General features: G+C 64.1%; 50 protein-coding genes and 1 riboswitch. Of the genes, 37 read left to right on the top strand and 13 right to left on the bottom strand.

Annotated features, from left to right (window positions below; all coding sequences use genetic code 11):
- From VKP01_RS05750 to ldtR, 9 genes are all read left to right on the top strand, one after another.
- Positions 1–554 (top strand): cbb3-type cytochrome c oxidase subunit I (locus tag VKP01_RS05750; protein WP_324411124.1); only part of this gene is annotated, 554 nt, incomplete at its 5' end.
- Positions 555–741: 187 nt separating this feature from the next.
- A complete protein-coding gene (locus tag VKP01_RS05745; RefSeq protein ID WP_324411122.1) occupies positions 742–1,725 on the top strand; it encodes a heme o synthase in 984 nt (327 codons plus the stop codon).
- Between the two features lie 2 nt (positions 1,726–1,727).
- Complete coding sequence (locus VKP01_RS05740) at positions 1,728–1,967, top strand: hypothetical protein (RefSeq protein WP_324411136.1); 240 nt, start codon at positions 1,728–1,730, stop codon at positions 1,965–1,967.
- A 60-nt stretch (positions 1,968–2,027) separates the two neighbouring features.
- Positions 2,028–2,618: a cytochrome c oxidase assembly protein gene (locus VKP01_RS05735; protein WP_324411120.1), complete on the top strand. Its 591-nt coding sequence runs from the start codon at positions 2,028–2,030 to the stop codon at positions 2,616–2,618.
- 147 nt (positions 2,619–2,765) lie between these two features.
- Positions 2,766–3,608 carry a cytochrome c oxidase subunit 3 gene (locus VKP01_RS05730; protein ID WP_324411118.1) on the top strand — a complete coding sequence of 281 codons (843 nt, stop codon included), beginning with the start codon at positions 2,766–2,768 and terminating at the stop codon, positions 3,606–3,608.
- A 127-nt stretch (positions 3,609–3,735) separates the two neighbouring features.
- Entirely contained in the window at positions 3,736–4,110 is a 375-nt protein-coding gene (locus tag VKP01_RS05725) for a DUF983 domain-containing protein (protein WP_324411116.1), read from the top strand.
- Positions 4,111–4,118: 8 nt separating this feature from the next.
- Positions 4,119–4,919, top strand: a complete 801-nt coding sequence (locus VKP01_RS05720) for an SURF1 family protein (protein ID WP_324411114.1) — start codon at positions 4,119–4,121, stop codon at positions 4,917–4,919.
- A 119-nt stretch (positions 4,920–5,038) separates the two neighbouring features.
- Positions 5,039–5,422, top strand: a complete 384-nt coding sequence (locus VKP01_RS05715) for a DUF4149 domain-containing protein (RefSeq protein WP_324411112.1) — start codon at positions 5,039–5,041, stop codon at positions 5,420–5,422.
- A 312-nt stretch (positions 5,423–5,734) separates the two neighbouring features.
- Positions 5,735–6,247 carry a transcriptional regulator LdtR gene (gene ldtR / locus VKP01_RS05710; RefSeq protein ID WP_324411110.1) on the top strand — a complete coding sequence of 171 codons (513 nt, stop codon included), beginning with the start codon at positions 5,735–5,737 and terminating at the stop codon, positions 6,245–6,247.
- 15 nt (positions 6,248–6,262) lie between these two features.
- On the opposite strand, the gene nth is transcribed toward ldtR, so the two are convergent.
- Positions 6,263–6,994, bottom strand: coding sequence for an endonuclease III (nth, locus tag VKP01_RS05705; protein WP_414706526.1), 732 nt, complete (start codon positions 6,992–6,994; stop codon positions 6,263–6,265).
- A gap of 83 nt (positions 6,995–7,077) precedes the next feature.
- Here nth and VKP01_RS05700 point away from each other — a divergent pair, with 83 nt between their 5' ends.
- The 3 genes from VKP01_RS05700 (at position 7,078) to VKP01_RS05690 (ending at position 9,163) form a co-directional block, all read left to right on the top strand.
- Positions 7,078–7,593 carry a DUF2244 domain-containing protein gene (locus tag VKP01_RS05700; RefSeq protein WP_324411109.1) on the top strand — a complete coding sequence of 172 codons (516 nt, stop codon included), beginning with the start codon at positions 7,078–7,080 and terminating at the stop codon, positions 7,591–7,593.
- Entirely contained in the window at positions 7,590–8,021 is a 432-nt protein-coding gene (locus tag VKP01_RS05695) for a hypothetical protein (protein WP_324411107.1), read from the top strand. The genes VKP01_RS05700 and VKP01_RS05695 overlap by 4 nt, the downstream gene beginning before the upstream one ends.
- Positions 8,022–8,086: 65 nt before the next feature.
- On the top strand, positions 8,087–9,163 hold the full coding sequence (locus tag VKP01_RS05690) for a D-TA family PLP-dependent enzyme (RefSeq protein ID WP_324411105.1): 1,077 nt from the start codon (positions 8,087–8,089) through the stop codon (positions 9,161–9,163).
- 24 nt (positions 9,164–9,187) lie between these two features.
- Here the strand turns inward: VKP01_RS05690 and VKP01_RS05685 are convergent, their stop codons facing one another.
- Positions 9,188–9,769, bottom strand: coding sequence for a peroxidase-related enzyme (locus VKP01_RS05685; RefSeq protein ID WP_414706528.1), 582 nt, complete (start codon positions 9,767–9,769; stop codon positions 9,188–9,190).
- A 181-nt stretch (positions 9,770–9,950) separates the two neighbouring features.
- Here VKP01_RS05685 and VKP01_RS05680 point away from each other — a divergent pair, with 181 nt between their 5' ends.
- From VKP01_RS05680 to VKP01_RS05645, 8 genes are all read left to right on the top strand, one after another.
- On the top strand, positions 9,951–14,783 hold the full coding sequence (locus VKP01_RS05680; RefSeq protein ID WP_324411103.1) for an NAD-glutamate dehydrogenase: 4,833 nt from the start codon (positions 9,951–9,953) through the stop codon (positions 14,781–14,783).
- A 95-nt stretch (positions 14,784–14,878) separates the two neighbouring features.
- Complete coding sequence (locus VKP01_RS05675) at positions 14,879–16,180, top strand: glutamate-5-semialdehyde dehydrogenase (protein WP_414706525.1); 1,302 nt, start codon at positions 14,879–14,881, stop codon at positions 16,178–16,180.
- 117 nt (positions 16,181–16,297) lie between these two features.
- Positions 16,298–16,912, top strand: a complete 615-nt coding sequence (locus VKP01_RS05670) for a DUF1285 domain-containing protein (protein ID WP_324411100.1) — start codon at positions 16,298–16,300, stop codon at positions 16,910–16,912.
- A complete protein-coding gene (locus VKP01_RS05665) occupies positions 16,912–17,544 on the top strand; it encodes a CoA pyrophosphatase (protein WP_324411097.1) in 633 nt (210 codons plus the stop codon). Before VKP01_RS05670 ends, VKP01_RS05665 begins: the two co-directional genes overlap by 1 nt.
- Before the next feature lie 11 nt (positions 17,545–17,555).
- Complete coding sequence (locus tag VKP01_RS05660; RefSeq protein ID WP_324411095.1) at positions 17,556–17,798, top strand: DUF6111 family protein; 243 nt, start codon at positions 17,556–17,558, stop codon at positions 17,796–17,798.
- A 9-nt stretch (positions 17,799–17,807) separates the two neighbouring features.
- On the top strand, positions 17,808–19,085 hold the full coding sequence (locus tag VKP01_RS05655; RefSeq protein WP_324411093.1) for a CCA tRNA nucleotidyltransferase: 1,278 nt from the start codon (positions 17,808–17,810) through the stop codon (positions 19,083–19,085).
- 78 nt (positions 19,086–19,163) lie between these two features.
- Positions 19,164–19,445 carry a hypothetical protein gene (locus tag VKP01_RS05650; protein ID WP_324411091.1) on the top strand — a complete coding sequence of 94 codons (282 nt, stop codon included), beginning with the start codon at positions 19,164–19,166 and terminating at the stop codon, positions 19,443–19,445.
- An 86-nt stretch (positions 19,446–19,531) separates the two neighbouring features.
- Positions 19,532–20,458, top strand: coding sequence for a bifunctional helix-turn-helix domain-containing protein/methylated-DNA--[protein]-cysteine S-methyltransferase (locus VKP01_RS05645; protein WP_324411089.1), 927 nt, complete (start codon positions 19,532–19,534; stop codon positions 20,456–20,458).
- 9 nt (positions 20,459–20,467) lie between these two features.
- Here VKP01_RS05645 and VKP01_RS05640 read toward each other — a convergent pair whose 3' ends face one another.
- A complete protein-coding gene (locus VKP01_RS05640) occupies positions 20,468–21,811 on the bottom strand; it encodes a PLP-dependent aminotransferase family protein (protein WP_324411087.1) in 1,344 nt (447 codons plus the stop codon).
- 126 nt (positions 21,812–21,937) lie between these two features.
- On the opposite strand from VKP01_RS05640, the gene VKP01_RS05635 reads away from it, so the two are divergent.
- The 4 genes from VKP01_RS05635 (at position 21,938) to VKP01_RS05620 (ending at position 25,130) form a co-directional block, all read left to right on the top strand.
- Positions 21,938–22,606, top strand: a complete 669-nt coding sequence (locus VKP01_RS05635) for a serine O-acetyltransferase (RefSeq protein ID WP_324411085.1) — start codon at positions 21,938–21,940, stop codon at positions 22,604–22,606.
- A complete protein-coding gene (locus VKP01_RS05630; RefSeq protein ID WP_324411083.1) occupies positions 22,596–23,201 on the top strand; it encodes a pyridoxal-phosphate dependent enzyme in 606 nt (201 codons plus the stop codon). The genes VKP01_RS05635 and VKP01_RS05630 overlap by 11 nt, the downstream gene beginning before the upstream one ends.
- On the top strand, positions 23,198–24,406 hold the full coding sequence (locus VKP01_RS05625) for an MFS transporter (protein ID WP_324411082.1): 1,209 nt from the start codon (positions 23,198–23,200) through the stop codon (positions 24,404–24,406). Before VKP01_RS05630 ends, VKP01_RS05625 begins: the two co-directional genes overlap by 4 nt.
- 109 nt (positions 24,407–24,515) lie before the next feature.
- Entirely contained in the window at positions 24,516–25,130 is a 615-nt protein-coding gene (locus tag VKP01_RS05620) for a LysE family translocator (RefSeq protein WP_324411081.1), read from the top strand.
- Positions 25,131–25,151: 21 nt separating this feature from the next.
- Here the strand turns inward: VKP01_RS05620 and VKP01_RS05615 are convergent, their stop codons facing one another.
- Entirely contained in the window at positions 25,152–26,282 is a 1,131-nt protein-coding gene (locus VKP01_RS05615) for an iron-containing alcohol dehydrogenase (protein WP_324411079.1), read from the bottom strand.
- A 260-nt stretch (positions 26,283–26,542) separates the two neighbouring features.
- Here VKP01_RS05615 and VKP01_RS05610 point away from each other — a divergent pair, with 260 nt between their 5' ends.
- The 3 genes from VKP01_RS05610 (at position 26,543) to gabD (ending at position 29,898) form a co-directional block, all read left to right on the top strand.
- Positions 26,543–27,922, top strand: coding sequence for a GntP family permease (locus tag VKP01_RS05610; protein WP_324411078.1), 1,380 nt, complete (start codon positions 26,543–26,545; stop codon positions 27,920–27,922).
- A 146-nt stretch (positions 27,923–28,068) separates the two neighbouring features.
- Positions 28,069–28,269, top strand: a complete 201-nt coding sequence (locus VKP01_RS05605; protein ID WP_324411077.1) for a CsbD family protein — start codon at positions 28,069–28,071, stop codon at positions 28,267–28,269.
- A 138-nt stretch (positions 28,270–28,407) separates the two neighbouring features.
- Positions 28,408–29,898 (top strand): NADP-dependent succinate-semialdehyde dehydrogenase, encoded by a 1,491-nt coding sequence (gene gabD / locus VKP01_RS05600; protein WP_324411075.1) that lies wholly within the window; start codon positions 28,408–28,410, stop codon positions 29,896–29,898.
- A 291-nt stretch (positions 29,899–30,189) separates the two neighbouring features.
- Here gabD and VKP01_RS17355 read toward each other — a convergent pair whose 3' ends face one another.
- Positions 30,190–30,723: a pilus assembly protein TadG-related protein gene (locus tag VKP01_RS17355; protein WP_414706524.1), complete on the bottom strand. Its 534-nt coding sequence runs from the start codon at positions 30,721–30,723 to the stop codon at positions 30,190–30,192.
- 485 nt (positions 30,724–31,208) lie between these two features.
- Here VKP01_RS17355 and VKP01_RS05590 point away from each other — a divergent pair, with 485 nt between their 5' ends.
- The 4 genes from VKP01_RS05590 to VKP01_RS05575 all read left to right on the top strand — a co-directional run bounded on the left by VKP01_RS05590 (position 31,209) and on the right by VKP01_RS05575 (position 33,310).
- On the top strand, positions 31,209–31,385 hold the full coding sequence (locus tag VKP01_RS05590) for a hypothetical protein (RefSeq protein WP_324411072.1): 177 nt from the start codon (positions 31,209–31,211) through the stop codon (positions 31,383–31,385).
- A gap of 130 nt (positions 31,386–31,515) precedes the next feature.
- Positions 31,516–31,692: a hypothetical protein gene (locus VKP01_RS05585; RefSeq protein WP_324411070.1), complete on the top strand. Its 177-nt coding sequence runs from the start codon at positions 31,516–31,518 to the stop codon at positions 31,690–31,692.
- A 3-nt stretch (positions 31,693–31,695) separates the two neighbouring features.
- Positions 31,696–32,865 (top strand): ATP-binding response regulator, encoded by a 1,170-nt coding sequence (locus VKP01_RS05580; protein WP_324411068.1) that lies wholly within the window; start codon positions 31,696–31,698, stop codon positions 32,863–32,865.
- Positions 32,846–33,310 (top strand): Hpt domain-containing protein, encoded by a 465-nt coding sequence (locus tag VKP01_RS05575; protein ID WP_324411066.1) that lies wholly within the window; start codon positions 32,846–32,848, stop codon positions 33,308–33,310. The genes VKP01_RS05580 and VKP01_RS05575 overlap by 20 nt, the downstream gene beginning before the upstream one ends.
- Here the strand turns inward: VKP01_RS05575 and VKP01_RS05570 are convergent.
- Positions 33,298–34,098: an EAL domain-containing protein gene (locus VKP01_RS05570; RefSeq protein WP_324411064.1), complete on the bottom strand. Its 801-nt coding sequence runs from the start codon at positions 34,096–34,098 to the stop codon at positions 33,298–33,300. The two genes, VKP01_RS05575 and VKP01_RS05570, sit on opposite strands and share 13 nt — an antisense overlap.
- A gap of 466 nt (positions 34,099–34,564) precedes the next feature.
- Positions 34,565–34,666, top strand: a riboswitch (TPP riboswitch).
- Positions 34,667–34,894: 228 nt separating this feature from the next.
- Here VKP01_RS05570 and VKP01_RS05565 point away from each other — a divergent pair.
- The 3 genes from VKP01_RS05565 to VKP01_RS05555 are packed head-to-tail and all read left to right on the top strand — an operon-like array spanning position 34,895 to position 37,436.
- The gene (locus tag VKP01_RS05565; RefSeq protein ID WP_414706527.1) at positions 34,895–35,863 is read left to right on the top strand and encodes an ABC transporter substrate-binding protein; all 969 of its coding nucleotides are present in this window, start codon (positions 34,895–34,897) and stop codon (positions 35,861–35,863) included.
- A 2-nt stretch (positions 35,864–35,865) separates the two neighbouring features.
- Positions 35,866–36,663, top strand: a complete 798-nt coding sequence (locus VKP01_RS05560; protein ID WP_324411128.1) for an ABC transporter ATP-binding protein — start codon at positions 35,866–35,868, stop codon at positions 36,661–36,663.
- Positions 36,663–37,436, top strand: coding sequence for an ABC transporter permease (locus VKP01_RS05555; RefSeq protein WP_324411126.1), 774 nt, complete (start codon positions 36,663–36,665; stop codon positions 37,434–37,436). Before VKP01_RS05560 ends, VKP01_RS05555 begins: the two co-directional genes overlap by 1 nt.
- Positions 37,437–37,609: 173 nt before the next feature.
- On the opposite strand, the gene VKP01_RS05550 is transcribed toward VKP01_RS05555, so the two are convergent.
- Entirely contained in the window at positions 37,610–37,864 is a 255-nt protein-coding gene (locus tag VKP01_RS05550; protein WP_324411062.1) for a GlsB/YeaQ/YmgE family stress response membrane protein, read from the bottom strand.
- Between the two features lie 151 nt (positions 37,865–38,015).
- Between VKP01_RS05550 and VKP01_RS05545 the strand changes: the two genes are divergently transcribed.
- Positions 38,016–38,486: a hypothetical protein gene (locus VKP01_RS05545; protein ID WP_324411060.1), complete on the top strand. Its 471-nt coding sequence runs from the start codon at positions 38,016–38,018 to the stop codon at positions 38,484–38,486.
- A 21-nt stretch (positions 38,487–38,507) separates the two neighbouring features.
- Here the strand turns inward: VKP01_RS05545 and VKP01_RS05540 are convergent, their stop codons facing one another.
- Positions 38,508–40,001 (bottom strand): phospholipase D-like domain-containing protein, encoded by a 1,494-nt coding sequence (locus tag VKP01_RS05540; protein WP_324411058.1) that lies wholly within the window; start codon positions 39,999–40,001, stop codon positions 38,508–38,510.
- Between the two features lie 302 nt (positions 40,002–40,303).
- On the opposite strand from VKP01_RS05540, the gene VKP01_RS05535 reads away from it, so the two are divergent.
- Entirely contained in the window at positions 40,304–41,374 is a 1,071-nt protein-coding gene (locus VKP01_RS05535) for a hypothetical protein (protein WP_324411056.1), read from the top strand.
- A 12-nt stretch (positions 41,375–41,386) separates the two neighbouring features.
- On the opposite strand, the gene phhA is transcribed toward VKP01_RS05535, so the two are convergent.
- Together phhA and kynA are read right to left on the bottom strand one after the other, a co-directional pair.
- Complete coding sequence (gene phhA, locus VKP01_RS05530; RefSeq protein WP_324411055.1) at positions 41,387–42,253, bottom strand: phenylalanine 4-monooxygenase; 867 nt, start codon at positions 42,251–42,253, stop codon at positions 41,387–41,389.
- A 121-nt stretch (positions 42,254–42,374) separates the two neighbouring features.
- Entirely contained in the window at positions 42,375–43,193 is an 819-nt protein-coding gene (gene kynA / locus VKP01_RS05525) for a tryptophan 2,3-dioxygenase (protein WP_324411053.1), read from the bottom strand.
- A 124-nt stretch (positions 43,194–43,317) separates the two neighbouring features.
- On the opposite strand from kynA, the gene VKP01_RS05520 reads away from it, so the two are divergent.
- A complete protein-coding gene (locus VKP01_RS05520) occupies positions 43,318–44,496 on the top strand; it encodes an aminotransferase class V-fold PLP-dependent enzyme (protein WP_324411051.1) in 1,179 nt (392 codons plus the stop codon).
- 5 nt (positions 44,497–44,501) lie between these two features.
- Here VKP01_RS05520 and VKP01_RS05515 read toward each other — a convergent pair whose 3' ends face one another.
- The 3 genes from VKP01_RS05515 to VKP01_RS05505 form a co-directional block, all read right to left on the bottom strand.
- Positions 44,502–44,840 carry a DUF1491 family protein gene (locus tag VKP01_RS05515; protein ID WP_324411049.1) on the bottom strand — a complete coding sequence of 113 codons (339 nt, stop codon included), beginning with the start codon at positions 44,838–44,840 and terminating at the stop codon, positions 44,502–44,504.
- A gap of 43 nt (positions 44,841–44,883) precedes the next feature.
- Positions 44,884–45,600 (bottom strand): peptidoglycan-binding domain-containing protein, encoded by a 717-nt coding sequence (locus tag VKP01_RS05510; protein WP_324411047.1) that lies wholly within the window; start codon positions 45,598–45,600, stop codon positions 44,884–44,886.
- A gap of 28 nt (positions 45,601–45,628) precedes the next feature.
- A partial coding sequence (locus VKP01_RS05505; protein ID WP_324411045.1) for a hypothetical protein occupies positions 45,629–45,873 on the bottom strand: 245 nt, incomplete at its 5' end.

Genomic DNA, 45,873 nt, shown 5'->3' with positions numbered 1-45,873 from the left:
CCGCGCCGATGTACTGGGCGGTGGGCTTCATCTTCCTGTTCACCGTCGGTGGCGTGACGGGTGTGGTTCTCGCCAATGCCGGTATCGACCGCTACATGCACGACACCTATTACGTGGTGGCGCATTTCCACTACGTACTCTCGCTCGGTGCCGTGTTCATCATCTTCGCGGGCATGTATTACTGGTTCCCCAAGATGTCTGGCTACATGATGCCGGAATGGATCGGGAAGCTGCACTTCTGGATCGCCTTCATCGGCTCGAACATCCTGTTCTTCCCGATGCACTTCCTCGGTCTTGCGGGAATGCCGCGCCGCTATGCGGATTATCCGGATGCCTTTGCGGGCTGGAATCTCGTCGCCTCAATGGGATCCTACATCTTCGCCGTCGGCATCTTCGTCTTCCTCTACGGCGTCTATATCGCCTTCCGCGACAAGGTCGTGGCCGGCGACAATCCGTGGGGCGAGGGTGCGACCACACTGGAATGGACCCTGTCCTCCCCGCCGCCCTTCCACCAGTTCAACGAACTGCCGAAGATTGCGGAAGCGAAACACTGATCATGACACCGGGCGGGAAAGTCCCGCCCGGCTCTTTCTGCCGCCCGCCCGGATACCGCGTCGCGCGGGGCGGGCGGGAGAAGGAGCCGAAGCTCCGTGACGGTCTCGCCCCGGGGCGAGACATTGTCTTATGAACGGGTGTACCCGTTCTGATTTGTGCATTCGACAGGTCGGGCCGAGCAAGCGTATGACTGGCATGATGAATCCGATTCAATCCGCAGCACCGCATGCGCAAAGCCGCTATGGAGGTGAGGGTTACGAGACGGTCGTCGTCTCCAGCGGTGATGCACGCGACTTCCTCGCGCTGCTGAAGCCCCGGGTGATGTCGCTTGTCGTCTTCACCGCACTGACGGGTATGGTCGTGGCGCAGGGCGCGATCCATCCGGTGCTCGCCTTCGCGGCTCTGCTGGCGATCGCGGTCGGTGCGGGCGCTTCCGGCTGCCTCAACATGTGGTATGATGCCGATATTGACGCGGTCATGTCGCGTACCGCCAAGCGACCAATTCCCGCTGGCCGAATATCGCCTTCCGAGGCTCTGGCTTTCGGGATGACTCTCTCGGTTGGCTCGGTCCTGTTCCTCGGGCTGGTGGCGAACTGGCTGGCTGCCGGGCTCCTGGCATTCACCATCTTTTTCTACGCCGTGATCTATTCGATGTGGCTGAAGCGCTGGACACCGCAGAACATCGTCATCGGCGGTGCGGCGGGGGCCTTTCCCCCGATGATCGGACAGGCGGCCGTGACCGGGTCGGTGACACTCGACACGGTCATCCTCTTCGCCATCATCTTCATCTGGACACCGCCGCATTTCTGGGCGCTGGCTCTGGTGAAATCGGGTGATTACGCCCGCGCCGGTGTTCCGATGCTTCCCAATGTGCGTGGCCCTGATGAAACCCGCCGGCAGATCCTGCTCTACACGCTTCTGCTCGCACCGGTCGGTGTGCTGCCCGCGCTGACCGGTTTCGGCGGGATGCTGTATCTGGGCGTTTCCGTAGCGTCTGGCGCATGGATGCTGCTGCTGGCAGCGCGCGTCTATCGTCGGCGCGACGGTGACGCGGCGGCAAAAGCATGCTGGTCGCTTTTCGGATTCTCGATCTTCTATCTGTTCGGCTTGTTCGCGGTGCTGATCGCCGAGCACGGCTTCGGGCTGATGATGCCGGTGGCGGGAGGCTGAATATGGTAGAAGCTGAACACAAGCCGGATGAGGGTCGCGATATTCACGCTGCAGCGAATAAACACGGCGCAAACAAGCCCGAGGCACCCGATCGTGTCGCGCAGGGCTTGACGGATATCGACCGTCGGCGTCGCCGCTCACGTTCCATCGCGCTCGCGGTGACGCTGGGGCTTCTGGTCGCCTTGTTCTATGTCGTCACCATCGCCAAACTCGGTCCCGGTGTTCTCGATCGGCCGATGTGATCGACCGCCGCAGGCACGCTCGGACGAGGCACGCTCGGACAATGTTCGTACAGGGATGTCATGACACAGCATAATCACAGCCCCGCGCAGAAACAGGCAATGCGCAAGACGGTGGTCACCTGCCTGGGCGTCGTGTTCGGCATGGTCGGGCTGGCCTACGCTTCGGTGCCGCTCTATGACCTGTTCTGCCGCGTGACCGGTTTCGGAGGCACGCCGATGGTCGGTACCGCCGATGCCGGGACGGTGCTGGAAGAGACTGTGCGGGTGCGTTTCGATTCGAATGTGGCGCGCGCGCTTCCCTGGGAATTCGACGCCGAACGGTCTGTCGTCCAGACGCAGATAGGCCAGACCGAGACCGTGTTCTACCGCGTCGCCAATATGGCGGCGCAACCTGTTGACGGTATGGCCACCTTCAACGTCTCGCCCGAAAAAGCGGCGCAGTATTTCGTCAAGCTGCAATGTTTCTGCTTTGAGGAAAATACCCTGCAGGCGGGTGAGGTAATGGATTCGGCCGTCGTCTTCTACGTCGATCCCGCGATCGTCGAGGATTCGGACTTCGAGAGCATGCGCACGATCACGCTGTCCTATACCTATTGGCCGGCGGCGGGCGGTGATCCGATCACGACCTCCGCCCTCGACAACACCCGTTGATCCGGCGCTTGCGCGTCGTGAAACGGAACGGGATAACGGGCGGGAAAATCGGACTTGCGCTTCTCGTGACTTGATTTTTTCTTCCCAGAGTTGGAAAACGCCGTTAGATATCCGAGGGAATGCGGATAAGGCACCGGAGACAAGAAAATGGCCGACGCCCACGCCAAGAAACACGATTACCACCTCGTCGATCCCAGCCCCTGGCCTTTCATCGGGTCGGTCAGCGCGCTGATTCTCGCCGTCGGCTTCATCGCCTTCATCCGCGACATGCCGATTGCCGGTCTCCAGATCGGCGGTCTCGTCTTCGGGCTTGGTATCATCGGTGTGCTCTACACCATGGCTGCCTGGTGGGTGGATGTCGTCAAGGAAGCGCAGGCAGGGGATCACACCCGCGTGGTGCAGCTGCACCATCGCTACGGGATGATCATGTTCATCGCCTCGGAAGTGATGTTCTTCGTGGCCTGGTTCTGGGCCTATTTCGACGTTGCGCTTTTCCCCGCCGATGCGATCCAGTTCCAGCGCGCCGAGCTCACGGGGGGCGTCTGGCCGCCGGAAGGGATCAAGACCTTCAACCCCTGGCATCTGCCGCTCTTCGGAACGCTGATTCTGCTGACGTCGGGCACCACGGTGACCTGGGCGCACCACGCGATGATCGAGAACGACCGGCAGTCCGTGAAGTGGGGGTTGTGGCTGACCGTTCTGCTCGGCGTGGCCTTCAGCTGCGTACAGGTCTACGAGTACATCAGCGCCTATTTCGGCTTCTCGGGCCACATCTACGGCGCGACGTTTTTCATGTCGACAGGCTTCCATGGCGCGCATGTCATCATCGGGACGATCTTCCTCGCCGTCTGCCTCTGGCGGGTCTATCTGGGCCATTTCACGCCAAAGCAGCATCTCGGCTTCGAGTTCGCCGCTTGGTACTGGCACTTCGTCGACGTGGTCTGGATCTTCCTCTTCGCCTCGATCTATGTCTGGGGCTATGGCGGTTGAGCGCACCCCGGGATGACACGGCGCCACCGGCGCACTACATCAGGGGCGGCCTTCGGGTCGCCCTTTTCGCTTGAGGCGCATGCAGGGACTGCGTCGTTACATATTCAGGACGCATCAAGGATCAATCATGGCGTATCAACCGGGAAACGAACCGTCCCCCGTCGCAGCTGGGCTGCGCGGGCGGTGTCCGCGCTGTGGCGAGGGGCACATGTTCGACGGGTTCCTCGCTCTTCAGAAGACATGCGAGCAATGCGCGCTTGATTACGATTTCGCCGATTCGGCTGACGGGCCGGCCGTGTTCATCATGTTCATCGTCGGCTTTGTCGTGGTGGGGCTCGCCATGTGGGTCGAATTTACCTTCATGCCGCCGATCTGGCTGCACCTGGTCATGTGGTTCTCGCTGACCATCGCGCTGGCGCTCGCGCTCGCGCGCCCGCTGAAGGGGGTGATGATTGCCCTGCAATACCACCACCGCGCCGAGGAAGGGCGCCGGGAGAAGTGAACACGCCGATGCCTGATCAGCAGGTCGCATCCCCGGAAGAGTCTGAGGGCGCGCCACGCCCCGGCCCGTCGAACCGCGCGCTGATCGCAGGCGCAATCGCCACCCTGATATCGCTCGTCATCCTGATCAGTCTCGGCAACTGGCAGATGGAGCGCCTCGCCTGGAAGGAAGGGTTGATCGCACAGATGCAGGCGCGCGCCTATGACGAGCCGGGCGCAATCCTGCCGCCGGAGCAATGGGCCGATTACGATCCGCAGGAGCAGGAATATCGCCGGGTTGCCGTGACCGGGCGCTTCCTCCATGGGGAAGAGGTGGCCGTTCACGGGCTGATGCCCACAAGCACCCGTGGCAATCCCGTGCAGGGCTTCTATCTGCTGACCCCGCTCGAAATCGCAGAGGGTGCGCGGATCTTCGTCAATCGCGGCTTCGTACCAACCTCCATGCGTGATCCTGCTGCCCGCCCCGCGCGGCCGCCGGAAGGGGAGGTCCGCCTCACCGGCCTCGTGCGCGCACCGGAGGAGCGGGGGCTGTTCGTGCCCGAGAACATCCCGCAGGATGAGCGCTGGATGGTGCGCGATATTGCGCAGATGGCCGATGCGCGTGGTCTCGCCGGAGTCGCGCCGTTCTATGTCGATGCCGAATTCGATCCGACAGCGCCGGACTGGCCGCGCGCTGGGGCCACCGTGCTCGATCCGCCCAACAACCATCTGCAATACGCGTTCACCTGGTACGGACTGGCCGCCGTGCTGGCGGTGATTTTCCTGATTTATGCGCGCCCGCGCCTGCGCAGCCTGTTGCGACGCCGTTGAAGGCTGCGGCGATTTGAACCGCCGCGCCATCGCCAAACTTCCATTGGCCTGCTCTATGTCACGGGTTGAAAGCGGCGCGCAAAATCCGCGCTGTGGCGGGGAGAAAAGCATTGATTTCGGTGGCAGCCCTGATCGTCGTCGCGCTTCTGTTCGGAGGCATGGTGCTCTATTCGTTCGGTTTCGCTGCCTTCGTCTTCAAGGCCTTGCCGGCGGAGACGGCGGGTGCCCTGATCCGCCAGGCTTTCCCGTATTTCTACCTGTTCGTCATAGTCGTATCGGGGCTCGCAGCATTGCTGCTGGTGCCCGTCGACGGGTTGAGCGCCTCGGTGATGGCGCTGGTCGCGCTCAGCACCATACCCACGCGGCAAAACCTCATGCCGGCGATCAACAATGCGCGCGATGCCGGCGCCATGCGCCGTTTCGCCTGGCTCCATGGCGGATCAGTGGCGATCACGCTCGCGCATATTCTGGCCAGCGGCTACGTTCTGACGCGCTTCATCTGACCCGGATCCAGGCTCTCCAGACGGGTCACGGCCTGTGCCGGGAGGGGCGTTCGCGCCCTGCGTGTTCCCCATCGTAAATCTTTCTCCAGTATGGAAGTTACCAATCGGGAAAGGTTAATCAAATACATATCTTGTGAGCACTGGCCCAGCTTGAGAAATCGCTGATGGTTTCGTATTTAAATTTGATTCACGACAATAGGTAAACTTGAAATTCATCCTGTTATTTAAACTCGTTTTCATCCGGGAAACTTATGTTCGTCTCAGAAACAGATCGGGCTCGATGGCCTGGCATCAACAACAGTGAGGCGCGTTATGAGCAATCTTGCGAAAGCTTTGAAGGATCCGGTGGAGCAGGCGGAAGGTACGGAGATCAAGCCGCAATATCTCGAGGCACTGCATCTCGTCGAGCGCCTGCATCGCCGCCTGCTCGATGTGATCAAGGACGAGTTCGAGCGGCGCGGGCGTGACGATGTCAACAGCGTCCAGGCGCTGCTCATCTACAATATCGGCGACAAGGAGCTGACCGCGAGCGAATTGCGCACGCGCGGCTATTATCTCGGCTCGAACGTCTCCTACAACGTCAAGAAACTGGTCGAGATGGGCTATCTGCACCATGCCCGCTCGCGGGTCGACCGCCGCTCGGTGCGCATCAGCCTGACCGATAAGGGGCGTGACATTCACGACATGGTGCGCTCGCTCTATGAAAAGCACTCGCGCACGATCCAGCCGATCGGCGGCATCTCGGACGAGGATTTCGAGCGCCTCAACACTGCTCTGAACCGCCTCGAGCGCTTCTGGACCGACCAGATCCGCTATCGGCTGTGATCGCCGGGGGCGGGCTCAGGACGGCGGGGTCTTGTCGGGATAGCGGCAGAGGTCGCTGATCGGGCAGCGCGGGCAATCGGGTTTGCGCGCCTTGCAGATGTAGCGCCCGTGAAGGATCAGCCAGTGATGGGCATGGCGGCGATAGGGGGCGGGTACGATCGGCGTCAGCGCCGCCTCCATCGCGTCGGCGGTTTTGGCATAGGCCAGCGGAATCCTGTGGGCCACGCGGAAAATATGGGTATCGACCGCAATGGTGGCTTCGCCGAAAGCGATATTGACGACGACGGCGGCTGTCTTCCTGCCGACACCGGGCAGCGCCTCGAGCGCCGCGCGCGACGGTGGCACGGCGCCGCCATAACGTTCCACCAGAATTTGCGACAATGCGATCACGTTTTTCGCCTTGGCCCGATACAGGCCGATGGTGCGAATCTGCTCGCGCACATCATCCTCACCCAGAGCCAGCATCGCCTCGGGCGTATCGGCGAGCGCAAAGAGCCGGCGAGTCGCCTTGTTGACGCCGGCATCCGTCGCCTGGGCCGAGAGCACCACGGCGACGAGCAGCGTATAAGGATCGCGGTATTCGAGATCCGAACGCGGCTCAGGATTGGCCTGGGCCAGGCGGGCGAAGATTTCCTTGCGGGTTTTCGGTCCCACCGGTCTGGGAGAAGCGGGTGCGCGCGATGCGGCTTTTCGGGCGGCTGATCCGGTCTCGCGCGCGGGCGCGGCTTTTCGTCTCGCCTGGGTCACCCGGCAACCTCCCTTCAATCTGATCCGTAACGCGTTATAATAGGTAACTTGTTTGCGGCAAGATGTTCGGACAGGTAGCGCGCATGGTATCCCCCGATCTGCGCCCGGCAGGGCAGACGGCGCCGGAAGAACCGGTCTTCGCTGCGGTGATCACGCCGCATCGCTCGCTTGATCGCGACTCGACGCGGCTGGTGCTCACCCTGTGCTGCATCGCCACGGTCGTCTCCAGTATTCCCTTCATTCTGCTCGGCGCCTGGCCCGTGGCCTGGTTTTTCGGAATCGATCTCGCGGCTCTGCTTCTCGCCTTCCATTTGAACTTCCGCTCCGCCAGGCGCATGGAGGAGGTCATCCTCACGCCGATCGATCTGCTGCTGCGCCGGATCGGCCATCGAGGCGAGCAGTTCGAGCAGCGCTTCAATCCTCTCTGGACGAAGCTCGACCGACGCGAGGACGACGAATTCGGTCTTCAGGAGATCTGCCTCGTCTCGCGGGGTGAGCGCGTCGTGATCGCGCGTGATCTCTCCCCGCATGAGCGTGAGAGCTTCGCCCGCGAATTCGGGGCAGCGCTTGCGCAGGTCAAGAAGGGTGCGCCGGTTTGAGCCCGGCTTCGTGCCGGCTCGCCGTGGCGCTTGTATCCACCGCTGTTGCAGTGGCGGCCATTCCTGCGCAGGCTCAGGAAATCACCCTGAGTGTCGAGAACCGCCGCGGCGCGCCGGTGGAATTTCGCGCCGGCGCCGGTTTCCAGGGGCGGCTCGACCGGGAGATGCCGCGTGTAATCGTATCCGGCGAAACGGTCACGCGGCGGCTGACCACCGCGTTCCCCGACAGCCAGGGCGGGGACTTTCGGTATGGTGACGGCACGGGGCGCGAATGCAATTTCGGCATGTTGCGCCTGCGTGATCGCGGCGGCCCCTGGCAGATGCCGGTCCTGCGCGCGCAGGCCTCGCGCAGCGGTATCGGCTGCCGCTCCGAGATTGAGGGAATCGACCCCGGTGGAGATTTCGGCACCCGGTTCATTGTCGAGTAGGCGTTGATGCCAGCCCCTCACCGGTTATCCTGCACGCCAATGCAGGTGCTACCGGGGGAACCAGTATGGCCGCACTCAAGGACATCATCGCGCGCGATTACGGCACGCCCGCCGTTGTCATCGATCTCGACATCGTCACGCACAATATTGCGCGGCTGCAGGCGGCCTGCGAGGCGCGCGGGCTCGCCAATCGCCCGCATATCAAGACCCACAAGAGCCCCGAGCTCGCCGCCATGCAGCGCGAAGCCGGCGCGGCGGGGATCACCTGTCAAAAACTGGGCGAAGCCGAGATCATGGCCGATGCCGGCTTCGACGACATCCTGATCAGCTATAACCTGATCGGCGAGGAGAAGATCGCCCGGCTCGCGGCGCTGATCCCGCGCGCGCGCATCATCGTCGCCGCCGACAATCCGGTGGCCGTTGATGCCTATGCCGAGGCGGCCAAACGCGCCCGCACGCCGCTGGAAGTGATCATCGAATGCGATACCGGGCGCAAGCGCGCCGGCGTCGAGAGCGTGGCCGATGCGATCGCGCTGGCGGAGCGGATCAAGGCCAGCCCGCAGCTGCGCTTTGCGGGGTTCATGCTCTATAATCCGGAAGACGCGGTGGCGCAGACGCAGGCCTTCCTCGACGAAGCGCTCGCAGGTATCCGCGCGCTCGGCCTCGAGGCCTCGATCATCTCGACCGGTGGCACGCCGAATCTGAGCAATCTCGGGCGCATTCGCGGCACCACGGAGCACCGTGCGGGCACCTATATCTTCAACGACCGGATGATGCTCGCCTGCGGTGCGGCCGAGCTCGCCGATTGCGCCCTGCATGTCTATACGACGGTGGTCAGCCGTGCGGGACCCGAGCGCGGCATTCTCGATGCCGGTTCGAAGACGCTGACCTCCGATATCGGCGGGCTCGAAGGGCATGGCCTGATCCGCGAATTCCCCCAGGCGAGGATCGCCCGCTTTGCCGAGGAGCACGGCTTTCTCGATCTGTCGGCGAGCCCGCGCAAGCCGGCAATCGGCGATGTCGTGCGGGTGATTCCCAACCATGTCTGCGTCGTGGTCAACATGGTCGACCGCCTCATCGCCGTGCGCGGCGACGAGGTGGTAGGTGAGATACCAGTGGCCGCGCGGGGGCGGATCGTCTGAGGCGCAGCGCGGGGGCGGGCCGGCTTAGCGGAACTGGCCGTGATATTCCGGATTGGGGCGCATATCGACGGCGGATGCCATCCGGTTCGACATGTTGAAGAATCCGGCAACAGCGCCGATATCCCAGATGTCGCGCTCGCTGAACCCGGCTGAGCGCAGTGATTCGCGATCGGGTTCGTCGATGGCCCAAGGCTCTCGGGTCAGCTTGTCGGCGAAGTCCAGCATGGCGCGGTGGCGCTGCGAGAGTTTCGCGGCGCGGTAATTCACCGCCATCAACTCGCCGAGGATCGAATCGCCGGAATATTGGCGCACGGCGGCCCCGTGAGCCGTGACGCAATAATAGCAGTGATTGCGACCCGACACGACCACGGCGATCATCTCGCGCTCGAGCTTGGAGAGCCCCGACGGCGCCAGCATCAGATCGTTGTAGAAGCCCGCAAAGAGCGAAAGCTTGGTGTCGTCATGGGCATAGGCCCGTAGCACATTGGGCACGAATCCGAGCTTCTCGTTGCATTTGTCGAAATATCCCTGCATCTCCGGTCCGAGCGTGGCAGGCGGGAGATCGAGCGCCATGACGCTGTCGTCGCGATCCTGCGGCGGGGGCATTTCGCCGGATTTTTTGTGCGCTGCGTCGGATTTTTCCGGGTTTTGACCTGCATTTTTCGAATCCATGGTCCTTCCTCCGCAATTTTTGTTGTAGGAATGGCTGAACTCCGGTTCGAGCGGAGTTCCACGGCGCATCACCCTCACGCGCCGGCGTAACAAAGGCAAGAAGGATCGCAAGATCATGACGCGCGACGCGGCCAATCCCCTCTCGGCAGCATCCCAGGCCCTCGCGGACAAGAGCCGCCGGCTCACGCCGCCCGGCATGGTCTCCTGCCTGTTCGGGCGCGCACCGGTGGAGGATCTGGCGCAATATACGCCCGATGCCCTGGCCTCGCTCGCGACCTCGGCGCATGAGCATCTGATGGCGCCACGCCGGCCCGGCCATTGGGATATCCGCCTGCTGGATTTCGAGATGGTCACCGAGGAGCATCGCCGGGAATATACCGTGGTGCAGGTCGTCAATGACGACATGCCCTTCCTGCTCGACTCGACGCTCTCCGAACTCACCGACCAGGGTTACGAGCCACATCTCGTCGCCCATCCGATCCTTGCCGTGAAGCGCGACGACGAGGGCGAGCTTGTCGGCTTCGAAGGCGAGGCGACGCTGACGCCGCGCCCCTCGATCCAGCGCGAGAGCCTCATCCACATCCATATCGACCGGGTCGACAAGCCGGAGGCCCGCGAGCGCCTGATCGCCGGCCTGCAGCGCGTCTATGCCGATGTGGCCGTATCCGTCGCGGATTGGTCGAAGATGCGCGCGCGGCTGATCGACGTGATCGGCGATTACCGCGACAACCCGCCACCGCTGCCCCAGGACGAAACCGAAGAGGGACTGGCTTTTCTTGACTGGATCGTCAACGACAACTTCACCATCCTGGGCGTGCGCGAATATCGCTTCCCCGACGGTGATGCGGCGGCGGACGTGGTCGAGGGTTCGGGGCTGGGCATCCTGCGCGACCCGTCCGTGAAGGTGCTTCGGCGCGGCGCCGAACTCGTGATCATGACGCCGGAGATCCGCGAATTCCTGCAGAAGCCGCGGGCGTTGATCATCACCAAGGCGAATGTGAAATCGCGGGTCCACCGGCGTGTGCATCTCGACTACATCGGCGTGAAGCTGTTTGCCCCGGACGGCACGCTCGAAGGCGAATTGCGCATCATCGGGCTGTTTACGGCCAATGCCTATACCGGCTCTACCGCCACGGTGCCTTTCCTGCGCCTGAAGGTGCAGAAGATTCTGGAGCGGGCCGAGTTCGATCCGAAAAGCCATGCCGGACGCGCGCTGCTCAACGTGCTCGAAAGCTATCCGCGCGACGAGCTCTTCCAGGTCGAGGAGGATACGCTCTACGAATTCGCACTGGAGATCATGAGCCTGTCGGATCGCCCGCGCGTGCGTGTCCTGGCGCGTGCCGACACGTTCAACCGCTTCGTCTCCGTGCTCGTTTTCATTCCCAAGGATCGCTACGATACCAATGTCCGACGCCGGGTTACAAAATTTCTCGCGGGTGTCTTCGAGGGACGCCCGTCAGCAGCCTATCCCGCCTATCCCGAGGGCATGCTTGCGCGCACGCACGTGATCATCGGGCGCGACGAGGGTGAAACCCCTGTGATTGATCGCGATGTCCTCGAAAAGGGCGTCAGCGCCATCGTGCGCACCTGGGGCGACGCCTTGCGCGAAGAGTTGATGGACGAACTCGGCGGCGCCCGCGCGCGCCAGCTCGCCAACTCTTATGCGGATGCGTTCAACGCCGCCTATCGCGAGGCCTTCGATGCCCGTGACGCGATTCGCGATATCGGCTCGCTCGAGCGTCTCTCGGATGAGCGTCCACGCGCGGTGGATCTGTACCGGCGCGAAGGTGATCCGCTCACGCGCATTAATCTCAAGGTCTTCTCCCGCGGGGCCAGCATCCCGCTCTCCGAGCGCGTGCCGCTGCTGGAAAATCTCGGTTTCCGGGTGGTCAATGAGCGGACCTACCGCGTCACGCCTGCGGGTCTGCGCGAGGAACAGGGCGTGTGGCTGCACGACATGACCCTGGAACGCGCCTCCGGCGGCGATCTCGACATCGCCACGATCGAGCGCCCGATCGAGGCCGCCTTGCTGGCCTTGTTCCGGGGGCTGGCCGAATCGGACGGGTTCAACAAGCTCGTGCTCGAGGCCGGGCTCGGCTGGCGCGACGTCGCCATGATCCGGGCGCTGGCGCGTTATCTGCGCCAGGCGCGCATCGCCTATGCGCAGGATTACATCGCCAATACGCTGGCCCGCAACGGTGCAATCGCGGAGATGATCGTCGATCACTTCTATGCCCGATTCGATCCCCACGCCGCCAGGAAGCGTACGCCCGACGAGGCGCAGGCGAAAACGCGCGAGAAGATCGAGACGGCGCTCGCCGATGTGGCGAGCCTCGACGATGACCGCATCCTGCGCCGTTTCGTCAATCTTATCGATGCGGGCTTGCGCACCAACTATTTCCAGATCGGCGAGGACGGCCATCCGCGCTCAACCATCTCCTTCAAGTTCGATTGCGCGCGCGTCGAGGGCCTGCCCCTGCCGCGCCCGCTCTTCGAGATCTTCGTCTACAGCCCCCGCGTCGAGGGCGTGCATCTGCGCTACGGCAAGGTCGCGCGTGGCGGCTTGCGCTGGTCGGATCGCCCGCAGGATTTCCGCACCGAGGTGCTCGGTCTCGTCAAGGCGCAGCAGGTCAAGAATGCGGTGATCGTGCCCGTCGGCGCGAAGGGCGGCTTCGTGCCCAAGCAATTGCCGTCGCCCTCCGACCGTCAGGCCTGGCTGGAGGAGGGCACGGAAAGCTACCGTATCTTCATCCGCACCCTGTTGCAGCTCACCGACAACATCATCGACAGCGAAACCGTCCCGCCGGCGGATACGTTGCGCCATGACGGCGACGACCCCTATCTCGTCGTCGCCGCAGACAAGGGCACCGCCACCTTCTCCGATACGGCCAATGAAATCTCGCTCGACAAGAACCATTGGCTCGGCGACGCCTTCGCCTCGGGTGGCTCGAACGGCTATGATCATAAAAAGATGGGCATCACCGCGCGGGGTGCCTGGGAGGCGGTGAAGCGCCATTTCCGCGAAATCGACATCGACATCCAGAACGAGCCCGTCACCGTGTCGGGGGTCGGCGACATGTCGGGCGACGTCTTCGGCAACGGCATGCTGCTCTCGCGCGCGCTCAAGCTCGTCGCGGCCTTCGATCACCGCGACATCTTCATCGATCCCGATCCCGACCCGGCCCGCTCCTCGGAAGAGCGCAAGCGGCTGTTCGACATGCAGCGCTCGACCTGGCGCGATTACGACGAGAAGCTGATCTCGAAAGGCGGCGGCGTGTTCTCGCGGCAGGCCAAGTCGATCAGTCTGACGCCGGAAATCCGCAAGCTCCTCGATCTCGACAAGGAACGCGCCACCCCGCAGGAGGTGATGCGCGCCATTCTTGCCATGCGGGTGGATCTGCTCTGGTTCGGCGGTATCGGCACCTATATCCGTGCCGAAAGCGAGAGCGACGACGAAGTCGGTGATCGCGCCAATGATTCGATCCGCGTCACCGGCAGTCAGTTGCGTGCCCGGGTGATCGGCGAGGGAGCCAATCTCGGCGCAACCCAGCTCGGACGCATCGAGGCGGCGCACAAGGGCGTGCGCGTCAATACCGATGCGATCGACAATTCCGCCGGGGTGAATACGTCCGACGTCGAGGTCAACATCAAGATCGCGCTGACGGAGGCCCAGCGAAGCGGCCAGCTCTCGCAGGACAGCCGCAACAAGTTCCTCGCAGAGATGACCGACGAGGTTGGCCAGCTGGTCCTGCGCAACAACTATCTGCAGAGCCTGTCGCTCTCGCTCTCGCAACGGCGCGGCTCACGCGAGATCGGCTTCCAGCGCCGGCTGATGCAGATGATGGAGCATGAGGGAAGGCTCGACCGTGCGGTGGAATATCTGCCCGACGAGGGCGCGCTCACCGAGCGCGCCTTGCGCGGTGAGGGGCTGACCAGGCCCGAACTCGCGGTGCTTCTGGCCTATGCCAAGCTCTCGCTCTACGATCGTCTGCTCGACAGTCCGGTGCCGGACGACCCCTATCTGGGGCGGGAATTGCAGCGCTACTTCCCCAAAGTGATGCAGAACCGCTTCGGCGATGCCATCGAGAATCACCGGCTACGGCGCGAGATCATCGCCACCCAGTTGTCCAACGCCATCGTCAATCGCGGCGGCGCGACGGTGATCGCCCGCCTCGTCGACGAGACCGGCGCGGACGGCGCCACCATCGCGGCGGCCTATGCCACGGTGCGCGAGACCTTCGACACGATCGGCCTCAACCAGGCGCTTGATTCCTGCGACAACCGTATCGCGGGTGAGTTGCAGCTCTCGCTCTACGCGCAGGTACAGGATCTGACGCTCAACCGGATCGCCTGGTTCATCCGCCATGTTGATTTCGGCGACGAGCCGCTGGAGAAGGTCATCACGCGTTTCCGCGAGGGCATCGCGACGCTGCGTGATTCGCTCGAGACGACCTTGCCGGAAGCCTCGCTGAAACTGTGGCGCGACAATGCCCGCGCGCTTGCCGGCAAGGATGTCGATCCCGATCTCGCCCAGCGTCTGACCGCCCTGCCGATCCTCTTCGCGGGACCGGATATCGTGCAGATCGCCGAAGAGACCGGGCGCCCGATCCCCGAGATCGCGAGCACCTATTTCGCGGTCGATGATACCTTCAAGCTCAGTGCGCTGGTGGCGCAGGGGCGCGAGGTGACGATCTCGGATTACTATGACGGCCTCGCCCTCGACCGCGCCATCAGCGGCGTCGCCCTCGCGCATCGCCGGCTCACCGCCGAGATCGCGGGCGATATCCGTGACGTGACGGGGTCGCAAGCGGTGACGCTGTGGGGGCAGAATCGTGGCGGTGAGGTGGTGCGCATCCGCTCTTCCGTCGATGGTATCGTCGCCTCGGGGCTGAGCCTGTCGAAGCTGACGGTGGCGGCGAGCCTGCTCGGCGACCTGGTGAAGAGCTGATATCCACCACGCGGCAGCCGGGCGATTTCGCTTTCGCCCGGCCACGGCTTTCGTATAGATAGCGGCACGGACCATACGGATCGAGAGTTGCGATCATGGATGCAATGAGTGAAACACGCGGCGAGGCGCGCGGGGACGGCGACGTCGGCGACCTGATGCAGGCGATCGGCACCCGTGCCCGGGCGGCTGCGCGCCGCCTCGCACTCGCACCGGAAGCCGGCAAGAACGCTGCGCTCGCAGCCATGGCGGAGAACCTGCGCAAGGCCGCGCCGGAGATCCTCGCGCGCAATGCCGAGGATGTCGCACTCGCCCGCGAGGCCGGGCAGAACGCCGCCTATCTCGATCGACTCACCCTCGACGCGGGGCGGATCGGGACGATCGCCGATGCAGTCGAGGCGATCGCGGCCCTGCCCGATCCGGTAGGGCGGGTGCTGGCCGCGTTCGAGCGTCCCAACGGTCTGAAAATCGAGCGTGTCGCCACGCCACTCGGGGTGATCGGCGTGATTTTTGAGAGCCGCCCCAATGTGACGGCGGATGCCGGGGCCCTGTGCCTGAAGGCGGGCAATGCCGCGATCCTGCGCGCGGGCTCCGATTCGCTCGGCACGGCCATGGCGATGGCGCAGGCCATGCGCGCCGGACTCGCCGAGGCGGGCCTGCCGGAGGATGCGATCCAGATCGTGCCCACCCGCGATCGCGCGGCGGTGGGCGCCATGCTCACCGGCCTTCAGGGCTGCATCGACGTGATCGTCCCGCGCGGCGGCAAGAGCCTCGTGGCGCGTGTGCAGGAGGAAGCGCGCGTGCCGGTCTTCGCGCATCTGGAGGGGATCTGCCACGTCTTCGTGCATGGCGATGCCGATCTCGCCATGGCGCGCGCCATCGTGAAGAACGCCAAGCTGCGCCGGACCGGCATCTGCGGCGCCGCCGAGACTTTGCTGGTCGATGAAGCCTGCGCGCCCACACATCTTGCCCCGCTCGTCACCATGCTGCTCGATGCCGGCTGCGCCGTGCGCGGTGATGAGCCGACCTGCACCGTCGATTCGCGCGTCACCCCCGCCACGGATTCGGATTGGGATACCGAATATCTCGACGCGATCATCGCCGTCCGCGTGGTTGCCGGCCTCGACGGGGCGCTCGATCACATCGCGCACCATTCCTCCGCCCATACCGAGTCGATCATCACGCAGGACGAAGCCGCCGCGCAGCGCTTCCTGGAGGAGGTCGATTCCGCCATCGTGATGCATAATGCCTCGACGCAATTCGCCGATGGCGGGGAGTTCGGCTTCGGCGCCGAGATCGGCATCGCCACCGGGCGCATGCATGCGCGCGGCCCGGTCGGCGTCGAGCAGCTCACCTCGTTCAAATACCGCGTATGCGGCACGGGCCAGACCCGTCCGTGAGGCGCATCCGTCGAGCGGGTTCGTGAAGGCGGGTTGGCAATCCGGGCGATGAGACCCATCTGAAGGCGGAGCAGCCGGGGCTTGCCCCCGGCCCGGGCCAGAGGGCATCATCGCGTCATGACGAAGATCAGGACCAGCGAACCAGACGATCCGGGTGCTGCCGGCGATGCCTTCGCGCGGCTTCTCGCCGCTGCCGGGGACCCGAAGGGCAAGCCGCCGGTCGAGTGCTGGAATCCGGAATATTGCGGCGAGATCGATATGCGTATCGCCGCCGATGGCACCTGGTTCTATCGTGGCACGCCGATCGGGCGTCAGAAGCTGGTGCAGCTCTTCGCCTCGATCCTGCGCAAGGATCCCGAGCGCTACGTGCTGGTCACGCCGGTGGAGCAGGTCGGAATCGAAGTGGAGGACGCGCCGTTTCTCGCCGTCGAGATGGCGGTTGCGGGGGAGGGGGCGTCGCGGACCCTGTCGTTTCGCACCAATGTCGACGATGTGGTGCAGGTCAGCCCGGATAATCCCCTGCGCTTCGAGACGCAGCCCGATGGCGGGGTGAAACCCTATCTGCGCGTGCGCGGCGATCTCTGGGCGCTTGTGACGCGGGCGCTGATGTTCGATCTCATCGAGATGGGCGAGGAGCGGCTCGTGGATGGCGAGACCGTCTACGGCCTCGATGCCGGCGGCGTGTTCCACGTGATCGCGCGCGATGGCGGACATGCTCCCGGGATTGCCTGATGCCATGTGCGCACGATGCCGAGGATTTCGTAACGCGGGCTGCCGGGCGTCTGCATCGGGCACCGCCGGGTTTCGATGCGCCGCGCGGTGATCACGATCTCAATCCCGACTGGCTCGAACCGGAGGCGGGACGGCGCTATAAACCGGCAGCGGTGCTCGTTCCGGTGATCATGCGCACCTGCGGCCTGAGCATCATGCTCACCCATCGCGGCTCGGCGCTGCGGGCGCATTCCGGGCAGATATCCTTTCCCGGCGGCAAGGTCGATGACGGCGATTCCGGCCCGCTATCCACGGCCTTGCGCGAGGCGCAGGAGGAAATCGGTCTCGCCGCAGGGCATGTCGAACTGATCGGCTATGGTGATGCGTACCGCTCCACAAGCGGCTATCTGGTGACGCCGGTGGTGGCGCTGGTGGAGGAGGGGTTCCGGCTGTCGCTCAATCCGTTCGAGGTTGCGGAGATTTTCGAGGTGCCGGTCGCTTTTCTGATGAATCCCGAAAACCACGAGGTGCAGGTTCGGCTTTGGAACGGGCGTTTGCGTCAATATTATGCCATGCCCTATGACAGGCATTATATCTGGGGCGTGACCGCCGGCATGCTGCGGCATCTCTACGAGAGGCTCTATCATCCATGACACGCGCTCTCTTGACGGAATTCGCGTTCTTTCTGATTCCGTTCGCGATCTTCTTCATCTATCTGCTGCTGCGTCAGCGTAACCCGCTGACCTTCTCGGCCTGGGAAAAATCCATTCCGATCCTTGTCCTGGTCGGCGGGGGGCTGGTCGTTGCGTCGCTGCTCTATACCGGCTTCACGGCCGAGCGCAGCATGGGTACGTACACGCCGCCGAGCCTGCAGGACGGCCAGGTTGCGCCCGGCCGTTTCGACTGAGCGTCAAACATGCCCAATCTGCTGCCCGGCCTCGATCGCCGCCATCTCGACGCCATCCTGGCCGAGCCGCGCCTGCGCCGGCTCCTGGCCGTGCTCGATGGTGATGGCGAGGAGACGCGCGTTGTCGGCGGTGCGGTGCGCGATGCGCTTTTCGGGCGTCCGGTCAAGGATGTCGATCTCGCCACGACGGCCCTGCCGCAGGTCACGCAGGCCCGGGCGGAGGCGGCGGGGTTCAAGGTGGTGCCGACGGGAATCGCGCATGGGACGCTCACCGTGATCGTGGGTGGCGAACCATTCGAGGTAACGACGCTGCGCGAGGATGTGGAGACGGATGGTCGCCACGCGGTGGTGCGATTCGGACGCGATTTTGCCGCCGATGCGCTGCGGCGCGACTTTACCATCAACGCGCTCTCGGTCTGTGCGGATGGTGAAATCCGCGATTATGCCGGCGGTCTCGACGATATTGCCGCGCGCCGGGTGCGCTTCATCGGATCCGCGCGCGGGCGCATCCGGGAGGATTATCTGCGGATCCTGCGCTTCTTTCGCTTCTTCGCGGAATACGCTACGGGGCCGGTCGATGCGGAGGGGCTGCATGCCGCGATCCATGAGCGTGCGGGGCTGGAGCGGCTGTCGCGCGAGCGTATCCGCAGCGAGTTCCTGCGCCTGCTCGCAGCGCCGCGTGCCCGTGAAACCGCCGCGCTGATCACGCATGCGGGTCTGCTTGATCGTCTGACCGGCGGGATCGGCGATCCGGGGCGGCTGGCGCGCGTGATCGCGCATGCGCCGCCCGACCCGGTCCTGCGTCTGGCCGCCTTCGATGTCGCGAGTGGTGCTGATGCGGCGCGGCTGGTGGAACGGCTGCGGCTGTCGAATGCCGAGGCCGCCCGCCTCGCCGCCTATGCCCGCGCCTTTCCGGCCCTGCGGGGGCGCATGCCAGCGCCGGATGCGATGCAGATCCGGCGCCTCGTTGCGGAATTCGGCGTCGAAGCCGTCAGCGACGCGGCCTATGCTCTGGACGGCGAGCCGCGCCCGGTCCTCGACGATCCGGCCCGCACGGCCCTCGTGGCGTTTCGATCCGGTGCCGAGCCGGTACCGGAAATGCCGCTCGCCGGGCGCGATCTGGTGGCGCAGGGGATGGCGCGCGGACGCATGATCGGTGTTGCGCTCGCCTATGCGCGGGAAGCCTGGCTCGCAGGTGGATGCAGAACCGACGAGGCGGAGCAGGCGCGCCTCACCGCGATCGCCATCGGGGTCGCGAGTGCGGCCGCTGCTACCCCTGCGCGCTGATTCGCCAAAAGCCGGAAAAGGCGGCACTATCAGGCATCTGGCGATGCCTTGCGGCGAAGAGATGCGGGACAGACAGCCATGGTGCGATCGGGAAATCGGAACCGTCCCGAAGACATTGCGCGGCGCGTGGCGGATCGGTTCAACCGGCAGGATTCGTCCGCTGATGCCCGGCGCGGACAAGCGCGCGACGTGTTCAGCCGCGAGACCTTCCGCCTGCCGCGTGAGCAGGCCCGCGAGACCGCCCGCGCCTGGTTCGAGCGTTATCCCAAGGCCGCCTACATGACCCGGGTCGAGAGTTGGCGGGTGATGGAGGACGGGCGTATAGAATTCACCATGCGCCGCCTGCCGAGCGCCGATTGAACAGATCATCCCGATGTCCGGATTCGGGTGTCGCGTGGCCGCACAGATCGTCTAATCTGCCGGAAGATGCAGGAGCCCGTTCGATCATGTCGTCATCGCGAACCGTCGCAGCCACAAAACCGCGCGCGCAGCCCCCCGAGCCTGTGGCCGATCCCGCGCAGCAGCCCCGCGATTACGAGCAGGTGCGCGCCATCATCGCGCATATCTCGCAGAACTGGCGCGATCAGCCCGATCTGGAGCGGATCGCTGCTGATCTCGGACTCTCCCCGGTCCAGGTACAAAGGCTGTTCCGGCGCTGGGCCGGGCTGACGCCGAAGGCGTTTCTGCAGGCCGTGACGCTGGATGCGGCGAAACGAATGCTCGCGGATTCGGCGAGTATTCTTGATACCGCCTACGAGACAGGGCTGTCGGGGCCCTCGCGCCTGCATGATCTCTTCGTGACGCACGAGGCGCTCTCGCCGGGTGAGTTCAAGAGCGGCGGCGATGGAGTCGGCATGCTCTACGGCTATCATCCCACGCCCTTCGGCGAGGCGATCGTCGTGGCGACGCCGCGCGGGTTGGCGGGGCTCGGCTTCGTCGATGACGGTGCGCGCGAGGCAGCGCTTTCTGATATGCGCCGGCGCTGGCCCAATGCGGATTTCACGCATGATGACGCCGCGACGGCGGATTATTCGGCGCGGGTGTTTTCGCGCGAGGCGTGGCGTGCGGATCAGCCGCTACGCGTGGTCATGATCGGGACGGATTTCGAACTGCGCGTCTGGGAGGCGCTGCTGCGCATCCCGTTCGGCCATGCAGCGACCTATTCCGATATCGCCCGGCAGATCGGGCGCCCCAAGGCGGCGCGGGCCGTCGGGGCGGCGGTGGGCCGCAATCCGATCTCCTTCGTCGTGCCCTGCCACCGGGTGATCGGACGCTCCGGCGCCCTGACAGGCTATCATTGGGGGCTGACCCGCAAGCGGGCCATTCTGGGATGGGAATCGGGGCTCGTCACCGGTGATGCGACGGGCGCCTGAGCCGCGTTCTCACGCTGCCATCGTCTTGCGCTGCGGCAGATGCGCGCCGAGATCGCGGATCTTGGCCAGTCCGAGGGCCAGTTCGGCATCATCGCGCACCGAGGTCATCGAGCAGCGTATGAAATCTCCGCCTTGACGCGTCATGCTGAAGGCGCTCGCGGGAGCGATGTCGACACCCTGTTTCTCCGCGAGCCTGGCGAAATTGCCGCCCGAGGGCGTCGTCAGCCACAGATGCGTACGCGGTGTATCCGGAGCATCGGGAAAGATACGTTTCACGACGGGCCAGCGTTCGTCGACGATGCGTCTCTGCTGCCCGGCATGGTTCATGGCAACGCCGTTGGCGATCAGTTTCGTCGCTGTTTCGATCATGATCGGCGCAGCGAACCAGCTCGACATCGAGACTTCCTTCTCCAGTCGCGCCACGGCGGGGTGATCCCCCACCACGAAACCGAAACGCAGCCCGGGCGCGAAGGCCTTCGACAGGCTCGAGACGAGGATATGCGGACGCCCGCATTCCGACACGAGAGGTGCGAGCCCGGTATAACTGCCATAGGCGTCGTCCTCGATCAGCAACAGCCCGAGGCGCGCAATGGTCGCAGCGATGGCCTTGCGCCGTGCCGGTCCCATGATCGCGCCGGTGGGATTTTGCAGGTTGGGCGTGGCGAAGAGAATTGTCGCGCCGGTGCGCTTATGCGCCTGTTCGAGTTCCTCCGGGATCAATCCTTGCGCATCGCAGGTGATACCGACGGGTTTGATGCCGATCAGATCGGCAGTGGTGCGCAGGCCGGGAAACGTATGTTCTTCGACGAGAATGGACTGGCCGGCGCGCAACAGCATGGACAAGAGCGCCTGCAAACCCGCCTGCGCACCCGCCGTGATCGCCACATGAGCGGGCTCACGCGTCAACCCGCGCCAGCGCATCCAGTCGCGCACTGCGTCGCAACCGCGATGCAATTGCAGCAGGGAAGGATAGGCGAAGGCCTCGTCTGCGCGCTCCGCGAGAATCGTGCGCAGGGTCTCGGTGATGACGGCATCATCGATTCGCGGTGGCGTGATCCGCGCCATGTCGATTCGCGCGGCCATGGCGATCGTCTCCGCGAACAGGCTCGCGGCACGGCTTTGCGGCATGACGAATGTGCCACGCCCGATCTCGCCGGAGATCAGCCCTTCCTGCGTCGCCTGTTCGAAGGCGCGCGTCACGGTGGAGAGATTGACCCCGAGCCTGTGAGCCAGCTCGCGCTGGGCCGGCAGGCGCGTATTGGCCGGCAACTCCCCCGTTTCGATCGCCATGCGCAGGGCGCGCACGATAGCCACGGTCCTGGAGATTCCTTCTTCCAGTCTGGGGACCCACATTGCTCTCACTCCGGCATTGTTTTGCATACATTATTTCCATTGACTCATACAATGCAACTCTAAAATGTCGAGAGGGGCGGGATATCGAAATACTTTCATGGTGCGGCAATGGATCATCACGAATCTATGAGACGGCAACTCAAGTGGCTGTGCTACCGCAATCTTGAGCTTGATCCGTCCCAACCCCTGAATTTTCGGGATGGCCGCGAACTGACCGATCTGATCGAGACGGCTTGCGGTCAGGCCGTCGAGGATATCGAGGCCTATGTGGCCGCAGACCCGGCCTTGATGGGGGAGGCGCGCTATGCGCTGATCCCGCATTCTCCTTTCATGGCGACACTGAGCTATCGGCTCTCACATCTCCTGTGGAGCAGCGGGGAAGATCTGCGTGCGCGCCAGATTGCCGTCGAAATCAGCCATCGTGCGCGGGTTCTGACCGTTGCCGAGATACATCCGGCGGCGCGGATAGGGCGCCGGTTCATACTAGACCATGGTACCAATACGGTGATCGGCGCGACGGCAGAGATCGGAGATTGCTGCTATACTCTGAATGGCGTGATTCTCGGCGCACGCGGCATTTCCGGAAACCCTTCGGGCAAGCGCCACCCAACCATCGGGAACCGTGTTCAGATCGGCGCATTCGCGCCCGTTCTCGGTGATATCCACATAGGACACGATGTTTTCATCGCGCCGCTGGCCTGTGTGACGCGGGATATTCCCGACAATGTGCATGTCGGTGGCCTGATGGCGGAGTTGCAGATCCGTCGGCATGGAGTTATCGCCGATGCCGTCTGACCCTACCCATTCGCCAACGCCCCTGCGCCGCATCGGCAATCGTATCGTGAAGCTGGAGGCGCTTCAGCCCGGCGGCAGCCACAAGGCGCGCGCGGCGCGGTTCATGTTACGCTGCGCGATCGCCCAGGGCGCCCTCGCGCCTGATCAGGCATTGATCTTGGTGAAGGGAGCAGGAACCGGCGCGAGTTTCCAGGGCATCGCGACGCGGCTGCGGGAGCATTTCGCGAACGTCCGTTGCGAGCTGGTCATGCCGCCCGATTGCGATCTTGCAGGCACGTGCCATCGCGATCATCCGCTCGAAGGGTTCGCGGTCGGTGTCGGTCCTCCGTTCCTCGACTCTGGTCTGATTGATGCCGTCCGGATCGTCGATGGCGCAGCGGCGCGGGAGGGGCAGCGCGACATGGCACGCGATATCGGCTTCTTTCCCGGCATGTCGAGCGGAGCCAATTATGCTGCGGCCCGCATCATCTCGCGGGCGAATCCCGACGCGCTCGTCGTTACCCTCGCTTACGACAGCGGTGAATCCTATTTGCCGCGACCGCCGACTGACCTCGCAGGGCAGGTGGCACTTTCCAAGACGGTTGCCGGACAATGAATAGCACGATATCCACAAAGGGCGCCGGTGTCGCAGCCGTCGCCAAGCTCGCTCTCGCCAACGGTCTGGGGATCTCCTCGGCGGTGATCTCGGTCACCATGTCGGCGCTGGTTGCGCGCCAGCTCGGCTGGACCGAAGGGCTCGCGACGGTGCCCTACGGCATGCAGTTTCTGACGCTTTTGATCGCCACCTATCCATCTGCACGGCTGATGGTGCGATACGGTCGAAAACCCGTCTTTCTCATCGCCGCCTCATGCGGAGCGGCTGGCGGTTTCGTCGGCTATCTCGGGCTGATCACCGGCGACCCTCTCCTGCTTTGCCTCGCCCACGGGCTTTTGGGCGTCAGCCTCGCCAATCAGAATTTCTACCGCTTCGCCGCGCTCGAAGTCGCCGCCCCGGAAAGGAAAGCGACGGCAATGTCGCTCGTGGTCTTCGGCGGGACCTTCGCGGCCATTGCCGGGCCGTTGCTGTCGCGGCATCCGTTATTCTCGCCGGAAGTGTTCCAGTCGGCCTATCTGGGCATCAGCGTGTTGTGGGGCGTGATCATGCTGTTGATCCTCTCGACGCGTTTCTCGCGCCCCGAGACCGCGCCCGCGCAGTTCGGGCTGCGCGATGTGCGCCATGCCTTGCGGCAGCCCCGGCTCGCCATCGGCATGGCCTTTGCGGCGATTGGTTACGGTGCCATGAACCTCCTGATGATCGCCTCCGGCCTCACCATGGACGGGCTCGGCTGCGGCTACACGCAGATCTCGCTCGCGATCCAGTGGCACGTACTGGCAATGTTTCTGCCTTCCCTGGTCATGGGGCGGGTGATCGCGCTGCTGGGGGGCCTCACCGTCACGGTAGCGGGCGGGGTGCTTCTGATCGCCTCCTCGGCAATGGCCTATCTCTATCCCTGGCATGTACCGACCATCGAATTCACGCTGATCCTGCTCGGGATCGGCTGGAACATGACCTATGTCGGCGGATCCTATCTCGTCGCGCGCACGGCGGCGCCGGAGCATGCGCTGTCGCTGCAGGCGGTGAACGATGTCGCGATCGGTATCTTTGCGATGCTCGGCGCCTTCCTGCCCGGCCTCGTGCTCGGCTGGTTTGGCTGGGCGGGGGCGAACCTCCTCGTCATCGCGCTGATCCTGCCGCTTGTCGGCTTCGCCGTCGTGCATATGCTCGCGGCGTCGGGAGAGGCTGCAGCGCAGCGCGGATGAAGCAATGTTTGATGCCTGGCATTGCAAATGACGTTGTAAACACGCGAAGTTTCTGAAACAGTCATGCTTCAGGTTGTGGCCTGAGGGTATGCTCACGAGAGATTTCAGCATGATTGAAATCTGGGGATTTGCCTTGTTTGCTTATGTCGCCTCTGCGACGCCCGGCCCCAACAACGTGCTGCTCACCGCCGTCGGCGCATCCGTCGGGATCAGGCGGGGCTTGCCGGCGCTGGCGGGAATCGTCGGCGGTTTCGCCATGATGATCTTCGTGCTCGCGGTGAGTGTCGGGCAGACCGTGCTGCTGACCGATACGAACGTACAGATCGGTATGCGCCTCGTGGGTTTCGCCGTGCTGCTCTGGCTGGCCTGGAAGATCGCGACGGCGCCGGTGACGCCTGAAGGTTCGCCAAAGGATACGGATGAGCCGCAGGTGCCCGGGCGGGTGGTCGGGTTTTTCGGCGCCGCCCTGTTTCAATGGGTCAATCCCAAGGCCTGGATCGTCTGTGCGGCGGCGATCGCGGCATATCTCAATGTCGATCAGGCCGTCTTGCCGCAGGCGACGCTGCTAGCAGTCACCTTTATCGCCGCTGCCACCATTGGCTGCCTGCCCTGGCTCGCCATCGGTACGCTGGTCGGGCGTTATCTCGAAGGCACCCGCGCCCGCATCTTCAACTATGCGATGGCGGGTTTGCTGGTCGTCTCCGTCGTGCCGATGTTGCTGTGACACAGGCGCGGCGTTGCGGTCTTATCCCGTCAACGCCTCCAGCATCGCCGTGTAATCGGCTGCGGTGACCGTTCGCGGATTGGTGGCGGTGGAATGGTCGCGCTCGGCCTTTTGGGCGATATCGGGGATGACCTGCTTGCCGACGCCCATTTCAGCAAGATCGGCGGGCATGCCGATGCGGGCGTTGAGCGCGGCGATTGCGTCGGCGATATCGGCATCATCGGCGAGTCCCATGGCGCGGGCGAGGCGGGAATATTTGTCGCCCGCATGGCCTTCATTGAAGCGCAGGACCGGCGGCAGCACCACGGCATTGAGAGTGCCGTGATGCAGCGAGGGCTCTTTCAGCGAGCCGAGCGCATGCGAAAGGCCATGCACGGCGCCGAGCCCCTTCTGGAAGCACATGCCGCCCATCAGCGCGCCGATCATCAACTCCTCGCGCGCCATCATGTCTGCGCCATCGGCGACGGCGCGTTCGAGATGGCGCATGATCCGCCCGGCCCCGTCGAGGGCGATCGCATCCGCAGGCGGGTTGAAGCGCGGCGAGAGGAAGGTCTCGATGCAATGTGAGAGCGCGTCCATCCCCGTCGCCGCCGTGAGGCGCGGCGGCATGCCGGCGGTGAGATCGGGGTCGCAGATGGCGCGTTGCGGGATCATGTGCGGCGCGACGATGCCGACCTTGCGGCCATCGGCGAGGTTCATCAGCGCCGCGCGCCCGACTTCGCTGCCTGTACCCGCCGTGGTGGGGATGGCGATGATCGGGGCGATGGCGTTGGTGATCCTCGCGAGCCCGCCATCGATCAGGGCGTATTGCGAAAGCGGCTCGGGATGGGTGGCAAGCAGGGCCACCGCCTTGGCCAGATCGATCGGTGAACCGCCGCCGAAACCGATCACCCCGTCGCATCCCGCAGCCCGATAGACCGCGAGTGCTTCCAGCGTCGCTGCCTCGGTGGGATTGGTCTCGACCCCGTCGAATATGGCGGGCGGGGCGCCGCCCATCGCCGCTTCGAGCTTGGCGAGCAGGCCGGCGGCGACGATGCCCTTGTCGGTGACCACAAGCGGTTTCGTCATCCCGCAGGCAGCGATGTCTTCGTGCAATTGCGCGATGACGCTGCGTCCAAAGCGGATCGTGGTGAGATAGGTGATCAGCGACATGGGCGGCCTCCGCGCGATATTCATGTGCGGCCGTGCCGCATTGTGACGCGCCGTGGACAGACGGCGCATTGCTTTCAGGCTCGACATTCTCCCGCAGTGGTGCTGCGCACAAGAACCATGCCTGCCCATACGGTGCGGGAAGGGATGCGCCACCAGCGTGAGGGGCCTCTCCGCGCTTTCATGTTGCGATGCAGCAAGGCGCGGGTTATCGATATTGCAGTGCAGGATCGCATTGGCTGTCGGGTGCAGAGAAAGAGCAAATGGCGGGCATATTGGTCATCATCGCGGCGCTCGCAGCGCTGATGTATCTCGCCTACCGCGGTTTCAGCCTGCTCTTGCTCACGCCCGCACTCGCGATCCTTGCGGTGCTCGTCGCCGAACAGGGCCCGCTGCTTGCGAGCTATACGCAGATCTTCATGGAGGCCACCGGCGGGTTCATCATCCAGTATTTCCCGCTCTTCCTGCTCGGCGCGGTGTTTGGCAAGCTGATGGAGGCGTCCGGCTCGGCACGGGTTCTGGCCGATGGCATCATTCGCGGGCTGGGGCCGCGCCGGGCCATTCTTGCGGTGATTCTCTCCTGCGCGGTGATGACCTATGGCGGCGTCTCGCTCTTCGTCGTCGCCTTCGCGGTCTGGCCCATCGCCTCGGCCCTGTTTCGTGAGGCGCAATTGCCGCGCGTGCTGATTCCGGCCACGATCGCGCTCGGCGCCTTCACCTTTACCATGACGGCCTTGCCCGGGACGCCGGCGATCCAGAATGCGATCCCGATGCCGTATTTCGACACCACGCCCTTCGCCGCGCCGGGACTCGGGATCATCACCGGGGTGCTGATGCTGGGGCTCGGCTGGGCCTGGCTGGAGCGGCGCGCGCGGGTGATCGGCCCGGGCTACGGTGAAGGCGCGGATGAGGGTATGGGTGAAATCGTGCGCGCCATGCCCGGTCTGGCGATTGCCGCGACGCCGCTGATCATGGTGCTCGTGCTCAATCTGGCATTCACCTTCGTCATCATTCCCCGGATGGATACCGCCTATCTGGCCCAGCCCGAATTCGGCGCGACGGATGTCGGGGCCCTGCGTGGCGTCTGGTCGATCATCGCGGCGCTGACCTTTTCCTCGCTGCTCCTGATTGCGCTGAACTGGCGGCGTCTCGCCGACAGCCTCGGGGTGACGCTTGATGCGGGTGCCAAGGATTCGCTCAAGCCAATCTTCAACACCGCCTGCCTCGTCGGTTTTGGCGCCGTGATCGCGTCGCTCGGCGCCTTCGGGGTGATCCGCGACTGGGTGGTGACGGTGGGCGGCGACAATCCGCTGATCTCGCTCGCTGTCGGCACCAGCCTGCTGGCGGGCATGACCGGCTCGGCATCAGGGGGTATGTCGATCGCACTGTCGACTTTGGGCGAGACCTATCTCGCCATGGGCGAGGCGGCCGGCATATCGCCGGAACTGCTCCACCGGGTGACGGCGGTGGCGACGGGCGGGCTCGATGCGCTGCCGCATAACGGCGCAGTGATCACCCTGCTGACGATCTGCGGGCTCACCCACAAACAGGCCTACAAGGATATCGCGGTGGTCGCCGTGGTGATCCCGCTGATCGCCCTCGTGGTGCTGGTCACGCTGGGCACGCTGTTGGGCAGCTTCTGACGCGCATTCCGCGATGCATTATCGCGCGCGGCTGGAACCGTGACGCATGCGAGCCCGTTGTTGATGCGACAGGCAGCGGATGACGCCGCCCGTGCGAGCCATGAAAACCGGCTCCTGCGCGACAACGAGCATTGATGGAGAGAGACATGAACTGGGATCAGATCAAGGGCCAGTGGAAGCAATATACCGGCAAGGCGCGTGAAAAATGGGGTGAACTCACCGATGACGATCTCGAGCGTGCCGCTGGCAGTCGCGACCAACTTGTCGGCGTGGTTCAGGAGCGCTACGGCATCGCCCGTGACGAGGCGGAAAAGCAGGTCGATTCCTGGAGCAAAGAGCTCGATTGACGACGGCATTTGCGTCGGGACGGCAGTCACTCTACGCTGAATCGACCGGTGCAATAAAAAGTTGCCGAAAAGTTAATCATAGAAAACAGCTTGTGCAGCGCCGTAACAGGCGCTGTGCGACCTTGCGGGGAGGATATCATGGACGCCAAAACAGGTGTAAATACAGAAAATCCGCTGGCATTGAAGGATTCGAGCCTGTTGCGGCAGGCCAATTACATTGACGGCGCCTGGGTCGGAGCTGATGATTCCGCGACGCTTGAGGTGCGCAATCCCGCAACCGGCGCCGTTATCGGTACCGTTCCCAAGGGCGGCAAGGGTGAGACGCGGCGGGCGATCGAGGCGGCGGAGCGCGCCCTTGTAGACTGGCGTGCGCGCACCGCCAAGGAGCGCCACGCCATTCTGATCCGTTGGTTTGACCTGATGATGGAAAACCAGGAGGATCTGGCACGCATCATGACGGCGGAGGGCGGTAAGCCGCTGGCGGAGGCGCGTGGTGAAATCGCCTATGGCGCGAGCTTCATCCAGTGGTTCGCCGAGGAAGGCAAGCGCGTCTACGGCGACACCATCCCCTCGCCCGTGGCAGGGCGCCGGATGATGGTGATCAAGCAGCCTGTGGGCGTGTGCGGCGCCATCACGCCGTGGAATTTCCCAAATGCCATGATCGGGCGCAAGGCCGGCCCGGCGCTGGCCGCCGGCTGCACCATGGTGCTCAAGCCGGCTTCCGCGACGCCTTACTCCGCGCTGGCTCTGGCCGAGCTCGGGGAGCGCGCCGGGATCCCGAAGGGCGTGTTCAGCGTTGTTACCGGCTCCGCCAGTGCGATCGGTGAAGAGCTCACGACGAATCCGATCGTGCGCAAGATCACCTTCACCGGCTCCACGGAAGTCGGCAAGCAGCTGATGGCGGCCTCCGCCGGCACGGTGAAGAAGGTCTCGATGGAGCTGGGTGGCAACGCGCCGTTCATCGTCTTCGACGATGCGGATGTCGATGCCGCCGTCGAGGGAGCGATCGCCTCGAAATTCCGCAATACCGGGCAGACCTGCGTCTGCGCCAACCGCATCCTCGTGCAGGACGGCGTCTACGATACATTCGTGAAAAAGCTCGCCGCCGCAACCGAAAATCTGAAGGTTGCGGATGGTTTCGAGGACGGCTCGCAGATCGGGCCGCTGATTGATGATGCGGCTGTGGCCAAGGTCGAGGATCATATCAAGGATGCGACCGGCAAGGGCGCGAAGGTGCTCACCGGCGGAGAACGCCACCCGCTGGGCGGCAGCTTCTACAAGCCCACCGTGCTTTCGGACGTCACGCCGCAGATGAAGGTCGCCCGCGAGGAGACCTTCGGGCCGCTCGCCCCGGTCTTCCGCTTCAAGGACGAGGCGGAGGCGATCCGCATGGCCAACGACACCGAATTCGGCCTCGCCGCCTATTTCTATTCCCGCGACGTGGGCCGCGTCTGGCGTGTGGGGGAGGCGCTCGAATACGGGATCGTCTCGATCAATGTGGGTGTCTTCTCCAACGAAGTCGCGCCCTTCGGCGGCGTCAAGGAGAGTGGCGTCGGGCGCGAGGGTTCGAAATACGGGATCGACGATTATCTCGAGATGAAATTCCTCTGCCTCGGCGGGATCGATTGAGGCGGATGCACGCCTCATCGGCTTCGCGCCCGGTCCATTCCGTTGGACCGGGCGCCTTAACGTGTGTTCCAAACATCCGCGTCAGCGGGTGAGCACGATTCCGGTTTCGCCTTCGCAGCTGAGTTCCGGTTCCTTTTGCAGCGTGTAATGCTGCGCCACGATGATGTGAAGGGGGAGCGATCAGCGATGGTGACGCCGGAGCCCACGGAGAAACGCCCGTTGGGGAGATAGATGGTGCCCGTCAGAACCGATGCGTGTGCGCTGCCGAAATGGTAGCGCTGGTCTGCGCCATCAGGGCCGCGACCGGTCAGAAGCAGCCCGGCCAGGTTGCCGATGCGCGGTGCCGTGAGCGCGATATGCGCCTCGCGCGTAACCTCCAAGACGAGATTGTGGGGGTTGCCTGTTCCTCTGCCGGCGCCCGGACCATGATCGCCTCCGCTGAAAATGCATGCTGTGCTGCGCGCTCTCATCCAGGCTCACGAGGCAGAGCGGATAATCAGCGCCCACCGACATGGCGACCGCCTCGACGGAAACAACGGAGGTCTCGCCACGCAGAGCCTTGATGAAGAGTGTTTCGGGACAGCCTTCGAAAACGATGCGCACACTGTGTTCAAGCTCGTCGATCAAAGCGCTGATATCGGCGACGAGCCCCTGCTCTGCGAGATGGTCTCGTCCGCGCGCTTCCAGATACGCTTCCAGTGCGGTGAGATTGCGTTGGCGAAGCTGCATTTCACGCGCGCCGGAGAGGGCCAGATGATCGGCGATGCTCTGGAGGCTCGCCTTGGTCATCGTCATGCGCGACAGATCGACCGCAAGTCCGGCCATTGCGGCAAGCAGAGGCAGCGAAAGCGCTGCGACAATGGCAACGCTGCCGGCTGTATCTTTGCGCAGCCGATTGCCTCAGGGCGCCCGGAAAAGCGAGGTGATCTTGCCGATTGCCGGCATGGCTGTCTCCTCGATGACAGCACGGTTGCGCTGTCGATGGTCTCTCACGCAGTTGCGACAAGAATTGATTGATCGTTTTGCAAGCAATTGAGCGCAACTGGCGAAACGTAAGATGCGTTGATTCATTAGAGCATCATGCAGTCAGGTGGATACCGGCTGACGGGAGAAATGATGCGCCAGACAATGACCTGGAGCGCCCGGCCTGACTCCGTCAGGTCGGAATGCGCTCTATTGCGCGCTCAATGCTTCGAGATGGATTTTTGCGATTGCGGGAGGCCATCTGCATAAGAAATCTTAGGGGTTGTGGCCATGATCGGCGCATAATCCGCTCATCCGGAACGACGATCCGTACCCGCCTGCTGCTGATGATCGCCATCGCCATCGCGATCGCGGCTGCCCAGGCCTTCGCCCTCGTTTTCGCCAGCTGGAACGAACCGGTTCGCTATGGTGAGGCCAAGCGCGATGTTCTCGTCGCTCAAGCCAATGTACTCGCCAGGGCGGCTGCGGAGGGCATGCGGCACGGGGATGATCGTACCGTGTAATCAGCGCTCGCCGCGGTGGGACGTATCGACGGGCTCGTTCACGTCGCTATCCGCGATTCGGATGGCCGGATCATGGCGCATAGCGGGCACACGGAAATGCTGGCCGAGGTCGGTCCTGGAGGGGCCAGATGTGCCGCTCGCCCTGCAGGATATGTTTTTCGCGCAGACCATCGCGATCGTGACCCCGGTGACACGCGGCGGCAGAGAGAACGGGGAATTGCGGCTGATCGCCGGTTTCAACCGGATGATCGCCGATATCGCCCAGCGCGACGCCGCATTCGCGCGCCATCGTGCGGATCTGGAGTAGAAGGTGCGCGAACGCACCGCCGATTACCAGCGCGCCGCTGCCGAGGCCGATGCGGCCAATGCGGCGAAATCCTCGTTCCTCGCCACCATGAGCCATGAAATCCGCACGTCGATGAACGGGGTGCTGGTCATGGCCGAACTCCTCGCCGAAGGGCGCCTTGCGGATGCGGAACGGCACAAGGCTCAGATGATCGTGCGATCAGGGCGCAATCTGCTTGCCATCATCAACGACATCCTGGATTTCCCGAAAATTGAGGCCGGCAAGCTCGACATCGTGCCCGGGCCGCATGATCCCGGCGAGACGATCGCAGCGGTGCATGCGCTCCATGGCGATGCGGCGCGCGGGAAGGGGCTGGCATTCACCTGCGAGAACGCGCTCGAACCGGGACGTGGAGTCATGGCGGATCCGGTGCGGTTGGGACAGGTCGTCTCCAACCTCGTCTCGAACGCCATCAAGTTCACGGGCGAAGGCACGGTCGGGATCCGCGTCGCGCCGCTGCCGGATGATGCGCAACGGGTCTGCTTCACGGTGCGCGACAGCGGGATCGGCATCCTGCCTGACAAGCAGGATGCGATCTTCGAAGTCTTCACCCGGGCCGACCAGACGACCCATCGCAGCTATGGCGGGACCGGGCTCGGCCTCTCCATTGCGCGGCACCTCGTCGAGGGGATGGGCGGCGTGATGGAACTGGAGAGCGTAGAGGGGGAGGGCACGTGTTTTCGGTTCACCCTGCCCGGCTGCGCGATTTTGACATCCGGGCAGGAAACTGCAGTGGCGCAGATCGCGCAGCCGGATCTCTCGGCTGCCCGGGTGCTCGTGGCCGATGACAGCGAGACCAATCTGGCGGTGGGGCGCGCAGCATTCGGGCGCTTCGGTCTAGCCCCCGATTGTTTGCGGGACGGGCATGAAGCCGTGGCCGCGCTGGACGGGGCTGGGTACGATCTGGTGCTGATGGATGGCTGGATGCCCGGCCTCGACGGCTATGCGGCGACCCGCGAAATCCGCGCCCGCGAGGCGCGGCAGGCGCGCGCCGGTTTCGATCGTGGCGCTCACCGCGCATGTGGTCGGTGCGCAGGCGCAGGCCTGGCGCGAGGCGGGTATGGATGCGGCATTGTCGAAACCCTTCACGCTTTCGCAATTGCAGGAGATCCTGATGCGCCATCTGCCGGCTGAGCGTCGGCAGGCGGGCCACGCCGCGTCAGAATCGGCTGAACGGACGGATGTGCCGCAAACCGGATCTCCGCAGGCCGCAGCTGACCCGGCGGACGGGCCGATCGATCCGGCGGTTCTGGAAGATCTGATCGATGCTGCCGGCGGGTCAAAGGTGATTGCCGAGCGGGTGGTGGGGCTGTTTGCCAGCGAATCGCAAAGGCGGCTGGCGGAACTGCGTGAAGCGGTCGAAGCACGCAATGCCGAGCGCCTGGCCGCAGCATCCCATGCGCTGCGCTCGATCAGCCTGAATGTCGGTGCGGCGGAACTCGCGCGCGTGCTCTCGGACTGCGAAAACGGCGCAAGGGAAGGCGGGGCGGTCATCACGGCGGGCGAGGCCGAAGCGATCGCGGAGGAGATCGTGGATGTCAATGCCGCACTCGGGGCATTCTTGCGTCAGGGGCGCTGATCGGCGGCGTTCGCACTGGCCGGCATGATCGCCATGCCGCGCGAATCGGCAATCAGTGCGGTGATGTCTTCGGCGCTGACCGGGTGTGAGAACAGAAACCCCTGGAGAAAGTGGCAGCCGGATGCGCGCAGGATATTGTGTTGTTCCTGCGTCTCTACCCCCTCCGCCGTCACGCGCATGCCCAGTGATCGCGATAGCGCCACGATGGATTGGACGATCGCCGCCGAACGCATCAGATGAATGTCCTTGATGAAGGATTTGTCGATCTTCACCTTGTCCATCGTGAGGTTCATCAGATAGGTCAGACTTGAATAGCCGGTGCCGAAATCGTCGAGTGCAATCCTGATGCCCGCCTTGCGCAAAATCGCGATATTCGCCGCAGCGTGTTCGAAATCGCGAATATAGGCGTTTTCGACCAGTTCGAGCTCCACGTGATCACGGGCGAGTCCTGAGGCGTCGATCCGGGCGATCGCCTCTTCGGCGAAGCCGGTCTGTGCGAAATGCGGGGCGCAGATGTTCACGCTGACGCTGAGGCCGGGCCAGGCCCGGGCGTCGCGACAGGCGCGTTCCAGAACCCACCAGTCCAGTGCCCGCAATTCGCCTGGCTTGTGCAGCAGATCCAGAACTTCCCGGGGGCCGAGCCATCCTTCATGCGGATGCTTGCGGCGCAGCAGGGCTTCGACCGAAATCACCCGGTTGTCGAGACGCGCGACCTGCGGTTGATAGAACAGTTCCAACTCGGTCGTCGACACCGGTCCGATGCGTTTTCCGGGCGCTTTGTCGCCCATGGCGGCTCCTGTTGCCGTCGCCCGGCGAACAGGGCGAAGAGGGCGATCAGGCAGATCATGGCTCGTGATCCGTACTTGCTGATCCATCGGTTCTGCCTCGGGCTGGTCCATGTTCAGGTGATCCGCATGGCCCGTCTCGGAGCCATTGTGCGGCGGGGGGCGGATGATTGCCGGCTCCGCCCCCCTTTGTCCGTGACAGGGCGGACGAACCATACGTGTTTCCGCGGGGGCCGCCATGCGACGACAGGGCCTGCCCCGGAAACACCGAAAGAATAGGCGCCGAAGTGTTTTCTGATTATTTATGCAAATTAATAGAACCGCTTGTTTTTCGGTGTAATTGCCGGAAGACTGTGCATTCTCGATTGTGTGGCGCGGGCGGTCCGGGATGTGTCGGCCTCGCTGCGAAATCTCGCTGCGCGTTCTTCATGCGCGCTCTTGCGGTTCGCATTTGGTCCCGTTAACGTCACACCTGCCGTTGGGGTGCCCGGGAGGGCTGAGAGGCGTGATGCGCCAACCCATCGAACCTGATCCGGGCAATGCCGGCGTAGGGAACGGGCTCTTCGACGATCATTCGTCATCTGACCTGTCTCTTCGTGCGCATGGCCGGCGCGAGGAGTGCAGATGGTTTGTGCCAGATACAGATCGATCATCCGCACGGTGACGGGCGCAAGGCCCGGGGCCGGCGCGTCGCCATCCGTGCGCATCACGGAGGCGCTCACGCCGCTGCCACCGATGCAGCTTGCTTCCGGATCAGCCTGCAGATTCCCGACAGATGGATGATATCATTATGCATGCCTTGAAGAAGAAAACTCTCCCCGCTCTCGCCGGCGCGCTCGCCGCATCCCTGATGCTGTCGGTCGCCACGATCACGCCCGCCGCTGCGCAGGATCGGATCGAGGTGATCCTCGACTGGTTCGTCAATCCCGATCACGGCCCGATCATCCTTGCCGAGGAACTCGGCTATTTCGCGGAAGCCGGGCTCGAGGTCGATGTGGTGGCACCGGCCGATCCGACCGATCCGCCGCGCATGGTAGCGGCGGGGCGCGCCGATATCGCTATATCGTATCAACCGCAGCTGCATCTCAACTTGCATCAGGGCATGCCGCTGGTGCGCGTGGGCACCCTCGTCTCGACGCCCCTGACCTGCCTCGTCGTCCTTGCTGACGGCCCGATCCGGGAGATGACCGATCTCGCCGGCGGCAAGGTCGGTTTCGCCGTGGCCGGAATTCAGGAGGTGATGCTTGAAGCCATGCTCGCCCATCACGGCATGAGCGGCGAGGATGTCGAGCAGATCAATATCGGCTGGTCGATCTCGCCGGCGCTGATGAGCGGCCAGGTCGACGGGGTGATCGGGGCGTTTCGCAATTTCGAGCTCAACCAGCTCGAGATCGAGGGCACGGCCGGGCGCTGCTTCAACCCAGAGGAAGAAGGCATTCCCGCCTATGACGAGCTGATCTACGTGGCCAATCCGGAAACCATGGACAAGGACGTGATCGCCCGCTTCCTCACGGCGACGGAGCGCGCCACGCATTACATTCTCAACAATCCGGAAGATGCCTGGGAGATCTTCGCGGCGACGTCCGACGAACTGCGCACAGAGCTGAATATCCGTGCCTGGGGCGATACCTATCCGCGTTTCGCCAGCCGCCCCGCAGCCTTTGATTACGGGCGCTATGCCGATTTCGAGGCGTTCCTGCACGAGTCCGGGATGATCCCCGAGATCCACCCGGTCGAGCGCCTCGCCATCGATGTGACGCGTCCGTGACGATGCCCGGCGCATCAGCGCAGACGAAGACGGGGGCGGGCGCTGCGTCCGCTCCCGGCATCACGCTCACGGGTGAAGGCCATTCCGGCGAGGCGCTGCTCTTCGCGCCGCTGACGCTGACCCTGCCTGCCGGGCGCTGGACGGGTCTGCTCGGGGCGTCCGGCGTGGGGAAATCGACGCTGCTGCGGGTGATTGCGGGGCTGGAGACGGGTGTGCGCTTCGTCGGAGAGGTGCGCGTGAGCGACGGGCTGCCGCTCTCAGGGCGGGTGGCGCTGATGGCGCAGAGCGATCTGCTGGTGCCGTGGCGCGACATTCTCGGCAATGTCACCATCGGCGCGACCCTGCGCGGCGCACGGGCCGACCGTGATCGCGCCATGGCGCTCCTGGAGCGCGTCGGCCTCGCCGATCACGCGCACAAGCGCCCGCATATGCTCTCGGGCGGTCAGCGCCAGCGCGCCGCTCTCGCGCGCACCCTGATGGAGGATCGTCCGGTGATCCTGCTTGACGAGCCATTTTCAGCACTGGATGCGCGCATGCGCGCGCAGATGCAGGAGCTCGCCGGAGCCTTGCTCACCGGGCGCACGGTGCTGCTCGTCACGCATGAGCCGGCGGAGGCCGCGCGGCTGTCGCATGCCGCCTGGCTGATGCATGCGCGCGGGCTCGAGGCGCTGGACTTGCCGCAGACGCCGCCGGTGCGCGATCTCGAGGATCCGGCCTTTCTGAGCGCACAGGCAGCTTTGTTCAGGCGTTTGCGGGCCCGCGATCCGGGTGTCCCGGAACGCGCCGGGGAGGGGGCGTGATGGGGCCCCTTACGTTGCGCCGCAGCGCTCCGTTCCTGCGCGGGCTCGCCGTCTTGGCCTTCGCGCTTGCCCTGTGGCAGGGCATCGTCTGGGGCACGGGCGTGCCGCATTTCATCCTGCCCGGTCCCGAGCGGGTCTGGCGGGCACTGGTCAGCTCTCGCACAATCATTCTCGACAATGCCTGGATCACCTTCGCGCAGATCCTGATCGGCCTCGTGCTTGGCGCCACGCTTGGTGTCGTGACGGCGCTGCAGCTTGCCATGTCGCCGCTGGCGCGCCTGGTGATGCGTCCGATCCTCGTCTTCGCACAGGCAATTCCGATCTTTGCGCTCGCGCCGATCCTGACGCTCTGGCTCGGCTACGGCATGGGTTCGAAGATCGTGATGGTGATCCTGATCATCTATTTCCCCGTCGCCTCCTCCTTCTTCGACGGGCTGACGCGTACGCCGCGCGGCTGGCTCGATCTGGCGCAGGTGATGGGGGCTTCGCCCAACCGTGCGATCTTCCTGCTGCGCGCGCCGCAGGCGCTGCCGTCGCTCGCCTCGGGCCTGCGGCTGGCGGCGGTCTATGCGCCGTTCGGGGCGGTGATCGGGGAATGGGTGGGGGCCTCCAAGGGGCTCGGCTATCTGATGCTGCTCGCCAATGGCCGGGCGCAGACGGATCTGATGTTCGCCGCTCTGTTCGTCCTCGCGGCCTTTACCGTGCTGCTCTATCTCGGCATTGACCGTGCTGGCGCCGCGCTGACGGCCCGGTTCACCGAGCCGAGCGGGTAGGGGCGCCTGCAGGATGAAGGGGCGCTTGCCGTGTCAGGCGAGGCAGCCACGTCGCGTGCTTCATCATGCGCGCGCTTTATTCGGCTGCGCCTTCAATCCTGATATGCCCCCTTACCCCCTCCTCTCCACCATCGAGAGGGCGTTCCGGCGAGCGCTTCATGCGGGGTTGTGCCTCACATTCGTTTCACCAGCCGCACCAGCACCAGCAGGATGACGGCGCCGAGGGTGGCGTGGATCAGGGCGGCGAGGAAGCCGCCGCCGACAGTGAAGCCGAGTTGCGGCAGGATCATGCCGGCGGCGAAAGCGCCGAGAATGCCGAGCACCATGTTTCCGAGAATGCCGAAGCCGGAGCCACGCACCAGCGCGCCGGCGATCCAGCCGGCAAGCGCGCCGATGATGAGGAAAATGACGAGGCTTTCGATTCCCATGGCGGGGCTCCTTCTTTTCACTGAACCCGTTGTAGCAAAAGCGACGCGCCGGCACAGCCCCGCTACCCGGCCCGCAGCCGATTTCGTGTTGACAGGTGCATGATCAGCATATCTTGTATTAAAAATTGTTTTTTTGGAAAAGAGGCGCCCCATGGTCATGCAGCTGAGTGACGATCAGCGATTCCAGGTGATGATGGAGGAGTGGCGGCAATGCGAGAGTGGTATTCGGGGGCTGGATGCGATCACGTTCAAGATCAGGGCGTGGGTCGTTACCCTCGTGGCCGGATCGATAATTGCTGCAACAAGGCCTGATTTTGATGTTAGTATCTGGATAATTTTTGGTTTTATTTTAACTTTCTACTTCATCGACACAATGGTAAACAGTTATAAGGATGTTTTTATTATAACTATGCAAGAAATTTCTGAAATTATGGGCAGGACTTCGTTGTCAGAGAACCATTCTAATATAGATTGCTACCAAAAACCATTATACCCAGAAAAATTCAAAAATAAAGATTACTATAAATATTTACGGACTAATTTTTTAAGATTTGATAATTGGTGCTTTTATTTGTTTATTTTGATTACAGTATTGTTTTATTTTAAATTTGCTGAAATATAGTGTTTCATAATTTCAACCGTTTCACAAATATGGTGATGCCAGCCAGACCAGACGGTTGCGCACGCGTTGCCAGGCGGGGCGGGCGGCGAGGCTCAGGAGCGTTTCGGGCACCGCATCGCCGATCCGTGCCTGCAACCGCGCCTCGATCCAGCCGGCAAGCGCGGGATCATGAACCTCGACATCGAGCTCGAAATTCAGCCGCAGGCTGCGTGGATCGATATTGGAGGAACCGAGATAGCTCCAGATACCGTCGATGGTGAAGAGCTTGGAGTGATCGAACGGCCCGCGCGCGCGCCAGACGCGGCATCCATGGCGCAGGATCTGGTCGAGCTGGGCCGTCATGGCGTAATCGACGAGCCTGAGATTGTTGGCCAGCGGGATCACGATATCGACGGCGACGCCGCGCCGTGCGGCGACGCCGAAAGCGGCGACGAGCTGCTGATCGGGCAGGAAATAGGGCGTGGCCAGCATCACCCGTTCGCGCGCTTCGCCGAGTGCACCGATGAGCATGGCATGGGTCGATTCGAGGGTTTCGTCCGGGCCTGACGGTATGGCGCGCGCCGGCGCGGCATGGGCAACGCGGTCCCGACGGGGTGAGCGGTGACGGTCATGCTCGGCGCGGTCATGCTCGGCGCGGTCATGCTCGGCACGGTCATGCACGAACCAGTCATCGCCCTTGAGCGTCTCGCCGGTGGTGAATTCCCAATCCTCGGCGAAGATCGTCATCAATTCGCCGATCAGCGGCCCTGTGACCTCGAAATGCGTGTCATGCGCCACGTTGCTCCCGGCTGCCTCGGTAAGAAAATGGGCGCGTATGTTCATGCCGCCGGTAAAGCCCGTCTCGCCATCGACAATCATGATCTTGCGGTGGCTGCGCAGATTGGCATAGGCGAGCCGCAGACCTGACAGGCTGCTCATGAACAGGGCGGTATCGACACCCTTCGATGCCAGGACACGGGTGACCGGCGGACGCGAATAGCGCGAGCCGACCCCGTCGATCAGCACCTTCACCTGCACGCCCCGCGCCCGCGCCTGCGCCAGCGCCTCGACAAAGGCGAGGCCGGCTGCGTCATGGTCGAAGATGTAGCTTGCGAGCGCGATGGAACGCCTTGCACCCCGGATTCCCTCCAGCATGGCGGGGTAGGCTTCGTCTCCACCCGATAGCGGGGTGATGCGGTTGCCCGGTTTCAGCCGGAAAGGCGAGACGCTGTCGCCAAGCCGACCCAAAGCCGGAACAGTGATCGACCCGGACAGGGCCGCCTCTTCATGGGCGTCGCGCGGACGGTTGCGGCGCCGGCGCCGGCGCTGCACACTCTCGCGTCGCACCCGGTTTATTCCGGCCACGAGATAGAAGAACGCACCCAGAAAAGGCGAGAACAGCACCACCGCGACCCACCCGAGGGCTGAGCGGACGTCGTCCTTGGTCATGGCCGCATGCAGGGCCGCCACGAGCCCGATGATCAGGCCCGCCGCGAAGGTCAGATGCGGCCAGTAAAGATCCAGAAGCCATTCCATATCCCAAGCGTAGACGGGTTTTTGCAGATGAGCACAACCCCAATGCACGCCCGCAGCCGATTCCTGCACAGGAATGCATGCCAACGGTCGCGGATAGAAGTGCAGCGGGCTTGCGAGGATAGCGGAAGACGGGATGTAGTAACGTTATCTTTGATTGTGTATATTATCTTAAATTGCATCAAAATACAACTTATAATTAAAGCTGTTTAATCGAATTTTAACGGTGATCATTCAGAAATGATTCACATTTACGTTGCGTCGTTATCAGGCGGCGCATGTTGAGATCGAGCGAGGATTGCGCCATGCCGACAGTGGGAACCGCTGCCCGCCAGAACGGAACCGGCATTGCCGGCAAACCCGCTGCCGTGGTGCGCGGAGGCGACATCGGGTCGCGCCTCGGGCCGGCCCGGGTTTCCATGGCGCAGCCCGCCCCGGCAGGGCAGCGTACGCCCCGTGATGCGGAATTCGAGCGCTGGCGCAACGCGCCGGCAGCCTGGCTGGCCGAGCGTCTCGCCGAAGCAGCGATGCGCGATGCGCAGGCGAGCCGGCGCGTCGATTCCGGCCATCAGGCGGAAACGACCCCGGCCCGGGCGGCGGCTCCAGGCGTCGCTAACAAGGCTCCCTCGCAGCAGGCCGCTTGTCCGACCGCTTCTTTGCAGCGCGCGTCACAGCCCGCTCCGCAGTCTTTTGCCCAATCTCCTGCGCAAAAGCGAAATCCGCTGGAGGGCGCGGAGGCCATCGCGCGGCGGTTGCGGCAGAACGAGGAGCGGCTGGTTGCGACCGAGGCGGCGGTCAACCGCCATGCCGAGGCGCTAACCGATGCCGAAAGGCGGGCGAACGAGGCCGAAAGCCGGCTCGCGGAAACGCACTCCCTCGTTGGTGAGGCGCGGCGCTATGCCAATGAGGCGCAAACGCGTCTCGCCGAGATGCAAAACCGCCTCGATGAGGCCTGTCGCAGGGCGCAAAAGGCCGAGCAGCGTGCCGAGGCGGCAGAGGCCACGCGCGCCGATATCGAGGAGCGCGCCGCGCGCGCGTTCGCGATCATGAAGGAGCGCATTGCCTCCGCCGAGGCCGAAGCCGATGCGGCACAGGAAGCACTCACCCGCCATCGCGCGGAATCACGTGAGCATCTCACAAGTCTCGAAGAGACGCTGGCTGCGCGCGAAGACGCGCTCAAACGCAAGGATGCGGAAACGCAAGCGCGCATCAACGAGGCCCAGCGCGACGCCCAGGCGCGCATCTTCGCCGTCCAGGCCCGCCTCGACATCGCCGAGATCCGCCTCGCCAAGGCGCGTGAGGCCCTCGAAGCCGAAAGCCTCACGCCTGTCTCACAGCCGGACGAGATGCTTCCCCTGGTTCAGGCCCCTCACTGACGCGGGCCCCGTTCAGGCCGCATCGCGTTTGGCGGCGTGATAGCCGCCGTCGCCACGATGCAGGATCACGTCGCTCTCCAGCAGATCAGCCGGCGAGAGATCGCGCTCTCGATCAAGCTCTCGCCACAGCGGAATCAGCTGTTCGAGATCGAGCGCCGGCCAGGCATCCGGGCTGTCGAGCACGAAATAGGTCTCCTGGAAATCATCGATGCGATAGTTCGTGCCCATGACACGACCGAGATCGAAGCCGACGCGGTTGGGGGATTCGCTTTCCAGCGAGAATACCGTCTCCGATGGCGACGAGGCGATGCCGGCGCCGACGATGCGCAGGCCCTGCTCCGTGCGGGCAAGGCCGAATTCCACCGTATACCAGTAGAGGCGCGCCAGCCGGTGCAGGGTGCCGTGGCGCGCCGCGGCGAGCCCGGCATTGCCGTACGCCTCCAGATAATCGGCATAGACCTGCTGCATGATCAGCGGCACATGGCCGAAGACGTCATGGAAGATGTCCGGCTCCTCGATATAGTCGATCTGCTCGGGCTTGCGGATCCAGTAGCCGGCGGGGAACTTGCGCTCGGCCAGCAGGGTGAAGAAGGTGATATCCGGCACCAGCCCCGGCACCGCGACGACCTCCCAGCCGGTGGCCTCGCGCAGGCGTGCATTCATCACGCGAAAATCCGGGATGCCCTCATCGGAAATCCCCAGCGCGTCGAGCCCTTCGGGAAAACTGTCGCAGATGCGCCCCCGCAGAACGTCTCGCTGCCGCCGTGCCAGGGTCGCCCAGGTGGCGTGATCCTCCGGCGTGTAATCCGCAAAGCCCTGATCGCGCAGGTAATGGCGCGGATGGTCCTTGTCGTTTTCGCTGAGCATGGCGGAAGACATGGGCGTTCTCCTCTCGTGATCATCTGTTTGATGAGAGAATAAGCCAGATCGGACGTCATTATCGGACGATTATGCGCGCCTACGACGCCATATTGGTCACTTCATGACCTGTTCGAGCCCGTTACAGCTTTGTCCGCAGCCCCCACAATTCCGGGAAGAAGGCGTGGTCGAGGATGCTTTTGAGATAACCCACCCCCGAGGAGCCGCCGGTGCCCATGCGCATGCCGATGATGCGTTCCACCACCGTCACATGGCGGAAGCGCCATTGCCGCATCAGATCCTCCAGATCGACGAGTTCCTCGGCGAGTTCGTAGAGATCGAAATACGTCTGCGATTCGCGATAGACCTTCTCCCAGATCGCGGCGGTCTCGGCATTGTAGACATGCGGCTCGCGCACATCGCGGTTCAGCACCGGTTCGGGGATCGCGAGCCCGCGCCGGGCCATCAGCCGCATCGCCTCGTCATAGATCGAGGGCGCGTCATAGGCGGCCTTGAGCGGATTGTGGCGCGCGGGTTTATGGGCATGCGGGCGCAGCATCAGCTCCTTCTTGGCGCCGAGCTTGAACTCGATCATGCGGTACTGGAACGACTGGAAGCCGGAGGAATGGCCGAGCTTGTCGCGGAAGGCGAGGTAATCGGCGGGCGTCATCGTGGCAAGCACGTCCCAGGCGCGCACCAACTGCTCCTGGATGCGCCCGCAGCGCGCCAGCGCCTTGAAGGCGGGGCGCAGATCGTCGTCGCGGATGCGGGCCATCGCGAAATCGAGTTCGTGCAGGAAGAGCTTCATCCACAATTCCTGCACCTGGTGGATGGCGATGAAGAGCGGCTCGTCATGCTGGTCCGAGAGCGGATTCTGCGCCGAGAGCAGGGTGTCGAGATCGAGATAATCGCCATAGGACATGGCCTTGGAAAAATCGGTATGGACGCCGTCGCTGCTCATCCACCATGCTCCTTCGCGGGTCTGACGATCGCCGCTGTTGTCACGAGATATTTAAAACTTAAAATATCATGCGGAAGCCGCGAGCGGAACGTGCGCGCGGCGAAAATCGACGAGGCCTGCCGCGATGCTCGACCTACGCGCTCATTTCTCCCGTTTCCTCGCCGCCGAACCGGGGCGCATCCATCTAGCCGCGCATTCGCATCATTTCTGGCCGGATGTAACCCGCGAGGCACAAATCGAGGCCTGGGACGACGCGGCGCGGCTCGCCGACGGCAAATGGGGGCACGTGATGGGGCACGTGTGGCGTGAGGCACAGACGCATGTGGCGCGCACGTTGGCTCTGCCCGATCCGGCGAGCGTGGTCTTCGGGCAGAACACCTTCGAATTCTGGCTGCGGCTGTTTTCCTGCTTTCCCGCGCAGAAACGGCTGAAGATTCTCGCCAGCGACGGCGAGTTTCACTCCTTCACGCGCCTGGCACGCCGGCTGGAGGAGGACGGCCTCGTCGAAGTGGAGCATGTGCCGGCGGAGCCCTTTGCGGATTTTGCGCAGCGATTCGCTGCGCGCGCGGCGGTGGGCGGGCACGACATCGTGCTGTTCAGCCAAGTGCTGTTCAATTCCGGCTTCGCATTGTCGGCTGGGGAGATGGCGCAGATCGTGGCTTGTGTGCCTTCGCCCGAGAGCTTCGTCGTGATCGACGGCTATCATGGCTATCTCGCCGTGCCGACGGATCTCTCAGGCTTGGCCGAGCGCGTATTCTACATGAGCGGCGGTTACAAATACGTGATGAGCGGCGAGGGCGCGGCCTTCATGCATTGCCCGCCGGGCTATGGCCTGCGTCCGCGCGCCACCGGCTGGTACGCGGCCTTCGCCGCCCTCGAGGCCAGCCAGGACGGCATTGTCGGCTATGCCGGGGACGGCTATCGCTTCATGGGCGCGACATTCGACCCGACCGCGCTCTATCGCTTCAACGCGGTGATGCGCTGGCTCGAGGGGCTGGGCATTGATGTCGCGGCGATCCATGCGCATGCGCATGCGCTGCAGCGCGCCTTCGTGGCGGGGCTGGAGGCACGCGGGGCTGCTCTTCGCGAGAGCGATCTGCTCCTGCCGCTCTCACAAGCGCAGCGCGGTAATTTCCTAACCTTCCGGCGCGCAGACGCGCAGGAACTGCACGCGCTTCTCGCGGCGGGGAAGGTGGTCACTGATGTACGCGGCGACCGGCTGCGCGTAGGCTTCGGCCCGTATCACGCCGAGGAGGATGCAGTGAAGGCGGGCGAAGCGGTGGCGGCGCTGCTGCGCGATTGAGCCGTTCAGCCGATTGTATCAATGAAGGCGCGACCGGCGCGGTCCTCGATCTCGATGAGCCAGAGATCGGGATCGAAGCGGATTTCGCGCCCCATCTTCGCCTCGACATCCGGGCTCGGCGCCGCCTCCAGAAGCCGGGTGAAGAGGCGTTCACCGCCGCTTTCTGAATCGACGAGGCTCTGTGGCGCCGGGCCGTAGAGATCGGCGGTGCCGTCGAGGCGGTCGACCTTGACGAAGATCGCGCCGGCCTCCGCCGCACCACGGCGGCGCAGCACGCCGACCACGTCCTCGACGCCGCAGCGCCGGATCAGGGCGGAGGCGAAAAAATCGGAGCGCAGGCGCAAACGGTTTCCTCTCGCGACATGGCACCCGCGCCTTGGACGCGGATCACTCGATGGCGGTACCCGCTTCGCGGGCCAGAGATTGCGCGGTTGCCGGGACGAGTTGCCCGGTCACGGTCAGCCCTTGATCACGCTCGAATCGTTCGATCGCGCCACGGGTCATCGGGCCGTAGAGCCCGTCCGCCGTCAAGGGGCCGTAGCCGAGCGCATCGAGAGCGCGCTGTGCGCTCGCGATGATGGCGTCCGGGCCGGTCGGGCCGGTTGAGCCGGTGCGGGTGGGGCCGTCGCCATCGGCCAGAAGGCTCGCGATCGTGCCGCCCGTCTGCGGCGCGGATCCATCCGAAGCGACCGGGGCACGCCGTGCCGGGGGAACGGGTGCGGCGAGCAGGTCGTCTATGGAACGCGGCCCGCTCGTCTGCCGGGCCGGCGGAGCGGCGGCGGCGGGTGACTGCGGTGCCGGCGCGGATTGCGCTGGGGCGCGGTTCGCTGCATCGACCGGGGCCTGCAGGCGGGGGGGCACGACGGGTGGTGCGGTGGGTGGTGCAACTTGTCCGGTGACGCGCTCGGGCGATGCAGTACCACTGAACAGCGGTGCGGGATGGGGTACGCTCTGCAGGGTAAGCGCATTGACGCTGACCGCCGTCAGCGCAGCCGTGAATATCAGGGCACCAAGCATGGCGCCCGGATGCCGCAGCGCTACCGCCGCGAGCCGACCGGCCCATTGCGACGCATTGTTCGTGCGCCGGCGCCCCGTATTGCGCATACCCCGTCCCGATCGAACCGCCATCCCGTCACGCACTGCGCTTGTACTCCCTGTCCCTGTTGCGCGCGCCGTTTGTCTCCGACGCTTCCCCGCTGTTTTCGCTGTCCTTGTTGCGTGCCGCATCCGGTCTCTCGCGCTGGCGCGCCGCAATGTGGATCGGGATCGGCGCCCGTGCTTCTTCGCGCGCCTCCTCACCGCAATCAAGGGGAAGCTCAACGCTGACCAGCGTGCCGGCATCCTCACCGCTCTCGATGGCGAGGCTGCCGTGATGCA

Origin of the sequence: Saliniramus sp. (assembly GCF_035311605.1) — a bacterium.
GTDB lineage: Bacteria > Pseudomonadota > Alphaproteobacteria > Rhizobiales > Beijerinckiaceae > Saliniramus.
Note: the sequence above shows the minus strand (reverse complement) of the source record. Positions and strands in the feature narration are given on the sequence as shown.

Bases quoted from the DNA above. Each gene is read 5' to 3' on its own strand.
- VKP01_RS05630 (WP_324411083.1), top strand. From the start codon at position 22,596: ATGCCGTCTGACCCTACCCATTCGCCAACGCCCCTGCGCCGCATCGGC.
- VKP01_RS05720 (WP_324411114.1), top strand. From the start codon at position 4,119: ATGCCTGATCAGCAGGTCGCATCCCCGGAAGAGTCTGAGGGCGCGCCA.
- VKP01_RS05535 (WP_324411056.1), top strand. From the start codon at position 40,304: ATGCCGACAGTGGGAACCGCTGCCCGCCAGAACGGAACCGGCATTGCC.
- VKP01_RS05700 (WP_324411109.1), top strand. From the start codon at position 7,078: ATGGTATCCCCCGATCTGCGCCCGGCAGGGCAGACGGCGCCGGAAGAA.
- VKP01_RS05730 (WP_324411118.1), top strand. From the start codon at position 2,766: ATGGCCGACGCCCACGCCAAGAAACACGATTACCACCTCGTCGATCCC.
- VKP01_RS05545 (WP_324411060.1), top strand. From the start codon at position 38,016: ATGGTCATGCAGCTGAGTGACGATCAGCGATTCCAGGTGATGATGGAG.
- VKP01_RS05540 (WP_324411058.1), bottom strand. From the start codon at position 40,001: ATGGAATGGCTTCTGGATCTTTACTGGCCGCATCTGACCTTCGCGGCG.
- phhA (WP_324411055.1), bottom strand. From the start codon at position 42,253: ATGTCTTCCGCCATGCTCAGCGAAAACGACAAGGACCATCCGCGCCAT.
- VKP01_RS05670 (WP_324411100.1), top strand. From the start codon at position 16,298: ATGACGAAGATCAGGACCAGCGAACCAGACGATCCGGGTGCTGCCGGC.
- VKP01_RS05725 (WP_324411116.1), top strand. From the start codon at position 3,736: ATGGCGTATCAACCGGGAAACGAACCGTCCCCCGTCGCAGCTGGGCTG.
- VKP01_RS05550 (WP_324411062.1), bottom strand. From the start codon at position 37,864: ATGGGAATCGAAAGCCTCGTCATTTTCCTCATCATCGGCGCGCTTGCC.
- VKP01_RS05665 (WP_324411097.1), top strand. From the start codon at position 16,912: ATGCCATGTGCGCACGATGCCGAGGATTTCGTAACGCGGGCTGCCGGG.
- VKP01_RS05610 (WP_324411078.1), top strand. From the start codon at position 26,543: ATGGCGGGCATATTGGTCATCATCGCGGCGCTCGCAGCGCTGATGTAT.
- VKP01_RS05675 (WP_414706525.1), top strand. From the start codon at position 14,879: ATGGATGCAATGAGTGAAACACGCGGCGAGGCGCGCGGGGACGGCGAC.
- VKP01_RS05645 (WP_324411089.1), top strand. From the start codon at position 19,532: ATGTCGTCATCGCGAACCGTCGCAGCCACAAAACCGCGCGCGCAGCCC.
- VKP01_RS05510 (WP_324411047.1), bottom strand. From the start codon at position 45,600: ATGCGCAATACGGGGCGCCGGCGCACGAACAATGCGTCGCAATGGGCC.
- VKP01_RS05740 (WP_324411136.1), top strand. From the start codon at position 1,728: ATGGTAGAAGCTGAACACAAGCCGGATGAGGGTCGCGATATTCACGCT.
- kynA (WP_324411053.1), bottom strand. From the start codon at position 43,193: ATGAGCAGCGACGGCGTCCATACCGATTTTTCCAAGGCCATGTCCTAT.
- gabD (WP_324411075.1), top strand. From the start codon at position 28,408: ATGGACGCCAAAACAGGTGTAAATACAGAAAATCCGCTGGCATTGAAG.
- VKP01_RS05605 (WP_324411077.1), top strand. From the start codon at position 28,069: ATGAACTGGGATCAGATCAAGGGCCAGTGGAAGCAATATACCGGCAAG.
- VKP01_RS17355 (WP_414706524.1), bottom strand. From the start codon at position 30,723: ATGGCCGGACTTGCGGTCGATCTGTCGCGCATGACGATGACCAAGGCG.
- VKP01_RS05570 (WP_324411064.1), bottom strand. From the start codon at position 34,098: ATGGGCGACAAAGCGCCCGGAAAACGCATCGGACCGGTGTCGACGACC.
- VKP01_RS05655 (WP_324411093.1), top strand. From the start codon at position 17,808: ATGCCCAATCTGCTGCCCGGCCTCGATCGCCGCCATCTCGACGCCATC.
- VKP01_RS05745 (WP_324411122.1), top strand. From the start codon at position 742: ATGACTGGCATGATGAATCCGATTCAATCCGCAGCACCGCATGCGCAA.
- VKP01_RS05640 (WP_324411087.1), bottom strand. From the start codon at position 21,811: ATGTGGGTCCCCAGACTGGAAGAAGGAATCTCCAGGACCGTGGCTATC.
- VKP01_RS05680 (WP_324411103.1), top strand. From the start codon at position 9,951: ATGACGCGCGACGCGGCCAATCCCCTCTCGGCAGCATCCCAGGCCCTC.
- VKP01_RS05650 (WP_324411091.1), top strand. From the start codon at position 19,164: ATGGTGCGATCGGGAAATCGGAACCGTCCCGAAGACATTGCGCGGCGC.
- VKP01_RS05735 (WP_324411120.1), top strand. From the start codon at position 2,028: ATGACACAGCATAATCACAGCCCCGCGCAGAAACAGGCAATGCGCAAG.
- VKP01_RS05685 (WP_414706528.1), bottom strand. From the start codon at position 9,769: ATGCCCCCGCCGCAGGATCGCGACGACAGCGTCATGGCGCTCGATCTC.
- VKP01_RS05555 (WP_324411126.1), top strand. From the start codon at position 36,663: ATGGGGCCCCTTACGTTGCGCCGCAGCGCTCCGTTCCTGCGCGGGCTC.
- VKP01_RS05620 (WP_324411081.1), top strand. From the start codon at position 24,516: ATGATTGAAATCTGGGGATTTGCCTTGTTTGCTTATGTCGCCTCTGCG.
- VKP01_RS05615 (WP_324411079.1), bottom strand. From the start codon at position 26,282: ATGTCGCTGATCACCTATCTCACCACGATCCGCTTTGGACGCAGCGTC.
- VKP01_RS05690 (WP_324411105.1), top strand. From the start codon at position 8,087: ATGGCCGCACTCAAGGACATCATCGCGCGCGATTACGGCACGCCCGCC.
- VKP01_RS05560 (WP_324411128.1), top strand. From the start codon at position 35,866: ATGCCCGGCGCATCAGCGCAGACGAAGACGGGGGCGGGCGCTGCGTCC.
- VKP01_RS05590 (WP_324411072.1), top strand. From the start codon at position 31,209: ATGATCGCCATCGCCATCGCGATCGCGGCTGCCCAGGCCTTCGCCCTC.
- VKP01_RS05635 (WP_324411085.1), top strand. From the start codon at position 21,938: ATGAGACGGCAACTCAAGTGGCTGTGCTACCGCAATCTTGAGCTTGAT.
- VKP01_RS05625 (WP_324411082.1), top strand. From the start codon at position 23,198: ATGAATAGCACGATATCCACAAAGGGCGCCGGTGTCGCAGCCGTCGCC.
- ldtR (WP_324411110.1), top strand. From the start codon at position 5,735: ATGAGCAATCTTGCGAAAGCTTTGAAGGATCCGGTGGAGCAGGCGGAA.
- VKP01_RS05520 (WP_324411051.1), top strand. From the start codon at position 43,318: ATGCTCGACCTACGCGCTCATTTCTCCCGTTTCCTCGCCGCCGAACCG.
- VKP01_RS05575 (WP_324411066.1), top strand. From the start codon at position 32,846: ATGCGCCATCTGCCGGCTGAGCGTCGGCAGGCGGGCCACGCCGCGTCA.